This window comes from Brevibacillus sp. NRS-1366 (assembly GCF_050467985.1).
Map to the genome: position 1 here is coordinate 692,059 of NZ_JBITPN010000022.1, position 57,671 is coordinate 749,729.

The following is a 57,671-nucleotide window of genomic DNA, read 5'->3' on the forward strand; positions in this document are numbered from 1 at the left end:
CCATGATCATCTTTGATAACGTCACGGTGCATTGTGATGTTTTGTAATTGGCGCAGCCATAAAAGTCTCCCTTGTCTACCAAGTCTCCTTTACACGACCGGCAGATGGCCACTTTGGACCCAAGGGTAAACCTGGAGGCTGACTTGGACACAGGCATCGAACTGACATCGTAGCCCTCCAGCTTCCATTCTTTGGACTGTTCCACCGCATCCTCTACAATTTTGTGGGACAGCTTCCTCACCTGATCCATAAAAGCCTGTGCAGATGCCTCACCTTGCCCGATCTGTCCCAAGCGTTGCTCCCACCGGGCAGTCATCTCAGGTGACGCAAGGATTTTGTCGCCGATCACATCAATCAACAAGCTGCCTTTTTGTGTTGCGAATACTTGGTTTTTGCGTACTTCAATATATTTGCGATCTTTTAACATCGTAATGATGCCTGCCCGTGTTGCTTCTGTCCCGAGTCCTTCTGTCTTCATTAAGACCTTTTCCAGCTCTTGATTATCCAGATGCTTACCTGCTGTCTTCATCAATGTAATCAGTTGGCCTTCCGTATAACGCTTGGGTGGCTGTGTCTTGCTTTCTTTGGACTCCACCTTGCGCACTTTTCCTGTTTCGCCTTTTGCGAGCGGTGGCAGGATGGATTCCTTGTCATCCTTTTCCTCATCAAATAATATCGCACGCCAGCCGGCACGAATCTGCACTTTTCCTTTGCTGAGAAAGGCGGCTCTTTCATCGACCAAGGTAGTTACGGTCGTATAGTCAAACAACGCACTTTCACAGTGCGCAGCGATCAGCCTGCGGGCAACCAGATCGTAAATTTTGCGCTCTTCGTCACTTAGCTTCGCAACAGTTGGCACCTGTTCCGTAGGGATAATCGCATAGTGATCCGTTACCTTTTTCTGGTTGACATACCGTCTGTCCTGCGCAATCGAAGCCTTGGGCGTGGGAAAAAACGACTGGTACTCTGCCTGCTTGGAGAGTTTGGACAATATGTCGGGAAACGTCTTGGCTTCTTCGGCTGTGACAAAGGATGAATCGGAGCGGGGATAAGAAAGAATCCCTTTTACATACAGCTTTTGTGCGATTTCCAATGTCTTCTGGGGTGAGTATTTGAACATTTTGTTCGCCGTCGCCTGCAGGGAAGAAAGATTGAATAAGTAGGGCGGCAAAAACTCCTTCCGCTCCGTCTCTACCTCATGGATTTGTGCGGGCTTGTCCCGACAGAAAGCAGCGATTCTCGAGGCGAGGTCAGGATCATTCAGGCGGGATTCACCATCTTTGTGCCATACCCCCTCGTATCGTTTTTTGTCCATTTCAAAAGTAGCCTTCACTTCCCAGAATGGCTCCGGCTTAAAGGCTGCGATCTCCTTTTCACGCTTGACCACGAGTGCGAGTGTAGGCGTCTGTACCCGTCCTGCCGAGAAGACATCGCTGATTCCTTTTTGCTTGAGCAAGATGGTATATACACGTGAAGCGTTCATCCCGACGAGCCAGTCAGCGCAGGATCGGCTGTATGCCTCTTCGTACAGATTACGCGTCTGGGTCTCATCCAAAAGAGATTCAAATCCCGAAGTGACAGCGCGCTCCGTCAGTGAAGAAATCCACAGCCTCTTCATTGGCTTTTTCACACCACACATCTCAACAATGGTACGAACGATGAGCTCGCCTTCACGCCCCGCATCGCCGGCATGAATAATGCCCTTCACTTCACTGCGCCGAAGAAGCTGCTTGATGATGGCAAACTGCTTTGCTTTGGACTTCATCACCTGATGGCGAAAGGAGTCCGGGATGAGCGGGAGCGATGGCAGCGACCATTTCTTCCATGCAGGATTATATGCCTCTGGAGGAACCAGCTCACAAACATGGCCCACCGCCCACGTAAAAAAAGCGCCTTTGGGAAAAATCCGATTCGGATGCACTTCCACATATCCTTGTTGTTTTCTATGAGCAAACGGACTGGCTAACTTCATCGCCTGATCCGGTTTTTCTGCGATTACGACTTTCATACCTGCTCTACTCCCTATCTGCTGCCTGAATTGCCAGGGACGATTTACATGAAACACTCGTTCCCTTCTCTATTTTACTACATAGGGAGTATAAAGAAGAGGGAATCATTTCCTAAAAAGCTCGTGTACCAAAAATTTTTCCCCGCGCCACCACTGCCAGCTCCATTTTCTCGACGGTTTTGCAGTATGTTTCGCCCATCTCGACCGAAGCATCCGGCATCTTAGCATAGGTAAGCTGACCCAAGACGTCCTCCTGACCCCGATACCAATCTTCGGCAGATGGCCGTTCATGTATAACTGGCTTCCACGCATATGTAAGCGTGGGGGAGTACAGACGATTCGCTCCCTGCTTGATCTGGCAGTTCACTACTTTTTTCTGATAAGGCTTGCCAGGGACGGATTCGTTTACATCATGGAACAAATGCGGCCAAAAGTCTTTTCTCGATCCTGTATGGACTTGCCGCTTCGTCCATGCCAGTACGCCATCGAAATATGCCGATGTGCCGAACAATAGTGCGTACAAGCTTTTGCCCAACGCGATACGTTCGGGCAGGGAGGCAAAATGCGAGACGATTTGTCCGATTACCTGTATGGGACTTGTTCTCCTATCGCGGATTTCTTGCCCAAAGCTGCCATCCCTGCTCTCTTCCTCATACGGAAAAAGGATTTGATTAAGCTGCATCAGCTCTTGGAGAGTAAAAGGCAACGTCCGCACCACTGTATTCTGATACCCTGGATCTCGCATGACCTGCGCTTCCAAATAATTTTGCTCGTTAATGATCAAGCCGATCGCAAGCAGCTCCCGGTCACCCGTTTTCCAAAAATGGTTCCAGACCCCTTGCATAAATGCGGATACTTGAAGATGAGGAAGTAGATGAAAAAGGTTGGTCTGTCGCTTTACGCTTTCCTCATACAGTAATAATTGAGGGTAGACATCATGAAAGATAAGCCAATTCCCCCGCTCCAAAAACGAGAAGTAGTCAGTCTGTTCCTTGGCAGAAAGTAATCGCGGCAAAAGTTCGCCACGCAAGTCCGTCATATTCCACCCTGCATTTCTTGAAACCAGATGAGCCAGCAGTGCCCAATGGATTTCGGAACGCCTAAGGTAATAATCCAAATAGGCGCGTGTTCTGTCTACATTGTCACCATTTCGTTCTCGTGTCTGCTGCCTGATTTTTTCCACAGCAGCCTGTTCATGTGGGAGCAATGGGGTAGTTACCTTCTTTAATTCTTTTTGCAGAGGCAGGAGAGGTCGAAAATCATGCCATGGCCATTTCACATCCGCCCCTCCTCTCTTTGCGTCCTGTATGATTTCGGAGGTGAATGAAATGCACGATGTACAGCCAGCAATCCGAAGTATCCAGTCTTTTTTGCTGGACAGACAAACAGCGGATGGTTCCTGGCGCTTTTGTCTGGAAAGCTCTCCGATGACAGATTCTCACATGATCATCCTATTGCGTACACTTGGGATTGATGATGAGGATTTGATCGAAAAGCTCACGGGACACATCGCATCGAAGCAGCAAGACAACGGCGCCTGGAAGCTATATCCGGATGAAAAACAAGGCCATTTATCCACAACGATTGACTGCTACTATGCTCTTTTGTTTTCTGGACGTTTTACAAAAAATGACCCAAAAATGACCCTCGCTCGCTCGTTTATCCGCGAAAACGGTGGGCTCACAAAAGCCAATATGCTGACCAAGCTAACAACAGCTTTGACGGGCCAATATCAATGGCCTGCCCATTTTATCGTTCCGGTAGAACTGACGCTGCTGCACCCGAGCTTCCCGCTCAGCTTTTATGATTTCGTCGGATATGCCCGCGTCCACCTCGCCCCCATCATGATTTGCGCCGATCGCAAATATGTAACAAAGCTCCCTTACACACCTGACTTGTCCGATCTGTATACGGTGACTCCGATTGCGCCAGGCGTCTATCCTCACCTCATGCTCGAAGACTTTGCCAGAGAGGGGCAAAGCTTTCTCTCCTCTATCCACGATTATGTTCAAAAGCTTCCTTTTCTGCCTGGGCAACTGCACGAGCTGGCTCTTCGTAGACTTGAGCAATATATCCTTGCGCGGATTGAACCGGACGGAACGCTGTACAATTACTCGACTTCCACGTACTTCATGATTTTTGCACTCCTTGCCCGCGGCTACCCCCCTACCGATCCAATCATTCTAAAGGCCGTTCAGGGGCTAAAAGCCTCCGTCTGTCAAACAGATGCAGGAGTCCACTTGCAGCTTGCTACGTCGGCCGTCTGGGATACGGCTTTACTGTCTTACACATTGCAGCGAAGTGGACTCTCGTCTGTTCATCCGGCGATTCAAAAAGCAAATCGCTACCTGCGCTCCAAGCAACAAACAACATACGGCGACTGGAAAATTCGCAACCCAGGTGCGAGTCCTGGTGGTTGGGGGTTCTCTGATTACAATACGATGAACCCAGACATCGACGATACGACTGCTGCCTTGCGTGCCCTTCATTCTTATTCTCAACGGGATGGATCTACGCAAGCAGCCTGGAAGCGTGGTTTGGACTGGGTATTATCCATGCAAAATGACGATGGCGGTTGGCCTGCCTTTGAGAAAAATACGGATTCGCCATTGATTCGCAGGTTGCCAATCGAAGGTGCCGATACAGTGAGTACAGATCCTTCTTCTGCTGATTTGACTGGCAGGACACTGGAATTTCTTGGATCGTACGCTAGCCTGAAGCTATCAGATCCTCGTGTGGATAAAGCGGTTCGCTGGCTCCTCGCCCATCAAGAGGCTGACGGGTCCTGGTACGGAAGATGGGGCATTTCTTTTATCTACGGCACGTGGGCTGCGATAACCGGAATGAGGGCTGTCGGAGTCTCGGCGGATCACCCTGCTATCCAAAAGGCTGCTCAATGGTTGATCAAACAGCAAAATGCCGATGGGGGCTGGGGGGAGTCTTGTCAGAGCGACGAAAAGAAAAAATACGTCCCGCTCGGTGCGAGTACCCCCTCGCAGACGGCCTGGGCAGTCGATACCCTAATCGCTGTATTCCCTGAACCGCCGTCATCTCTTACACACGGCATCCTCTTTTTAACCCGTAATCTTGGCAGGCAGGATTGGACCAGTACCTATCCAACCGGGGGAGGACGACCCGGCGGAACGTATTTTGCTTACCATAGTTATCAGTGGATTTGGCCGCTTCTCGCCCTGAGCCAGTACAGGCAAAAATTTAGCGGTACCTGACCTATTCCAGTACGGATGCACACGCATCTTTCGTGATCGGCTTGATCGGCACCTCTTTGCTAATAATCAGCGAATCCCTTGGTGTATCAAATACAGCCGTACAGGAGATTACGTCTGCATCTCCGATTAAAACAAGCGACGACTTTTGCACTCCATCAATCTCCATTTCTTCTATCGCTATTTTTTTGTTGTTGACCTTCATTTTCAGTGGCATCTTTTCATGCTCCTTCTTGTTTCCAAGTCATCACCTCTTTGTGACGCTACTGCATGTTATGCCCAGCGGTGGGAAACCGTCTCAAAAACAGGTATGAACACCCACTGGCCAATCACATAGAATACAAAAAGGATTCCTCAAAAGGATGTGGGAAGATGCCAGCCATTGTCGGAGTCATTAATGTGAATAGCATTAGTGGTGTCTTCAACGTCGGGGATGTCCGCAAAATCGCACCTGTCAGCTACACCAAAACCTTCGCGGGCGGAGGATCTTTTAATTCAGGAACCAATCTGTCCTTCAAGATTCCGAAAAGTGTCGTTTATGTGAATGAGGCGCGTGGCGAAAATTGGCCCGTATTTGTGGAGGAAATGAAGGAATCCACGACCAAGGGACGGGATTGTACATGAATTTTTTTGTTCATCAAAATATTGTCATTCACAATCTGAAAATTGATGGCATTTCCAATTCGTCCGTTTGTCAAATTGGAAGTGCGGGTATCATTAAACCTTTGGCTCAGCTTTACAACACCGGTGGCTTTACAGGGCCAGCGCCAGCAGCGGGACCACAGCCCGAAAGAGTGTCTGAAGAATTCGTTCCGCTTGTTCCATTGGTAGAACCTTCGCGCTAGTAGCGCTGGATCAGCTTTAATCCATATGCTTTATGCTTGATGAAGAGAAGGATGATCGTCATGTACATGAGTCCGGAGATGATGCAGTATTTTCAGCAGTTACATGACTATATGCATGTACAAAACAAAAAAATAGAGTCAATGAAGCAAATGATCGAGCAATTGCAACAGGACGTCAATGAACTAAAGGAAAAACAAGTTCCGTCCGTGATTAAAAATGAATATAAGTTCGATCTTTTGAAGGTCGAGAGATTGGAAGGCACGCTAAACATCGGTCTAAATCCCAAGGGCTCTGATTCATCCATTGGCGATTTTGCCATTAACCAACAGATGGATGTGCCAGCAGATCCCAAGAGGACATCTCCCGCCTTTGAGCGTGTCCAAAAAGAAATCAATGATTATTTGGATCGTGATGCGTACGGGGTGCTTGAACGCATTGAAGAAGAGTGTGGATACCCGCTCGACGATGCTTATCGCGGATTCATTATGGATGATATCAAGAGACAGATCGATCAGCGCATTCGCCATTACCTGGGCCAAATGGACACTACCGGGTGGGAGCCGGAGCAGATTGACGCTTGGGAACAAAAAACCGTCCAAAAAGTGAAACGAGATATTGAAAAGACATGCGAAACCTTTCTTAAAAATTTGCCGCGCGAGAGGGGCGATTCCTGACATGATTTATCACGTTACGAACGGTGACATTTGCGTTGGAAACCTCAAGCTCCAAGAAATAGTGACCGGAAGCTCCTTGTTTATTGGGGACACCCAAACCGTTACCCTCATGTCTATCTTTGAGACTCCGCCTGAAACCTTGATTGTCGGTGTCACCACTCCACGCAGAAGGTAACTTTGTGCGATAAAGGAGCTAGAAATAGCATATGCCGGAGCGAACAAGCCATGTACATTCCTTAACCAATATTTCCATAGATACTTCATCTGTTTTGCAAATCGGGGATTCCAAAGAAGTGACTACGCTTGCCAACGTACTTGCTGTTCAACGCGAAACCGCAATTTTTTATGAAAATGAATTTCTTTTCAGGGATAATCTGCTCTTTTGCGAGCCGATTCCACTTCCAGTTCTATCCGAGTCAATCGATATGTACACCTTTCACGAAATCCCTGCTATTCGTGTGAATAAGGTGACGGTTGACTTCGCTGCCGCCTCAGCTGTTATCCATGTTGGCTCGAGTCAGTCTATCTCTTTGGAGTCTCGAATAAAAAATATCCGCCATCTTCTAAAAAACGAGCCGTAAAGGGCATAGTGGAGGGAGGAGAGATGGTTTGCCTTCAGTTATTGGAGCCGTCAATATCAACAGCAACTCGGGTACGGTAAATTTTGGCGACACGCTGAACATTTCTCCGAAAAGCGCGACCAAGACTTTTTCCGGCTCGGGTGGCGGAAATACAGGTAACCTCGTAAACACGATCAATGGCATCAGTTCTACGAATACGCTTGATCCAAGTGTGGTCGACCAGCCATTGGTTGGTAATGTGTAAGGCTAAAGTGTTAATGAATTTTCATTAGCACTCTTTTTGTCAGGAATGGGACAAGGTATGATCAGAAACGCTGGAAAAGAAAAAGAGAAGGCTTTATGACCCTCTCTACAAATTTGCTTTAAAAGTTGTTTTTCTTTCCCTAGCAGAATGATCTCTGGCTAGAAATAATTCCAGCAATCCATCCTGATACTTCGCTTTCATTCCTGTTGAGCTGACTGGCGCCGGTAGCTCGATCTCCCGATAAAAAGGCCCATAATAGCGCTCCATTTGGATACGTGAGGACTGATAATCATGTTCTTTGATCTCTCCCTTTAACTCCAACAGACGCTGATCGGTCAGCGTGACTTCCAGACTGTCACGGGCAAAGCCCGGGAGCTCACAGCATACAATGACGAGCTGATCCGTTTGGAAGATATCGATTGCGGGAAAAGTTTCCCCATCGTTTATCCGTACGATGGGAAATGGCCTTTCCTTTCCTTTTTCAGCTGTTCTTCCCTTTTCTTTTTCCTTCCCTTTGTTCTTTGACTTCTTAACGGCTGGAACAATCTTATTCGATTGCGCTTGCGGATTTTGGATCGAATGGTTGTTAAGGCTGACTAAATTCTCCCAAAAACTGGTGTCCAGGATCTGATTCATCTGGCTTAACGCTTTCCACGGATGTTCCTGGTCCATGCTCAATCTGGATAAGCTTTCAGATGCTTTTTGCAATTGTTTCATTGTTTCCTGCAAATTTTTCAAGAATAACGCCTCCCCTCCTTCAAACAGGTAAGGAAAACCAGTACACTCGTACCTCAAATCCAGTATATGTACGTTTGCCTGGGTGAGTGTTATTCTCTATTCGCCATTTTGCGCATTGTCAGTGTACTCTGTCACTGGTGCTGGCGGGTCAAGAATATCAGGGGGCGGCATGTCACTCGGAGGTGGCTGTTCTACCTGATCGCCGGTTCCCTCGGCAGAAGATGGCTGCGTCGACGGCTTCGGTGATGGCTTCTGGGTAGTCGGCTTTTCACTCTTGGGCTGATCCTTTACAGAAGTGGCAGGCTTGGACTGTACCCCTGGTTTCGGGTTAGACTTCATTTCAACCTTGGCTACTTCAGCCACGGCAGCATTACTCAGTTGTGCAGTCTCAAGCGTGGATTCACCCATTTCTGTTCGCAGAGCGGTACGAACAGTCTGCATGTTTTCCAATGGCCAAAGTGAATACGGTGAGCTCCAAACTGCCCCGTTGTCCAAAGAAATCATATTTTCCGAGCTGAGCTTACCGAAATCGAGCGCCAATCCTTTGATCTGATCTTTGGAAAGATTTGTTTTTATGTGCTTGCCTACTGTATCCATGACGGCTGTCAAGCTTGCGATCCCTTCCATGGAGACAACCTTGTCTGCAACTGCACGGATTACCTGCTGCTGCCGACGATTTCGGTCAAAGTCACTGGAATTGTAGGCATCTCCACGCTTGTCCAAGCGATGGCGGACAAACCCTAGCGCCTGTTCACCATTGAGTACCTGTGTTCCTTTTTTCAGATTGCGATAAACCCCTTCTTTGGGAAGCTCATAGACGAGATCGCGATCCACGTCTACCTTGACGCCCCCCAGCTTGTCGATCACAGCGGTAAAGCCCTCAAAATCAAGCTGGACATAATGACCGACGGACACACCCAGCATATGCTCCAGTGTTTTCTTCAGCAAGGTCATTCCATTTTCCGTGACCGTTTCTCCCTTACTTTCCGCTGTCTTCTTTATATTTTCTCCCAGTGCAAACACTTCGTTGATTTTGTGATAGCCCTGGTGACCCGGAATCTGGACACGAGTATCGCGAGGCAATGAAACCATCGTGAGTTTTTGCGTGACTGGATTTGCGACTGCTACGACGAGCACATCTGTATTCAGCATGCCGATATTTTTACGGGTATCCACGCCAACTATTACGAAGGATAGAGATTTTTTCTCTTCATATGGCTGTTCTACAATCGGCTGATCAGGAAGCTTGTACGGATCATCCGTTACGGCTTCAAGCGTTTTGTTCATTTCACTGAGCACATAGCCCACTCCAATCGCCAGCAAACAGAGCATCAGACAACTCGCCAAAAGCAAATACAATCCTTTGCCCCGCTGTCCGCGATTTTTCTTCTTACGCGTTGATTTTACAGGAACGGGGAGTTTCTCTTTCTTGGAGGGCACGTCTTTGGATCACTCCTCTTCTGATCACGAGTTTTTTCTATTTTTCCGGAAAAACTTTTGTCCTATTTTACCACATTCTGGCGATTAATTGTAGAATCATGACGATGAGCCCTCTAGGTTCTTGCACTCCAGATACGAAACAGGTAGTCTAACCTTATCTAAAAAACCGTGTAGACGAAGGAGAGCAGGTCATGTACGCTTTTTCCGATGACTTTGGCTTGCCTGTGACGCTGACTTTTGACCCGCAGGTATATAGACAGCACGAGGCACGCCACGTCCTTATCTTTGCCTTTTGGCAAGGCAAACTGCTGTTTACCCGCCACCGTACACGAGGCATCGAGCTACCTGGGGGAAAAGTAGAGCCAGGTGAAAGCAGTTTGGCTGCTGCCATTCGTGAAACCTATGAAGAAACGGGTGCCATTTTGGAAGGAATAGAACGAATTGGGCAATATACGATTAATGGAGAAATGAGAAAAGATATTTATGTAGGAAGAGTCTTGCAATGTAGCATGGAACCATCCGGCTCTGATGTCTTGGAATCCATCCTTTTTGATGAGATCCCTATGAAAGTAAAAGGCAACCCGCTTTTTAGCCGCTTGCTCTACGACGATATCTATCCACTGACACTCGCGCAAGCCATGCGCCATCCTTATGCTACCAGCTAAGCCTCGATTTTTAATAACAGACAGTCCTACCTCCTTTTTAACGAGACGCGTTTTAACCAAGGGGGCAGGATGCTTGTTCTTATTTTTCTTTTTCCTTTTTACCAGAAAGTACCCGCTTCACTAGTTCATTGGGATCAAACCCGAATTTCTGAACAGCATGCTCTCTTTGCTTTGTTTCCATTGTCTCTGGTTCTATCCCGAGCACCTCTGAAACATGACGCCAGGCCTCAGTCTCTTTATCTTTTTGAGTTTGTTCTCCATTTCCCTGCGACTGCACATCGGCTTGCTTTGGCTTTAAGAAAAAGATCGCGATGACCCCAAATACAAGCGACAAGCCGGCAATCGCGCTAAACATGACGGTACGGGAAATACCGAGCAGCCAAGTAAAAACAGGCGGACCGACAGCCACTCCAATAAAACGGACACCGCTATAGAGTGAGGTAATCATTCCCCGCTCTGACTTTTGTACAGCCCCCACAATCATGCTGTTCAAGCAGGGCAAAATGAGTCCTGTTCCCAGGCTGCCAATCACGAGAATACCAATGAGCGCATAGGCTCCTTTTACAAAGCTGGCAAGGATGTACGATGCCGCGAGCATGAACATGCCTACGATGACAAATAATCGCATCAAGCCCAGCTTCTTTTTGATGACGAGCCCGGTTACATAAGCTGCAATGCTCATCACCAGCAAAGGCACAGCCAAAATTCCGCCTTTCAACACGCCATCAATCTTGTACTTTTCTTCCAGTAAATCAGACAGGTAGAATAACACGCCAAATAAGGTAAACAGGCAGATACTCCCGATAAAAAACGCAGGTACCAGCCATTTTCCATGCTGCTTGAATACTCCTCCGATCGAATGCATGTACTGCCCCAGCGGCAGTGGCTGTCTCTCTTGTTTCTTTTCCTTCGTCATAAACAGGAAAAGGATCAATATGACCCCACAAATAATCGGAAACGCCAGGAAGACCATATACCATGAAATCAGAGCAAGTAAAGAACCGAAAATTGGACTCAACACTTTTCCCAGCCCGTTGGATGTCTCCATAAGCCCCAAAGCTCTACTCTCTGATGCCCCGTTGAACAGATCTCCAACTAAAGCCATCGCAATGGGTGCAGTACCTGCCGCCCCGATTCCTTGTAATACCCGACCGCCCATAATCATCATATACGGCTTGTCTATCCACAATGCGCTAAGCCCTGCCATCAATCCTCCCACCCCGTACAAAGCGAGTGCGATGATAATCACGATTTTTCTACCGAAGCGATCCGACAAATACCCAGCAAGTGGTATCACAATCCCGGCTGCGATTGAAAAAGCTGTGATCAACAGGCTTGTTTGCAACGATGTGAGATGCAGCTTCGTTTTCATTGTAGGCAAGACGGGAATCAGCATAGAGTTACCCAGAACCATGACCAGTGGGATGCCCGTTAGTCCAATCAGGTTTTTCGCATTTTGTGCCATACGAAACTCCTCGTCTTACGCATAGGCGCTGCCATCCCAGCGCATCGCGTTGATAATTTCCCAATTCGGCTCGACGCCAATCCCAATTCCATCCGGCAGCTTTACTTTGCCATTGGAAAGATGGACAGGAAACAAGTACGTAAAAGGGTTTTCCATCACATCCCACTCAACAGGCTCAATCGGCTCTGCATCCATCTTTGTCCACGCCAAAAGGCAAGATTGTGCAAACATCGTATAGAGCCTGGCTAAACCTCCGTCAAACGAGTGGGGAGAGACTCGGAACCCAAATTGACGTGCGATTTGAAGATGCGTTCGAAAATCTTCGATGCCTTCCGTATGCAATAAATCCGGTTGAGCGATATCAATAGCTCCCTGCTTATACAGGGGCAAAAACTGTGCACAGCGGACCAAGTTCTCTCCTCCAGCCAGCGGAATGGAGAGGGCTGCACGCAATTTGACGTATTCCTCTGTCCGCTCCATTGGCATTGGCTCCTCTAACCACATCCAGTTGGCATATCTGGAAAAGAGACAATTCCATTTCGCAGCTGAAGCCAGATCATAGCTTTGATTAGCATCTACTGCTACCTGTATTTCTTCTGGCAAGGTTTTCATCAGCGCTTCTATATGCTTTTGATCATCGCGTATCGCTTTTCCGCCGATTTTTACTTTGACCTTGGTAAATCCAGACTCTACCTGCTTTGTTACATTCATGATAGATTGTTGCATCCAGTCTTCACGTTCTGTGTAGGACTGAAAGGATGCATAAACAGGAATAGCGGGGTGAATCATCCCACCCCATAATTGACAAACCGACATCCCTGCTGCTTTAGCGACGATTTCTGTCAGTGCCATACTGATCCCTGCCGCTGAACGTTGATGCCACTTGCTGATTACATCGACAAGCGCTACCCTATTGGTTGCTAGCTTACCCAGAAGAAAAGGGATAATGCGCTCCCGAAAGCCTTTGTCCAAAGTGGGAAGCCAATCAATTACTTCGCCCCAGCCTTCTATTCCCGACCGGGTAATGATTCGAATGAGATACGAAGTCCGGTATCGCTTGTAGCCATTGGCATCTCCATACGCCTCGGGCAAACGATAAAGCAGCGGATACGTTTCGATGCGTTCGATTTGCATGTCAGGTCAAGATCCCCCCGTCACAACAAATCATTGCGCCCTTCGCGTTCGGCACGTTCTTCCTCATACTCGTCGTAGTCAAGGTAATTCCCTTTCCCCTCTCCTTTGCGCATGTACTCTTCATACGTGCCACTTCGCATGAAATGAACGCTGTCTGGTCCATGATAACCTTCGATTCCCGTATAGCCGATTTCTTCTACTGCTTCTACAAAGCCATCTGGCTCATCACTTTCGATATACATTTCCTTATAATCCGTCTTGTCATTGTCCACGAATGAAAACGGTGTACTGGAAGTCCCCCACGCCTCGACAATCTGCCAAGCGTCTTCCCCGTCAAAGCCATTTTGTCCCTCTTTTTCATCCAGAGAGGTTCGTCCAAAAGGAGGCTGCATAAACTCCTCCTCGATCGGACGTGACTCGTTGATCGACGGAGCTGGTGCGTGCTCCTTGCACGTCTGGGCCTGTGGCAAAGCTTCGAGCCTCTCTTCTGAGATTGCTTCGCCACAAACGCTGCAGATTCCGTAGGTCCCTTCATCCATCCGTGTCAGGGCTTGATCAATTTCCTTCAGGGTCTCTCGGTCCAGACTGTCCAGAGCCAAGTCCTTTTCCCGTTCAAACATCTCACTGCCAATGTCTGCGGGATGATTATCGTACATGGAAAACTCCTGCAAGGAAGTTGTCATCGGCTCTCTCATGCCATAATGGTCCTGAACGCGATCTTCGAGTTCTTTCTTTTGTTCAAGCAGCTTTTCCTTGAAGCTAGCCAGCTTATTTTGGTCCAAGTCGGCCACCACCTTCGTTTGGTTTCCTCAACAGGTAGTATGTCTACAGAGCCATGTAAATAACCCACGAAAAGCCCGGCCCTAGGATGGTGCTCCACGTAAAAGAAAAAACCTGCCATCCGTAAAGGAATAGCAGGTTTTTCCATTCAGCAATGTGCACGCATTTACTCTGTTACATGTGCGTAGTGTTCTTCTACGATGTCGGCACAACGTCCGCAAATGGAAGGATGAGCCTCGCTTGCGCCTACATCCAGTTTTACCACACGGCAACGTTCGCATTTCACACCATCTGCCGCAGAAACGACTACCGCAATCCCTTCCAGCTGCGTAGCTTCTGCGGACGCCCCTACACCGTGCGCGTGCAGATCCACATGAGCCACGATGAACAAATCAGCCAAATCATCCATAGAAGCGAGTGTTTTGGCTACTTCCTCTGTCTGTGGATAAAGTGCCAGCTTGGCGTCTACGGAATTACCGAACACTTTGTTGCGGCGTGCTTCTTCCATCGCCTTGAGTACTTCATCACGTACCTCGAGGAAAGCGTCCCATTTCTTCTCATCATCTGCGGAGAAGTCCAGGTGCTGCTCGTTTGCTTCTGGCATATCCGTCAGTTGTACGCTTTTCTCTGTTACACCTGGAACGAAAGCCCACACTTCATCAGCAGTATGCGGCAAAAGTGGTGCTACCAGCTTCACCAGGCCGAGCAGGCAATCATACATAACCGTTTGCGCTGCGCGGCGTTTGAGGCTATCTGGTGCTTCCACATACAGACGGTCTTTACAAATATCGAGATAGAAAGCAGAGAGATCGATGACGCAGAAATTGCGAACGGAGTGGAATACCGTATGGAACTGGTATTCATCGTACGCTTTTCGTACACGGCTTACCATTTTTGCTGCTTTCGCCAGTACATAGCGATCCAGCTCGCCCAACTGCTCATAAGCTACACGATCCTTTGCAGGGTCGAAACCATCGAGATTACCAAGCAAGAAACGGAACGTATTGCGGATTTTACGATATACTTCCGCGATCTGGCTCAAGATTGCATCGGAAATGCGTTGATCTGCCTGATAGTCAACAGAAGCTACCCACAGACGCAAAATGTCTGCACCCATGCTATTGATGACTTGTTGCGGAACAATCGTATTCCCTAGCGATTTGGACATTTTGCGTCCTTCGCCATCGAGAGTGAAGCCGTGGCTCAACACCCCTTTATAAGGCGCTGTCCCATAAACCGCAACACTAGTCGACAAGGAGGAGTTGAACCATCCACGATATTGGTCAGAGCCTTCGAGGTACAAATCAGCAGGCCAGCTCAGTCCGCGCTCTCTCAGTACAGCCTGGTGGCTAGAGCCAGAGTCGAACCAAACGTCCATAATATCGGTTTCTTTACGGAAATCCTTGCAATCGCATTTGGTGCAGGAAAGTCCTTCTGGCACCAATTCGTTTGCTTCGCGCGCGAACCAGACGGACGAGCCTTCTTTGCGGAACAGGTTGGAAATATGGTTGATCGTCGTGTCATTGATGATTGGTTCATTACATGCTTTGCAATAGAAGATCGGGATCGGAACACCCCAGACGCGCTGACGGGAAATGCACCAGTCACCGCGGTCAGCAATCATGTTAGCCAGACGAGTTTCGCCCCAATGCGGGATCCATTTTACATTTTTGATTGCTTCCAGCATTTGTTCGCGGAAACCGTCGATGGATGCAAACCACTGCTCTGTCGCACGGTAAATCACTGGTTTTTTGGTACGCCAGTCATGCGGATAGGAGTGCGTAAAGAAGCTGAGCTTCAGCAGCGCTCCGTTTTCTTTCAGCTTTTCCGTAATAACCTTGTTCGCATCTTCGTAGAAAAGACCTTCAAAGCCAGGAGCTTCACCCGTCATTTTGCCTTCGTGATCGACTGGGCAAAGCACTCCCAAGTCGTATTTTTGACCGACGTTAAAGTCGTCTTCCCCGTGCCCTGGCGCTGTATGAACGCAGCCAGTACCTGCATCGAGCGTGACGTGCTCGCCCAGGATGAGCAGGGATGTGCGGTCATAGAACGGATGCTGGGTAAGCACGCCTTCCAGTTCCTGACCTTTAATGGAAGACAGAACTTCCACATTCCCCCAGCCGATTTCCTTGCTGGCAGCTTCGAGAAGGCCGCTCGCGACGAGGAATTTGCGGCCGTCTGCTTTCACGACACTATACTCCAGCTCTGGGTGCAGCGAAATCGCCAAGTTAGCTGGCAGCGTCCATGGAGTAGTCGTCCAAATCACGACACCGGTTTCTGTATCCAGCTTGCCTTTTCCGTCTACCACCTGGAAGCTGACATAAATAGAAGGCGAGCGCTTGTCTTTATATTCGATTTCGGCATCAGCCAATGCCGTTTCAGAAGACGGAGACCAGTATACACAGCGCAGCCCTTTGTAAATGTAGCCTTTTTTCGCCATCTCACCAAAAACTTGAATCTGATTGGCTTCGTACTCAGGCAAAAGTGTTACGTATGGGTTTTCCCAATCGCCGCGAATACCCAATCGTTTGAATTGATCCCGCTGCTTGTCGATATAGGACCACGCATACTCTTCACAGCGCTTGCGGAAATCGTTGACTTCAATGCTACGACGGTCCAAGCCTTGTGCATTGACGATAGCTTGCTCGATTGGGAGTCCGTGTGTGTCCCAGCCTGGAATGTATGGTGCGGTGAAGCCTGCCATTGACTTATAGCGTACGATGAAGTCTTTGAGGATTTTGTTCAAGGCATGGCCGATATGAATATCTCCATTCGCATAAGGAGGGCCATCATGCAAAATAAAAGACGGGCGTCCAGCTGTACGCTCTTGTACTTGTTGATAAATGTCCATTTCTTCCCACGCTGTCTGCATTTGCGGCTCGCGATTTGGCAAATTGCCGCGCATTGGGAAATCGGTTTTTGGTAGTGATAAGGTTTTGCTGTAATCCATGGCCTGATTTCACTCCTAAAAAATAGTAAAAGCCTTCACTCATCCCTAAAAAAGGGACGAGAGAAAGCTCCCGTGGTACCACCCTGATTGAGCGAAGATCGTTGACTAAAAAAGCCAATGAAAAATCCGCTCCACTTGTCTCATTCATAACGGGAATGACGCGCTCACTTACTCCCCTGTTTTCATCTTGGAAAAGACTACATGAGGGTTTCGGGTATTGAACTCCCGGGTGATTTTCAGCGAATGCTACTGATCGGGTTTTCACCTGTTCCCGACTCTCTTTGACAGTGCCGTCTCGCGTACTCTTCCCGTTCATCGTCTATTGAAGCAACTGATTGTGTATGTGATTCAGCAGCTTCATATGGATTATTGTGATCGAAAAAGTTTGTCTTTCATTATAGTACCATCATCAACCGAACGTCAACGATTTATTCAACCGCTACCGCCGAATCTGCCTGCTCGATATCATCCCAGGCACCATTTTCGAGCATTTCCAGTTGGGCTTCAAGCAATGTCCGGAAACGCATGCGATAAACGGATGCCCGCTTTTTCAATTCCTCGATTTCGATCGCGATTTTACGAGATTTCGCAAGCGCTTCGTTGACGATTCGATCAGCATTTTTCTCTGCCTCTTTTAAAATCAATTGAGCTTCCTTGCGCGCATTGGATTTTACATCCTCTGCTGTTTCTTGGGCAACGAGAATCGATTTGCTCAAATTCTCTTCCAGGCTCTTATAATAATCGACGCGTTCATTCAAAATAGCGACGCGCTCTTCCGTTTCTTTTTTTTCTTTAATCAGGAGCTCAAAGTCCTTAATCACCTGATCGAGAAATTCATTCACTTCGTCGATATTATACCCGCGAAAGCCTGTGCTGAATTCTTTATTATGTATATCCAATGGCGTTAATGGCACATGAACCCCCCACTTTTCCCGATAATTCGTTCCCTATGTTTTCGACAGGAATTGCTTTGTTTCCTGCCCAATTTTACAAATTTTTGCGTTCTCTTTCATCTTATGTAACTAGTCCTACAATCATGCGCAGTCTGCCGCTTCGCGTGGGACCTGAGACCTCGAGCAGCTTGAAGCGTCCAAAGCCAGCCATCGACACCATGTCTCCCATGCGCAATTGGTGTGAGGGATCTTCTACAGCCTTCCAGTTGACTTTCACCTTGCCTGCCCGGATCGGAACCAACGCTTTCGCCCGAGAAAGGTTATGCACCTCTCCCAAGATGGCGTCGATACGTGGGGACGGCACTGTAATCGTCTTTTCGACATAACGTGCTGCGGGAGGCTTGAAATCTTCCCACTGTACCCGCTTGATTTGCACGGATGTTCGATGTATTTGCGTTACTTGCGTACAGACGAAATCAGCTATTTCCTCACCTACAATGACAAAACAGCCGTCTGCATCCGTTATCATATCGCCAAATTTTTCTCTTTTCATGCCAACACCGAGGATTGCTCCCATCACATCCCGGTGTTCCAGTGAATGAAACCGCTGATCCGCCCTGATTGCGAGTAGAGCAATTCGATAATCGTCTGTTTCTGGGCTGAGATAGTCCGGGTGCAGAATCACTCGTGTGCGCTCTGCTCCTTCGTACCCCCCACTACTCGATACAGTCACATCCTGTACCTGGGAAGCCAGGCTTTGGAAGATCATCAACTGCCTCGGGTCCACAAAATCAGTTAGGCGCATGGCCTGCTTACGCTCTACTAGCGTCAGCATTTCCAGCGCCCGTTCTACAAAAGGACGTTCTTCTTTTGCAAAATGATCAAATACACTCATATGTTCACTCGCCTATGATAGTTTCAGCAGAATGGTAAACAATCCTTCATATGCAAAACGCAGGGCAATCAAAGCTACAATGGGAGAAATGTCGATAAAGCCCAAAGTAGGAATGAACCGACGGAAAGGAGCCAAATACGGCTCTACCAGTCGTTCCAATAGCTGCCCGATGCCTGTACTCCGCATTTGAGGAACCCAAGACATCAGTATGTACGCAATAATCATGAATTGATAAACGGTAAAAGCAAAATTAAGAACTGTTAACAAGTAACCCATTGGCTCACCCTTTTTTTCGTCGTTGAATCGCTATTCTTCCAGTACGCTGGAGATCGTTCCTTGAATGTCCACATGGTCAGGCGTGCAGACAAAAATCGTATCCCCCACTTTCTGGATGTCGCCGTTCAGTGCATAAACCGTTCCGCTCAAAAAATCGATAATTCGTTTCGCTTGGTCCTTTTCAACCCGATGCAGATTGACTACAACCGGTCTGCGATGACGAAGATTGTCGGCGATATCCTGTGCATCACTGTAGTGACGGGGTTCACAGAGGATCAACCGAATCCCCTCCTTCTCCCGTGCTTGGAACGGTACCACATTATTAGCCCGGCTAGCAGGCTGCCGCTTGTGGGAGGAATCTGCTTCTTCGTGCTCCTCTTGTACCGTTTCCTCGATATACTCTTCGTTGTCCAGACCTAAAAACCCCATCAGCTTGTTCATTACACCCATCTTTATTCCCCCTCTCTGGCATGCTGTCTTTTGTGGTTCGTTTCTTATTCCGATTTGACCAAAACAGATCCCAGTCGGATATATGTAGCTCCCTCTTCAATTGCTACCTCAAAATCACTGGACATGCCCATGGATAACTCCTCAACATGTGCATGTGGGAACGCCCACTCATTGATGCGCTCTTTCCATTCATAAAGACCACGGAACACCGGGCGTGCTTCTTCCTGATTTTCGACAACAGGCGCCATCGTCATTAATCCGACGACCTTTATATGTTTCATATTACTGGTTTCGCGCAAAAAAGCCAATACATCATTGGGACTAAGCCCAAATTTTGTCTCTTCTCCGGAGATGTTCACCTGCAGGAAGCAGTTTACCACCAGACCAAGTGCTTCGCCCCGTTTATTCAGCTCCTGTGCGAGGGAAACGCGATCCAGAGAGTGTATATACGGAAAACGTCCTACAATCTCTTTTGCTTTATTGGTTTGCAAATGACCAATGAAATGCCACGTGCCCCTGTCTCCGTACAGCTCGTGCTTGGGGAGGGCGTCTTGAACACGATTTTCCCCGATGTGTTCCACTCCCACTTCTAGCAAATCCCCAATTGCCTCGGCGTCGACGTACTTGGTGACAGCAATAATTTTGACGTCCTCGCGCTTGCGGTTGGCCCGGTCGCAGGCCGCCTGAATTCTTTTTTCAATTGCTTGCAGCCTCTCTTTTATTGCTTCTTGCTCATTCGTCATGATGCACTTCCCTCTCCCTTCTGATTCTGGTCCTTCCAGCCAAGATACGATACCATTCGTCCAGTAGTTCCTGCAATTGGCGCTTCCTTTCGATGCGAAAAAAACATGTCTGTACGGCAGCTTGTACACCACTCCGTAGACGAGATATTCTCCATAGCAATATCTAATTCCAGTAGTATGGCTGTATTCAAACGACGTAAATCAAGCATGTATCGACCGTTCTGAGGCGGTGTGACGGCGCTCTCCCAGTCTCTTACACACGTTCGTACCTGCGACATGATCCGTTCATCGACCTCATAGCAGCATCCGCCAATGGAAGGTCCGATTGCAACTAGCAAATCCTGCGGCTTAGTCTGATGCTGAAGCTGCAGCGACTTCACCATTTCCTCGGCAATTCTGTGCACTGTTCCCTTCCAGCCGGCATGTGCCAAACCAATCGCTCCCGATACCGGGTCAAGAAAAAACAACGGAACACAGTCTGCATAAAAAGACGTTAAGAGGACCCCTTTTTGCTCAGTAAACAATCCATCCGCAGCTGAAATGACGTCATTCAAGCTTTCTCTCCCTGCACCTGCAGCCACTACCTGGCATACCTGATTGCCATGCACCTGTTCCGCACACGTCCATGAAGCAAAAGGCATTTCTACCTGCTTTGCTAATTTTTTTCGGTTGGCAACTACATGCTGTGCTTCATCCCCAACATGCAGTCCCATATTAAAAGACCCGTACGGTTGTTCACTTTCCCCTCCCGTGCGCATCGTAAACCCGGCCACCAATCCTGGAAAGCGGCTTTCCCACTCCAGTAAACGTAAGAATGGCTTCTCCTCTACCATAACAAACGGTTCTCTCATGTTGTCACCTTCCTCATATGGCTTATCATACCATAGCCGCAAAGATTAGAGAAACTTGGGCTTCGCCAAATCCAACTGCGCAAGCCAGCGTTTCTCGTAAAGCGAAAAAAAGGCGTTTATCCGCCTTTCTTTCCTTACTCCCTGTATTCATCTCCACCAGAGGTTCTCGCTTCGACCTTCAACGCCTCTTCCATTCTTACCAGCACCACGTCTTTCCCGATTTTGACGATGTTGCGCCATGGAATTACGTAGTCGTTCCCGGAAGAAAAGAACCCGAGAAATTTCCCTGGTCCCGGTATTACAATGGCCTCTACGCGTCCATGGCGCAGATCAATCTCCAGATCAGAAATTTGACCCAGCCGTTTCCCATCCAGGATGTTCACCACTTCTTTGGTCTGGAAGTCAGAGATTTTCACCATTCTCCCTCACCTACTTTTCTCCGTTACTTTCAGTATATGAGTCTGCTTGCGAATATGTCCGCTTTGGTAAGGGAAGAGCACAAAAAAACCCGGACGGTACTTAGCCGCCGGGTGCGCTTATGTAGTCCTTTGCTTACGATTGCACGTGTTTTTGCATGTGGGCAATGGCTGCCTTCTCCAAACGGGATACCTGGGCTTGAGAAATTCCGATTTCCTCTGCCACTTCCATTTGGGTTTTCCCCTCGTAAAAGCGCATCGACAAAATCATTTTTTCTCTGTCTCCGAGACGCTGCATCCCCTCACGCAAAGCAATTTCCTCAACCCAAGTCACGTCCTTGTTTTTTTCGTCGCTGATTTGGTCCATCACATAAATCGGATCCCCGCCATCCTGATAAATCGGTTCAAACAGGGATACCGGATCCTGGATCGCATCAAGCGCAAACACGACGTCTTCCTTGGCCACGTTCAATTCCTGGGAAATCTCTGTAATGGTGGGCTCCCTCGAATGCTTGTTGGTCAAGTTGTCACGTACCTGCAATGCTTTGTAGGCGATGTCTCGTAGGGATCTCGATACGCGAATCGGGTTGTTGTCCCGCAGATAACGTCGAATCTCTCCAATGATCATGGGAACCGCATACGTGGAGAACTTCACGTTTTGTCCGAGGTCAAAATTGTCGATCGCCTTCATCAATCCGATGCAGCCCACTTGGAACAAATCGTCTACAAACTCTCCGCGATTGTTGAAACGCTGGATTACGCTGAGCACCAGTCGCAAGTTGCCATTGACCAGCTTTTCGCGGGCTGGCAGTTCGCCGCTCTGCAATCGTTCGAACAAGTCCCGCATCTCTTTATTGGTCAGAACTGGAAGCTTGGAGGTGTCTACCCCGCATATCTCTACTTTATTTCGCGTCACGTCTTTCCCTCCTCGAAGCAAGAAAAAAGTCCCTAACCCGGTTGTCTTGAAAGGCCGCGTACTGACGCGTAGCCGACGAATAGTGGAACAGGACCACTATCTGTCACGGTTTAGGAACAGTATCTCCTCAGGCTGGGAAAATATGCGTTAGACCATCTTGTTGAATTCTTTTCGCAACCGTTTTATAATTCGCTTTTCCAAACGAGAAATATACGACTGAGAAATCCCCAATAAATCCGCCACATCTTTCTGTGTCTTCTCTTCTTCGCCCGCCAGTCCAAAGCGCAGCTCCATGATGATCCGCTCCCGATCTGACAGTTTATCCAATGCTTTTTTTAGCAGCTTGCGATCTACCTGATCTTCGATATTTTTATAAATCGTGTCATTTTCGGTGCCCAGCACATCAGAGAGAAGCAGCTCGTTTCCGTCCCAATCAATGTTGAGCGGCTCATCGAATGACACTTCAGAACGGATCTTGTTATTTCTGCGCAAATACATCAAAATTTCATTTTCAATACAGCGGGAAGCATACGTTGCCAGCTTGATGTTCTTATCAGGATCAAACGTATTGACGGCCTTGATCAAGCCGATCGTACCGATACTGACCAAATCCTCGATATTGATTCCTGTATTCTCAAATTTGCGGGCAATGTACACGACCAAGCGAAGATTGCGCTCAATCAGCATGCCGCGGACAGCAGGATCGCCCGATGGCAGCCGTCCCAGCAGCACTTCCTCTTCTTCCCTGGTCAGAGGTGGAGGCAATGCTTCACTCCCGCCAATGTAATAGACTTCTTCAGCGCGTGCACCAATCCATAGCAGGAAACGGTACCAGGTCAATTGGAGATGTAGGCGAAGTTTTACATACATGTTTAGCCCTCCTGTTTGAGAATAAAGGTAGGTTCTTGCGTTTCGGTTTCCATCATTGCTGGATGCACGATGGCCCGATACTTGCCGTCAGCCGAGAGCGGAATCGGATTTAATCCGATCAGCACCTTATCCGTTTCATAGCGAATACCATCCTGCATCACAAAAACATGATCCGGCTTGACTGCCAGTAAAAAATCCATGCCTCGTGAAACGCTCCGATACGGGATCAAACGCACACGAGACTGCCATTCCACTGGGAGCTCCTCCCAGGATCCGTCTAGCTTCTCCCACACTCCACCGTTTTCATCGGTTTGTCGGAGAAGCGACGGCGGAAGCAGATGCGATAACATGCTTGTTTCCATAATCATGACAGGAATACGCGTGATCGGTTCGTGCAGTTGATTGCCCGTATCTACGAGCCCGCGGCAAATGATCTTTTCCCCAGCCAAGGATACGACAACATCAACGAGAAATGTTTCTATTCTGCGCGGCTCCTGGATGGCACGATAGCTCTTTTTTCCGAGTACAAACACCACCGCAAAACCAATGACAAGAATTACGAACGTTGGTCTGAATCCGACTCCAAACCCATCGTTGTGAGTCACCACCAATCCATTGACGATTTCACTTCTCGTGGCCAAAAAATATTGGAGACCAAACACTCCTCCCCCAAAAACGAAGGCAACGAAGTAAAAGATGATCAAATTTTGGGTAAACGCGAGCAATCTCCTGTTTCCAAAAGCAATCCACAGCATGATGATGGAAAAAAGCAGTTTCACTGACCATTGATACATGGATGAAAACGCCGGAAAAAAGAAAAAGGCTAGATACGTGCACCCAAACAGAGACGCAAGCGTAATCCTCCACCATACCACGCGCTCTTTTCGAAAATAAGCCGTAAACCAGAGCAACAAGGTATCAATAGCCATATTCAGGAGTAGAATGATATCAAGGTACACGACCACTTTCCCTTCACCCCCGACCTTTTCCCAACCAGGCTTACCAGCATACATGGAGAATGGAAACAGGCGAGAAAACAACTCTTGGATTTGCCGGTACATGCATTTTTGTGGGCTGCTTCTATCAGTAAATGCAGTATATATCAATGTGTATGTAAAGTCTGTCAATTTTTGACGGTGTTTTTTTGGTTTTTTTGTAGAACGTTTTTTGTCATTATCCAAACAAAAAAGGCCTTGTCTCAAGAATGAGATCAAGGCCTTTACCTGTGAATTTTCAAGCTTTATTTTTTGTTGCGACGGCGATTGCGGAGGAACGCCGGAATATCCAAATTGTCCAGGTTGCTCATGGAAAAGAAGGACTTGTCATCCTCTTCTTCTTTTGGACGGCTGGTATTTGTATTCGAAATAGGTGTCGGACGATTACCGGAAGTGCTGATTGGTTGCTGCTGACGGCGAGGTGCCTCAGCGGTGCGTTGTGCCTGTTCAAAGCCGGTGGCAATAACAGTCACAATCAACTCGTTTTTCAGATCTTCGTTGATAATCGCACCAAAAATCATATTTACATCTGGGTCGGCGGCTGAAGAAACGATATCTGCTGCTTCGTTTACTTCATACAAGCTAAGGTTCGTGCCACCAGCGATATTCATCAGAACACCACGGGCACCATCAATCGAGTTTTCCAAAAGGGGACTGGAGATCGCTCGACGAGCTGCTTCTGCTGCACGATTTTCGCCACTACCGACACCGATTCCCATCAAAGCAGAACCGCGCTCAGTCATGATTGTTTTTACGTCAGCAAAGTCCAGGTTGATCAGACCTGGTACCGCAATCAAGTCAGAGATACCTTGCACACCTTGGCGCAAGATATTGTCCGCTTCACGGAATGCTTCCAGCATCGGTGTGTTTTTATCTACAATTTCCAACAAGCGATCATTCGGAATAACAATCAACGTATCTACTTTTTCTTTCAAGGCTGCAATTCCAACTTCACCGTGCTGAGAACGCTTGCGTCCCTCAAAAGAAAATGGGCGAGTAACTACCCCGACGGTAAGAGCGCCTAATTCTTTAGCGATCTCCGCAACAACGGGAGCTGCCCCTGTACCTGTACCACCGCCCATACCGGCAGTGACGAACACCATGTCTGCGCCACGCAGGGCGTTTTCAATCAGATCGCGGCTTTCTTCCGCGGCTTTTTTTCCGATTTCCGGATTGGCACCTGCTCCGAGACCTCGAGTCAGCTTTTCGCCGATCTGCAGCTTGATGTCTGCACTGGACAGTTGGAGAGCCTGGGCATCTGTGTTCAGGGTGATAAATTCTACCCCTTTCACGCCGCTTGCGATCATGCGGTTCACGGCGTTGCTTCCGCCTCCACCGCACCCAATTACTTTAATTCGTGCAAAGGATTCCAAATCCATATCAAATTCCAGCATATTGCTAGTCCTCCCCAATTCAACGTAAGAAAGCTCCGTGGTTACTAAAGCCCTAGACCCAAGCGTAGAAACATTCCGTTTGTTCACTCCACTTACATTGGGTAACGAAATATCTCCATTATCGCCAATTTGGTGTAACAGCGGTCAACAGTAAGAAAACTTCTCGTGATGCAAATTCATGGATGCGCTACCGTGTTTGAGCGGAAAATTGTCCTTGCTGCATCAGGAAACAAACACACGAAGTTACCTCTTGATACAGTTAAATGAACTCGCTAAACCAATTTTTCATTTTTTCCATCAAACCGCCACCTTCTTTTGGCTTTGACACGGTTTGCTTTTCGGTGCTCTTGATGCCCTTAGTGCCTTTGAATGAGGGGGTGACGCTTACGCTGCGGCGCTCCATCAACTGCAAGGCATATTGAATCAAACCTACCCCAGTGGTGTAGGCAGGATCTCGGACTCCGATATAATCGGGAATCGCGATGCGGACGGGAGCGTCCAATTCTTCCTTTGCCAATTCCAACATGCCCGGCATTGCTACTGTACCACCAGTGAGTACATAACCACCAGCGATTTCGTCGCGATAGCCCAATTTGTAGACAGCATGCTCTACTAGTTGGAATATTTCCGCAGCACGCGGCTCGATGATGCTGGCCAAATCCACTTGGGTGAACTGTTTTTCCACTTCACTACCAATACGGTTTACCTTGAATTTGACGTCTTCAGAAGCTTCGTCAATCAAAGCGCATCCGTTTTTCGTCTTAACTCGGTCTGCTACATCCGTGTGTGTGCGCAATCCCAGTGAAATATCGCTGGTAATGTGGTCGCCACCGATGCCGATCACGGTGGTTGCTGCCAATTTTCCCTGCTCGAATACACCGATCGTGGTAGAACCCGCACCGATGTCGACAAGAACGACACCCATATTTTTGTCATCTTTGGAAAGAGCGACAGTGCTAGCCGCAAGTGGTTGCAAGAAAATACCCGCTACTCGCAAATTGGTTCTTTGGGCACAGCGAACAATGTTATGTACAACCGTTTTCAAACCGGTCACGATGGTTCCTTCCATTTCCAGACGGACACCAATCATACCACGAGGGTCTTTAATACCACCTTGACCATCAACAATGTACTCCTTAGGTACGACCTCGATGATTTCCCGGTCCGGTGGAATGGCAACAACCTTTGCAGCCTGAATTACGCGCTGGATGTCTTCTTCTCGTATCTCACGGTCTTCGCTGGATACAGCGACAACCCCTTGTGTTTCAGTCAGCTCAATATGGTTTCCAGTAATCCCCACATACACTTCTTCGATCGAAACGTCAACCATGCGCTCAGCATGATCAACTGCTTCTCGGATGGCATGCACGGTTTGGTCGATGTCGACGATCACGCCCTTCTTGATTCCTTCTGAGTGTGACTGACCGACGCCGATGATGTTGATGGAACCGTTGGTGATTTCGCCGATCATGACGCGGACCTTGGATGTTCCAATGTCTAGGCTGACGATGAGTTCATTGCTTACCAAACCTGTGACACCTCCCCTGCTACGTCTTTTGTCTTGCTAAGATGAGAACACCTGCATAATTTATTCCACACGGGACTACCATTCCCTTTTTTTCATCATGAATTTTTGTAAAAAAATGACCATCTTCCCATTTCTTCGTTCTAATCCTGTTGATTAATCCAACGGGATAGAACAATTCTCCTAATCACAGCCAGATTGTTGAACAGCCGCACACCAAAAGCAACGATTGCTGCTAAATAGAGGTCGATTCCCAAAAATGCCCCGATAAAAGCAAGACCGGCTGCGAAGAGCGTGTTGAAAAAGAATCCGGACATGAAAATCCGAACATTAAAGGTGCGCTCAAGGAATGAACGAATCCCTCCAAAAATCGTATCAAGTCCAGCCAAGAGGGCAATGGACAGATAGCTGCTATATTCCTGGGGCACACGCCAATCCAGCAAAAAGCCGACAGCGAGACCGACAATCAGTCCGATAAGCGGGAGCCACATGGTTACGAATCTCCTTTTTCTTTCACAGGTTTCATAAATTGAATAAGACGTGTTTCATTATTGGCGGAAATCGTCAGCTTGTCCCGTTTTTCGGCCAGCACTTTTTTGTTCGCGAGCTGAAAGTTTTCCTCCACGCCTTCCAGCTTCAATGCTGACAACAGAACTTCAGGTTCCCCCAATGCTTTTATTTCATACGGAGGTTTGATCGTTCTGGTATCAATCTGAATCACGTCCCCTACGTTGCGAATAGCGGAAGTCGAAATTAAACGGTGACCGTTAATCGAAACGGCCTGGGCTCCGTTGGCAAACAATATATTGACCAGCCAACGCAAATCCTCATCATCAATCGTATAATCGCCTACTACTGGTACTGGCATGTGTTCGTCTAGAATGTGCTCATCAGGCAGGTGGGCATCGACAACTTCCAAAACGACGCCCTCACCCTCTACTCCAACCATTCCCGCCATCCGACGATTTCGCGCTAATTCCTCTTTCATAACCGAGATGCTTTCGTCTTCACTGAGAGAGGTTTCGTACTGGTAGTACAGTTGATTGTACTTCGAGATGTCCGCGAGCAGATTTTTGTGTTTTTCCAGTTCTTTTTGAAGTGTTGTCCGAAGCTCCGCGATGCTCCTGGACTCTTTGTGCACAGGATGTAAACTGCTTCGCAATTGAACAGTCAACATCACACCTATGATAGCACTAATAATGGCAAGAATAAATGTGATTTTACGGCTTTTTTGTAACATAGGTAAACGCATCCTTTGATTAGGAGTGTTTGGTTTTGGCGTCACCGACAAAAGCAGGTAATTGGACCCGGTCCTTTTTGGCTACATCGATATGCACAAAGTCCTGCAAAGAGTGCAGAACGCCGCCTGGAAGGTTCAATGCACTCTCCATTGTACCAGAGTCTCCGATGGCAGTGACGACAAATGGGGCGGCTGACTTGATGCCATTGACGATAATCGTAGGACCTACGCACCGGATGGACGAATTGCTGACCAGTCTCTGACCGTTAATGCTGATTGCTTCAGCTCCTGCTGCACGCAGCTCATTGACAACCAAGCGCACGTCCTGCTCATGAACAATGTAGTTCGCGATATCCGCACTGTTTGCGGCATTTTGACTATCCTGCATGGTGATGATGATCCCTGGCCCTTCTACAGCGACCACACCCGAAAGCATCCTGGCAGCCTCCAGTTGGCCGAGCGTATCGGCTGCCTCTGACTTGCGCTCGGCCATCGCTTCTTCCACCTTGCCAACTTGACGCTGCAAGTCAATCAGTTGATTTTCCAGATGTCTGTTCTGCTCTTTTTCAGATAGGATCCGGTCATTCAACTGCGTTTCCTGCTGAAACAACTGGTCGTTGATTCGCTCTTTGCGCGTTAACTTGGTGGTTTCGATCGAGGTGGCCACCAGAAAGCCGGTACAAAACGTCACAACGGTTAAATAGAAATGAAATTTGCGGCGACGACTCATTGTCTGCTTTCCCCTTTTTTACTGCGGTTTTTGCGTTTGTTCTCCTGCGTTTTTCAGCGGAATCTCACCGCCCGACATGCCGTATGGAACAAACCAAGGTTGCTCAAACAATGAGAGCACCCCTTTTGAATTGGCAGGCAGCTCCTTTACAATCGCCGGGTACCAGTTCAACATCTTGTCCAGCTTGTAGATAACACTGCGCACCTCGTTCCCATCTCGCATGTACAAGGTGACACGCTGCTTGTCGTACACGGTGGGAGTCAATGAAATATCCGAAATCTCGCCTAATACTGCTGGTGACAGCTTTGACAATGACTTGGCGAGATTAGGCAGAAGGTCGGGTGAGGGCCATGAGCTGATCAGAGGCCTGTCCACAACCCGATTAGCAAAATTCACTTCCTTTAGAACGAACCCTGTTTCCAGCAGAGGATAACGCGTACCATCCTGACCATTCCAGAATGCGACTCGCTTAATCTCTGTTACGTGAAGCATAATCACTCCCGGAAACGACCGGCTAATGGTTACCTCTTTGATCCCTGCCAATGGCTTGAGACTCCTCTGAACGCTACTTTCCCATACGTTGAGAAACTGCATGTCCTTGGTCAAGCCCGATTGCTTAATAATTTGTTCTGCCGTATAGATATCGTTTCCGAACACTTGAATTTCTCGTACTTTGCTATAAGGAGAACGAATAAAAACAATAATGAGAACGGTTAGAAAAAATAGTAGGAGCAAAAAGACCAGTTTGCGGTTTCCCCTTCTTCTGGGGCGTTGCTGTTTGACTTGCGGAATTCGTTCTTCCAATACCGCCATGGCCGTACCCTTCCTCGTTCATACTAGGCTTAGCGCCCGCAAAGTAATGAAAAAAAGACAAGATCCAAAAGTTAATAAATGGATTTGATTGGAATATATGTCATTATACAAAACAGGGAAAGCGGCATAGCAGTATGCCGCTCATCTACCCTCGGTTATATCGACATCCGTGAAATATCGGCCCCAAGTTGACTTAATTGCTGCTCCAACCGTTCATATCCGCGGTCGATATGGTGGATCTGATTCACCGTAGTAGTCCCTTCTGCAGCAAGCCCAGCAAGCACTAAAGCTGCTCCTGCTCGAAGATCCGTCGCTTCCACGTTCGTAGCCGTTAATTTGTTAACACCCCGAATAATAGCGGAGCCCAGATCAACGTATATGGAGGCGCCCATTCGCGCCAATTCATTCACATGTTTGAATCTTCCTTCAAAAATAGTTTCTTTAATGACGCTCGTTCCCCTCGCCTGTGACAAAAACACCATCAACTGCGCCTGTAAATCGGTGGGAAACCCTGGGAACGGCGAGGTGATGATACGTTCGTAGGCACGTGGACGTGAGGTGCATTTGACTTCCATTATATCATGGCGGGTCTTGATTTCAACACCGCAGCTACGGGCAACCTCAATCAATGCAGTGAGATGTTCCGGAAGAGTGTTCGTCAATTCAACATGACCTTGCGAAATACCTACTGCGAGCACATAGGTTCCTGTCACAATTCTGTCCGGAATGATTCGATAGCTGACAGATCGCAGACGCGGAACTCCACTGATTTCTATCGTATCGGTTCCCGCACCGCGGATTCTAGCACCCATTGCATTCAAGAAGTTCTGCAGATCAATGATTTCCGGCTCTCTCGCAGCATTGCATATGCGGGTCGTACCTTTTGCCAAAACAGCCGCCATCATAATGTTTTCTGTTGCTCCCACGCTGGGGAAGGAAAGAAAGATATTGGTCCCGCGCAATTGTTTAGCTCGAAACGTAATGTAGCCTTCCGATTCTTCAATCTTGGCTCCGAGCGCAGTTAAGCCTGATAAATGCAAGTCAATTCTGCGCTCTCCGATGTCACACCCACCTGGCCTGGAAATGGTCACCTCACCCAGTCGTGCCAAAAGAGGTCCCGCCAAAAAAATAGAAGATCGCATTTGGCTCATCAAGTCATCTGGTACCAGCGGGACGGAGATAGACGACGTATCTAGATCGACACAGCTGTCCACATGTTTCGTTTTCGCTCCCAGCGACGTGAGGATTTCCAGCATCACTTTTATATCTTTCAGATGGGGAACGTCATAGATATAGAATTGCCCTTCCGCTAGCACAGCGGCAGCAAGTATGGGAAGAGCAGCGTTCTTAGCTCCTTGGATCCGAAGCGAACCGGACAGAGGTCTTCCGCCTTCGATCGCAAAAGTCTCCAAACTTTCACCTCCGTGTTACCCCTCGCCCACCACCAGGACTTCCGGGTGCAGGTCAACCCCGTATTTTTCGAGGATCGTGCTCCGTACATGATTGATCAAGGTGAGGACGTCGGTAGCCGTGGCTCCCCCACAATTCACGATGAAGTTAGAATGTTTTTCCGAAACCTGAGCTCCTCCCATACGATATCCTTTCAGTCCTGCCGCCTCAATCAGGCGTCCAGCATGGTCCCCAGGCGGATTGCGAAACACGCTGCCGGCACAAGGCATTTGCAGTGGCTGCGTCTGGCGCCGTCGATCTTTATTCGCAGCGAGCGTCGCCGCAATCTCCTTGCGATCTCCTACTCGCAACTGGAACCTTGCCTCTACCACGATTCCTTTACGCTTTTGCAACAGGGACGTCCGATAACTGAAGCTCAGCTCTTCGTTAGTCAACACCTTACATTCGCCGTTTTCGAAGAGGATCTCGGCTTCAATAAGAATACGTGAAAGATCAGATCCGTGTGCCCCAGCGTTCATATAGACGGCTCCACCTACTGTACCAGGAATTCCTCCTGCAAACTCCATGCCTGTTAAACCCATCTTGCCTGTCTCCACCGCCAGGCGGATCATGGAATATCCGGCACCCACACACACCTCTTCGCCCTTGAACTCACAGTGGCCAAGTCCCTCTGCCACTTTGAGCACGGCACCTCGTATCCCTCCGTCCCTCACCAGAAGGTTGGAACCGCGCCCGATTACATTCCAAGGAATTTCATGACGATGGAGAATTTGCAAGGCTTTTTGCAAGGATGCTTTATCCTTGGGCTGGATTAACAGATCAGCAGGACCCCCGATTCGCCATGTCGTATGATTGGCGAGAGGCTCATCGGTCCACACTTTTTCGATTCCAGCTTCCTTCAACTCATCTGCGATCTGTTTCATCTGTGAACCTCCTGATACAATTGCTAGGTCGGACCTAGGTCTTCTCACGTGTTTGCTCTATACTATGCGTTCGCCCAGATAGCGTGACAATCGCCCATCCGATCATTTCTTTCGAGCAATCGCCGTCAATTGATTGACGATCTCAGTGGCCGCGTGAGGCATTCCTAGAGAAAGAGAGCTCTCTTTCATCTGTTCCCATCGTTTTGGCTCTGTAAGCAGCTCGGACAATGGTATAAGTAGGCTCTCGTTAGTCAGATCCCGCTCTACTATGACATACGCCGCACCTGCCTTTTCCAGGCCGCGGGCATTCTTTTCTTGATGGTTATTCGTTACGTACGGCGATGGAATCAGAATGGAAGGCACTCCAAGCGCTGTGATTTCAGCGAGTGTGGAAGCTCCTGCCCGTCCGACAAGAACGTGGGTAGCCGCTAAAACGTCCGGCATATTGTGGACGAATGGAAGCACCGTAATGTTCGTGGAAATCTCACCCATCTGCGCAAGCTCGGCAGAGATTTTCTCATAATGCACGTCCCCCGTTACATAGACAAAATGTGTATCGGTAAAATCACCTAATTGTTTAACGATGGAAAGCACCGATTCATTGATTGCCCGCGCACCTCGGCTGCCCCCAAATAGTAAGACAATTTTCTTGTCCGCTTCCACGCCCAAAAAGCTACGACCCGCTTCTGCATTCCCGTGCATGACCTCTGTCGCACGCGGATTTCCGGTCAGCACCGTTTTGGACGAGGGGAAAAAGGCAAGTGACTCGGAAAAGGAAACCGCTACCTTTGTAACCGACCGTGACAAAAATTTGTTTGTCAGGCCCGGAACTACGTTTTGCTCATGAATCATCGTCGGGATTCCTAATTTAGCTGCTGCATAGACAACAGGACCACATACGTAGCCGCCTGTTCCTATGACCACATCTGGCCGGAACTCACGCAGCATTTTTTTGGAATCGGCTACCGCTTTTAAAAACTTCCACAGCGTCTTCACATTATCCAGGGTGAGCTTTCGCTTCAGACCACTGATCTCTACCGATTGAAACGGAATCTCGGTTCGCGGAACCAACTGTGCCTCTAAACCGTGTTTACTCCCAATATACAAAAAGGCAGCCTGCGGATGTTGGCGAGAAACTTCCCTCGCCACCGCAAGCGCCGGATAAATATGTCCACCTGTGCCACCGCCAGTAAGGACGACACGCATACAATCACACCTTCCATGAAGTAGAGGTATAGCTTTCTTATCTAGAAAAGCGGGAAATGTTCAATAGGACTCCGACGCCTGTGAGCATAAGCGTCAAAGATGAACCCCCGTAACTCAAAAATGGCAACGTAATCCCTGTGACAGGGAACATACCGGTCACCACCCCGATATTGATCACGACCTGAATCGCAATCATCCCGATAATTCCTAGCGCAAGCAAGCTGCCAAATAAATCCGGCGCCGTTATCGCAGTCCGCATCCCCCGCCAAAGCAGCAGTAGGAAGAGGAGCAAAATCAGCGTTCCACCGATAAAACCTAATTCCTCAGCCACGATGGAAAATATAAAATCATTATACGGCTCGGGAAGATACAGATGCTTTTGCCTGCTCTGGCCAAGCCCTAGCCCTAAGAGACCACCAGGTCCAATCGCATACAGGGATTGAATGATTTGATACCCTGTATTAAGCGGGTCTGACCACGGGTCGATGAAGGAGGTAATCCTTTTAATCCGGTAGGGCGCCGATAAAATCAATCCGATAAAACCAGCCACGCCTACCATTCCAAGACCAACGAAATGGCTCACCCTTGCACCCGAGGCAAAAATCATAATGATCGCCGTGCCCATCAATACGGTTCCCGTGCCTAAGTCTGGCTGCAGCATGATCAAGCCAAAGCAAACAGTAGGAATAGCCAAAGCAGGAACGAGGCCTTTTCGAAACAAGACCACCTGCTTTTGGTTGTCAGATAGCCAACGAGCTAAAAAGGCAACGACACCCAGCTTCGCAAATTCTCCCGGTTGAATCCCGAATGCGCCAAAGCCAAGCCAGCTTTTCGAACCGTTCACTTCAATCCCGATAATCAATACTAAAACCAACAGACCTAGACTCGCAATAAATCCTGGCTTTGCCCACTGTTTCCACACCCAATAGTCAATATTCATCGTGATGTACATAGATGTGATTCCGAGCAGGGCAAAGATTAATTGTCGTTTTGCAAAAAAATACGGGTCCAAAAAGGGTGGCTTTTGCGCGACAATCGCACTGGCGCTATACACCATCACAATGCCAATTCCCAATAAAAAAAGTGTTGCAAAAATAATTACGAAGTCGGGGGCAGAGCGTACCTTGCTCATTATGCTCGGTCATCCTTTCTCATGCCGTCCCGATCTGCTGTTTATTCATGAGGGCTGTGGGACGTTATGCTAGGCTTGTTTTAAGTCTATGCACGCCGTCCTTAAACATGCTCCCCCTAACCTCAAACGAAGGAAACATGTCCCAGCTCGCACACGCAGGGCTCAGCAGCACAACATCCCCCGCTTGTGCAATTTGCGAAGCGTAAAGAACGGCTTTGTCCACAGTATCGACATGGATTCGCTCATTAATCCCTGCTTCCTGTGCCCGTTCGAGCAAAATAGGTGCTGTCTGACCGATCGCGATTACGGCTTTGACTCTGCCCGCAATGATAGGCAGCAGCTCGCGAAAATCAACGCCCCGATCAAGACCGCCACAAATCCAGATGACTGGCTCTGTACACGCTTGTAGAGCTCGAGAAGCCGCTTCCGGATTCGTTGCCTTTGAATCATTGAAATAGTTGACCCCCTGAATCGTCGCCACAAACTCCATCCTGTGCTCTACTCCCGTGAAGGAAGTAAGAACCGTCGCAATGGATTGCTTGTCCGCACCTGCTAGCAAGGCTACGAGAATGGCTGCCAAAGCGTTGTCCAGATGCGGAACAGCAATATTCCTGACCGCTACGATTTCTTCCGTGTTTCCCTGTCCATCTGCAAACCAAATCACGCCATCTTTCACATATGCTCCCTGGGGGACTGGCTGAGTCTTGCTGAAGAAATACTTTCGTGCTGTCATTTCCTCGGAGTGCGCCATAATCTCAGCCTGATCGTAAGGCAGAATCGCTACGTCGTCCTGCGTTTGGTTTTCAAACATTTTCAGCTTGGCACTCAAATATTCTTCCATGCTGTGGTGATAGTCCAGATGGGCCGGGTACAGATTCAAAAGGACGCCGATATGCGGTCGAAACTCCTTTGTTCCCATCAATTGAAAACTGCTAAGCTCTGCTACCAGCCATTCATCAGCCTGCGTTGTCTCTGCTAATCCACACAACACTGTACCAATATTTCCTCCGACATGAGAGCTGATGTTGGCTTGTTTCAAAATAAGGCCGACCAGCGTTGTCGTAGTTGTCTTCCCATTGGAGCCCGTAATCCCAATAATCGGCGCCTTGGCTATCTGATAGGCAAGCTCCACTTCGGTAACCACGGGAATCCCAAGCTCAAGGGCACGAGCTACTGGTGGCGCTTCGTATGGAATTCCCGGATTTTTGACAACAAGCGACACCCCAGCATGAATGAGATCGTCCGGGTGCTGTCCACAGATCACGGTTATGCCTAGCTCTTCCAGCTCTTCTGCTCCAGACGCTTCTTCCCGTGGTTTTTTATCATTGACAACGACATGCGCGCCAAAGCGGTGTAACAGTTTTGCCACTGCTACACCGCTTTTCGCCATTCCTAACACGACAACTTGTTTATCTTGATAGCGAATCATTTGATTGTCACCACCTCGAGGTATACACCCAATCCAGCGAAAAACATCCCTACCAGCCAGAACGTCACAACTACTCGCCACTCGGACCAGCCTGTCAATTCAAAGTGGTGATGAAGAGGACTCATCCGAAAAATACGTTTTCCTCTTGTTTTAAACGATACGACTTGCATGATAACAGAAAGCGTCTCAACGACAAACACACCACCGATGATTGCTAACAGAAGTTCTGTTTTCGTCATGATCGCAATTCCTGCCAAAGCCCCTCCCAGCCCCAAAGAGCCTGTATCCCCCATAAACACACGTGCCGGGTGGGCATTGAAAACGAGAAATCCGAGTACAGCACCTACAACGGCTGCGCTGAAAATAGCGGTATCATAATCCTGTCCAAACCAGGCGATGATGGCGTATGCCCCAAAGGCAATCGCCCCTGTACCTGCCAACAGTCCATCCAATCCGTCTGTGATGTTGACCGCATTGGTTGTACCTACCAAAAGGAACAAGAGGAACGGGAAGTAGAAGTAGCCGAGCTCCAGCTTCCATGGCGTACCAGGCAAATGCAGGGATGTATCATGCCCCATCATCAGCAAGAGAATATAGGCGCCAATTGCCAAGACAATCTGACCGGCAAACTTTTGTTTGGCCGTTAACCCCAGATTGCGTTTTTTTCTGATTTTGATAAAGTCATCCAAAAATCCAATCAATCCGTATCCAAGCGTCACCAGTAACAGGAAGTAAATTTCCATTTTTGCATTGGCAAACTTTAATACGGTAAAAATGAGTGCCAAAAGAATGATTGTCCCCCCCATTGTAGGGGTACCTGCCTTCTTATAATGGGACTCGGGCCCTTCTTCCCGGATTGCCTGCCCAAATTTCAAGCGGCGAAGGAACGGGATAAATAGTGGACCGATGAGTACGGCGATGAGAAACGCGGCGACGATCGTGACGATGAGTACGTTGTCAGCGAACATGCCCGAACCTCCTTTCATTCGATGCTATTTTGTCGCATCTGTCTTTATTCTTGGTTGTACCGGGCGATCGCTTCCCGTGCTACCTCGCGATCGTCGAAGGGTAATACCTCTGATTTAATGATTTGATAGGTTTCGTGACCTTTTCCTGCAATCAGGATGACATCCTCTGCTTTCGCGAGCGATACAGCGTGATCAATTGCATCGCGCCTATCAACAACAGCTGTGTAGCGCTCTTGTGGCACATCGTCCAGTCCAGCAAGCATATCGTCGATGATTGCCTGAGGCTGCTCAGAGCGAGGATTATCAGATGTTAAGACGGTCAGATCTGCATACTTTGTTCCAATCTGCGCCATAATTGGGCGCTTCGTCCGGTCACGATCTCCTCCGCAGCCCACTACGCAGAAAATTCGTCCCTTGGCAAATTCCTTTACGGTCATCAAGGCGTTTTCCAGGCTGTCGGGGGTATGTGAATAGTCGACTAAGACCGCGAAAGGCTGGCCCGCTTCTACGGCTTCAAATCGTCCGTTCACTCCAGCAACTGCTTCGAGACTCGCTTTAATCTCTTCTAGCTTGACTCCCTCTGCCAGTGTAACCGCCATCGCTGCCAATGCGTTATACACATTGAACTTACCCATCAATCTAAGGTTCAAGCGAATGCTCCCTGCAAAGGTCTCGGCCGTAAAGGAAGTCCCTCTGCTGGTGATTTCGATGTTTGTGGCGTGCACGTCTGCCGGATGGTCAATTCCATAGGTGATGACCCGGGCAGGTGTGACAGTCGCATACAGCTTCGAGGCTTCATCATCTGCATTCAACACAGCCGTCTTCAGCCGGTCTGGATCGTAGCTATTGCCCAGCTGCGAAAAGAGCAGTGATTTTGCGTAGCGGTAGTTTTCCATCGTTTTGTGATAATCCAGGTGGTCCTGAGTCAAGTTGGTGAATACTGCCGTATGTATATCGCAGCCCCGTACTCGTCCCAGCTCCAGTGCGTGAGAAGACACCTCAATGATTGCGTAGTCTGTGTTTACATCGCACATGCGACGAAAGCTTTTCTGCAGATCTACAGCGTCCGGGGTCGTATTTTTGACTTCTTCTGTGACATCACCAATCCGCATATGAATCGTTCCGATCAATCCCGTCTGTTTGCGCTGGTCACGCAAAATCTTGTCGATCAGATGTGTGGTGGTCGTCTTTCCATTGGTTCCAGTTACACCAATCACTTTTAATTCACGCGTGGGAGATCCGAAAATACGATCAGCCAGCATGGCCATTGCCCGCCGGGTATCCGGTACTCTGACAATAGTCGCTGGCACGTCCAGATCTTTTTCGGATAGAACTGCAACGGCCCCGTTGTTAACCGCTTGGGCCGCAAACGAATGTCCATCCACGGTGTAGCCAGTCAGACAAACAAACAAGAAGCCGGGTTTAACCTGGCGCGAGTCTGCTGTCAAACCAGTAATCTCCATGCTGTCATCCCCCGTAACCGAAACAGGCAACAGAGGCATGAGCAGATCCCGTAGAAACATGAAACAGGCACCCCATTCTCCAACTAGTATAGACAAAAATTTGCCGATTTGTACAAGCACAAAGGCAGAGCGTCCGTAGACAAGCCTACTTCCCTCCGCCTTCGAAATCTCATTTTATAGCTAATTGTTCAATTTGTCACCAAGGAAGATGCGAATTTTTCCACCCTCTGCGATTTTTACCCCGGGTGCAGGCGATTGGGTAATGACGTATTTGCCTTTGCCAGAAACAACTAAGGGCAGCGTCTCGTAGGTGGTTACCACATCTTGCATCGTTTGACCTACCATGTTTGGCACCTCAATGGGGCTCTTTTCACCCAGAGCCTTGTTAAGCTCCTTGGAAATGCCGTCCTTGCGCTTAGGGACGTCCATATGCTGCAGAGAAGACTCCATAATACTTTTCACACTCGGTGCAGCGATCAATCCCCCAAAAGCCAAGGCTTTCGGATTGTCCACAGCGAAATAGACCAGGATTTGCGGATCGTCCGCCGGGGCAAAACCAATGAACGATACAATATATTCACCATCCATGTACCGTCCATTTTTTACTTTTTGTGCGGTACCTGTTTTGCCTCCTACCCGATACCCCTCGATATAGGCCTTATTTCCTGTGCCTCTGGCCACTACACTTTCCAATGCATACCGTACTTTTGCAGACGTCTCTTCAGTAATCACTTGACGGACTTCCGTTGGAACCGTCATGCCAACAACGTCGTGGGTGATGCTGTCCCGCCACTCCTTTGCCACATATGGCTTCATCAGCTTACCACCATTGATTACTGCAGCGACCGCTGCCATCTGCTGGATTGGAGTGACCGAGACACCTTGACCAAATGAGGTCGTTCCCAATTCTACCGGGCCCACACGTTTGAGATTAAACAACAAGCCATTCTCTTCACCGATCAAATCGATGCCTGTCTTTTGTCCAAAACCAAATTTCTTGATGTATTCAAACAAACGCTCTTTCTGAAGACGCTGTCCCATGGTCACAAACCCCGGGTTGCACGAGTTCTCTACTACTTCCAGCATGGTTTCCTGACCGTGCCCCTGCCGTTTCCAGCAGCGGAGCCTCTTGCCTGCTACATTAATAAACCCGGGATCGTAAAAGCCTTCATTCAACGTGATCACGCTCTCGTTGAGTGCAGCAGCCAGTGTCACAATCTTGAACGTAGAACCAGGCTCATACGTTTTCCAGATCGGCAAATTGCGGTTGTACACCTCTACCGGATAGTTCCTGTATTGATCCGGTTGAAACGTAGGACGACTCCCCATCCCTAAAATCTCACCTGTCTTCGGATTCATGGCGATAGCAAGTACATCGTCAGGTTGATAGGCAACGACTGCTTGATCCAGTTCTCTTTCAATGAACGACTGGATCGTAGAATCGAGAGTCAGATACATGTCCATACCATTAATGGGTGCTACATAATCTTCAGAGCCCCCTGGCATGACCCGGCCTTTTGCATCTGAGGGAAAGGAGATGTGTCCTTCTGTCCCTTTTAAGAATGGATCATAGATCTTCTCCAATCCAGTCAGCCCCTGATTATCAATTCCTGTGAAGCCGAGAATGTGCGCAGCCATGGTCCCTTTCGGGTAAAACCTTTGTGTATCCCCAGCTAGGTAGATTCCTGGCATATTCAGCTCTTGTATCTTTCTGGCCTTTTCTACAGAAATTTTTCTTCCACCAGGAATTTTATCAAAGCTCATTGCTTTTTTAGTGATCGCTTTGTATACGTCCTCTTCTTTTTGCTCCAGGATCACGGATAGTTGTTTGGCTGTTTCCTTTGGATCTTTGATTTGTGCGGGTACGGCCACAATTGTTGGAACGCTCTTATTGGAGACGAGTTCATTGCCATTTCGATCGAGAATGCGGCCCCGATTCGGCATAAAATCAATTTCACGGTTCAACAGGTCGTCGGCCATTTGAGATAATTCTGGCCCCTCTACTAATTGCACATACCCAAGGCGGGTAATAAGCGCTGAATACAGGACAATACCAATGATCAGAACCACGAAAATACGACGGCGTACAGTTGCATTGGATACCCGCAAAGCGAGTCCCCCCTCGAATAGGTTGTCTCTTTCTACCTTATTCGTCGGGGGGACGTGTTAGAACTATGGGCTTGGGCTTGTTTGGCTTGTTTGACCTGTTTGGTTGCTGCTTACGGGAGGAGGCGTACTTTGTTGTACTGCCTGTCCTCCTTCTGTGCCTTGTGCTGGGGGATTGGCAGGAGGGATAGTACCTCCTGTGCCTGCCGGAGGTGGGGTTTTGTTTCCTGGTGGCGTAGTGCCCGGTGGTACAGCCCCTTCCTGTGCCCCTGTCTGATTCGGCGCTACTGGTACTGGCGGCTCTGACTCAGACTGCAAGGTCACCTGCAGCTTCTCCGTACCCTGGAGAACCGTTCCTGGCGGGATGCTTTGCTGGGTGACAAACCCGGTTCCCGTCGCCTGCACTATCAGGTCTAACAGGGAACTGAATTCCATCACATCACGCAGCGATTTACCCTTGAAGTCAGGCATTTTCGCGCCTTTGATCCGGTCCGTTACCAAGATAATTTGTTTTCCTTGGACTACTTTCTCATAGGCTGCTGGATACTGCTCGACAATTTTGGTACCTGTGCCCATCACTGTGACGGTCAGCTTGTCCTGTTTGGCACGCAGCGTAGCAGCGGTCGTGGACATGCCTTCAAATTTGGGCAGCGTCAGCTCTGTCAGCGGCTGTGCAGCCAGAACGGCTTGTTCTTTTTTGCCGGTTTTTTTGGTAGCTTCCTTTGACGCTTTAACTGCCTCCAGATCAGGCTGTTGCTGCAAGTATTTCAGGCTTCTTTCCATAATTGTCTGGAATGTCGGAGCGATCGCCGCTCGCCCCCATATGCCGTAATATTCGTTGGTATCCGGGTCGTCAATCACAACATAGACCAAAAGCCGCGGATTGTCCTTTGGCGCAAAGCCGATGAAAGATCCGATGTAATGTCCATCCATAATTTTCCCAGTATTTGGGTCGTACTTTTGTGCTGTACCCGTTTTCCCCGCAACGTGATAACCTTCGATGTAATAACTTTGACCCGTTCCATGTGGGGCCGTAACGACTGTTTCCAAAATGTCCCGTGTCTGTTTAGCGGTCGCTTCGCTTACTACACGTCTGACCACTTCGCGGCCGCTTCGCTTTACGACAGCACCGGTGTGCGGATCTCGCAATTCCTTAACAATATGCGGCTTCAACAATTCTCCGCCGTTCGCGATCGCTCCTACAGCTGCGATCTGCTGAATAGCGGTTACCGTTACCCCTTGTCCGAATGTAGTTGCCGCCCAGTCCCGCGGAGACTGCGGCTTTTCCAGGTTAATCAAATTCCCCTTTTTTTCATAAGGCAATTCAATTCCGGTAAGCGAGCCCATACCGAACTTTTTAAAGTAATCTCTGAGCTTTTCGAGCTTCAAACGTTCATAACCCAATTTGACAAACATAACGTTACTGGAGCGTTGTACCCCTTCTAAAAAGCTGATTCGTCCCCAACCATTCCCATTGTTGTGGTCGCGGATTGGAATTTGCCCTTTGATTGTGTATTTACCTGAATCATAGGTTTCTTGCGGATTAAACAAACCTTCTTCGATCGAGGCTGCCAACGTAATGATTTTGAACGTAGAGCCTGGCTCGAACATGGTTGTTACTGCATGATTCGTATAATTCGTGATCCCTTGGTAGTACGTATTCGGATTAAATTGGGATCTGTTTCCCATTGCCAGGATCTCGCCTGTTTGCGGATCTGATACCACCACGGTCATCCCTTTTGGATTGTACTGCTGTACCACCTTGTCCATAGCCTGTTCCACATAATCCTGTATTTGACGGTCGATAGTAAGGTAGACATCGTAGCCATCTTTGGCGGGTACGTATTGCCCTTCTCCGTCTGGCAGTTGATAGCCGGCGCCGTCCTTTTGAAACTGCATTTGCCCCTTTTCCCCGCTTAGCTCCTTGTTCAGTTGCAGCTCGATCCCCATCTTCGGCTCATCATATAGATCGAGATATCCGATTACGTGAGAAGCAAAGCTGTTATTGGGATAAAAGCGGCGTGAGGTTTCGTCCAAAAAGATCCCGGGTAGTTGATTCTTTTCAACTTTCTCGCCGCTTGGCAGCTTGGGATACTGAAGCGCTAAAATCCGTTCCTTCTGTTCTTCGGTAATTTTTTGTCCGTAGCGACCAAATTGCACCACTTTAGATTGTTTCGTTAAAATCTTGAGCAAATCCGGCACAGGAGCATTCAAAATTGGAGCAAGACTCGTTGCCGTGAAGTACGGATCGCGGACGACATCTGTATCCTTCTCATCTCGCGGCAAAAGCCTCGCATTTACGATATACCCTTTTCCCTCGTAAGCCAGATAATCACCGTTGCGATCCATGATCAACCCGCGCTTTGGTATCAGTGTTCGTTCGCGATCCCACTGCCCCTGCGCATGCTCCATGATCCTAGCGGCATCCACTGTCTGAATCCAATAAATTCGAAAGGTTAGACCGGTAAAGATCAAGATGGTACATAGGGCAACCATCAATATCCGTAAGTTGATGCGTCGTTTCGTTTCCATCAGTCATTCACTCCATAACCTCTATAATCGCCGCTTGATTCCGGCAATAACAGCCAAAGACCTGCACCGAAAGAAAACCACTATCGAAGCCTCTCCAAGAGGACGTAAGAAAAAATGTTACCGCACACTTCGGCAGTAACATTAAGGTTGTTTGGTTTGTGTTTGTTGTGTGGATGACGTCTTAGGGAGCGAACTTGCCTGTACTTTTCCCTGGTCAATCGTATGTACCACATTGGCATTATAAGTCATGCCTTGGCGCTCTGCTTCTTGGAGAATACGATTTCCGTTACTCAACTGTTCGATTTGAAGCTTCAATGTCGTATTTCTCTCTGTAACGATACGGTTCTCTTTTTTTGTACTCTGGATTTCATAGTTGTATTGTGAAATTTGCGAGTAGCGGACGCCCACCAACCCCAGCCCAATTACCGTCAGGGAAATAAACAAGAGATACAGCAGCTTTTCCCCTGTCGGAATGGTTGGCTTGATTCGGATCGTTCGCTTTGTTGTTTTCGTTACGGAGCGCGACTGTTGTTCTAACTCCACAGCCAGGTTTCCGCGGTAGTAGTAGCTCATCGCTTTTTCTCCTTTTCTGCGTTGCTCTTTTTGATCCTACAGCTTTTCCGCTACCCGAAGCTTAGCAGAACGCGCACGCGGGTTAGCTTCCAATTCTTCCTCAGAAGGCAGAATCGGCTTACGAGTAATTACTTTGACGGTTGCTTCGTTACCGCAAGTACAAATAGGAAAAGCAGGCGGGCATGTGCAGCCTTTTGACAACTCCTGATAGACCTGCTTGCAAATCCTGTCTTCTAATGAATGGAAAGTAATGACGCTCACTCTGCCTGCTGGATTCAGCACATCAATCGCATCGACAACCGCCTCTTTAAAAGCATCCAGCTCATCATTTACTGCAATGCGGATCGCCTGGAACGTGCGCTTCGCCGGATGAGGTCCAGTGCGACGAGCTGCAGCCGGAATCCCTTCCTTAATCAAATCCACGAGTTCACCAGTCGTTTGAATCGGTTGCTTTTTACGCTGCTGGACGATTTGCCGGGCAATTCGCCGGGAAAATTTCTCTTCGCCATATAACCAGATAATTTTCGCAATCTCTTCTTCGTCCCATTCGTTGATGATGTCATAGGCAGACAGCGGGGCCTGCTGGTCCATTCGCATGTCAAGCGGCGCGTCCGCATTATAGCTAAAGCCACGCTCCCCCTCGTCCAGTTGCGGCGAGGAGACACCCAAGTCAAACAGGATTCCGTCTACACCTGCAAGGCCCAAATCACGAATCACGTCCTTGAGATGACGAAAATTACTTTTTACCAGCGCCACTCTATCCATATAGGAAGACAATCTCTCACGGGCATTGTCCAGCGCCCAGTCATCCTGATCAATGGCAATCAAACGACCGCCTTCTGTCAGGTGCGAAGCGATCAAGCTGCTGTGTCCTGCACCACCCAACGTGCAATCTACATAGATGCCACCAGGGCGGATGTTTAGCCCAGCTACAGCTTCTTCCCGCAATACAGTTACATGATGAAACGACAAGATCGTCACTCCCGTTCTTCTTGCTGCTACAAATTAAAATCCACAAGTTTTTCTGCAATCTCCCCGAACGAGCCTTCGGATTGGGCGAAGTAATCTTCCCAACGTTCCTTGCTCCATACCTCTACTCGGTTCGATACGCCAATAATGACGCATTCCTTTTGCATGCCAGCGTGATCACGCAGATTAGGCGGTATATTTACCCTTCCCTGCTTGTCCCACTCACATTCGGTTGCACCGGAAAAGAAAAAGCGTGTAAAAGCACGTGCATCTGCTTTGGTAAAAGGAAGAGTCTTCAGTTTTTCCTCTAATTGTTTCCACTCTTCCATCGGATAAGCAAACAAGCATTGGTCCAGTCCGCGGGTAATGACAAAGGAAGCTCCCAAGCCTTCACGGAATTTGGCAGGGATGGTCAGGCGGCCTTTTTCGTCGATGCTATGCTGGAATTCCCCCATGAACACGCCCAGTTCCCCCACTTTCCTACCGCAGGGCTCCACTTTCCCCCACTTTTCCCCACTTGATTGCTTATAGCTATTATAAAAAAAAATCCTGCATTTGTAAGCAGGATTTTTTCGCATATTTTTTTGCCGGGAAAAGACGGGTTTCGCAGGCCTATTCGACCCAGCTATCCAAGTATGATTTTTGCTCGTCAGTCAATTTGTCGATTCCCATTTTCAGGGCTTCTAATTTGTATTGAGCAACCATAGCATCCAGCTCGTACGGAACGTTCAGGACGCTTTTTCCGATGTTTTTGTACTGCTCATTCACATAAGCCAAGGAAACTGCTTGCAGAGCAAACGTCATATCCATGATTTCTGCCGGATGACCGTCACCTGCTGCCAGGTTAACCAGACGGCCTTCTGCTAAGAGGTATACTTTTCGACCGTCAGCCATGACAAATTCTTCGATATCTTTACGCACAATCCGCGTAGAAGTCGACAATGCATTTAGTTCTACTTTGTTTACTTCGACATCAAAGTGACCAGCGTTGGACAAAATTGCGCCATCTTTCATCACTTCGAAGTGTTCTTTGCGAATCACGTCACGGTTACCTGTAACAGTAACGAAGTAATCTCCGTGCTTAGCTGCTTCAAGCATCGGCATTACTTCAAATCCATCCATGTACGCTTCTACCGCTTTGATTGCGTCGATTTCGGTTACGATGACTTTCGCACCGAGACCTTTAGCACGCATAGCCACTCCTTTACCGCACCAACCATAGCCAGCTACGACAACCGTTTTACCTGCAACAACGAGGTTGGTTGTACGGTTGATGCCATCCCAAACGGATTGACCTGTACCATAGCGGTTGTCAAACAAGTATTTGCAGAAGGCATCGTTTACTGCAACCATCGGGAATTCCAGCTTGCCTTCTTTTTCCAATGCTTTCAGACGCAGGATACCTGTCGTCGTTTCTTCTGCACCACCGCGTACTTGGGACAAGAGATCGCGGCGCTCGCTGTGCAGGATCGTTACCAAGTCTCCACCGTCATCAATGATCAGGTCAGGACGAGTTTCGAGTGTTTTAATCATATGCTCTTTGTATTCTGCTGGATCTGGATTGTATTTCGCAAATACGCGAATACCGTCTTCAACCAATGCAGCGCAAATATCATCTTGCGTCGAGAGAGGGTTGGAACCCGTAATGGTTACTTCAGCCCCGCCTGCTTGCACTACTTTTGCCAGATACGCAGTTTTTGCTTCCAAGTGCAAGGAGATCGCCACTTTCAAACCAGCAAAAGGCTGCTCTTTTTCAAAGCGCTCGCGAATGCGGTTGAGAACTGGCATGTGCTCTTTTACCCAGTCAATCTTCAGATGGCCGTTGTGTGCCAAGGACATGTCTTTTACAATGCTTTCGGAAATGGTGTTCATGTATGGATGGACCTCCTTCATCTCAAAAACAATCTAATCTATCATATCATACGCAAGTTGCGCCATCATCTGTTTTTCCTGTTACCGACATATTCTGCCCGTACAAAAAGTGTTTAGCCAAAAGCACGCTTTTCTTTCGAGCCGACCGGGGCCGGCACGACGTCCGTTGTCAATATTTCCAAAAAGCGCAGGAGTGCCTGGGGCATCCACTTCTTTTTATGGTATACCAATTGACGATACACCCGGACGTCAGGATGTGAAAAAGGCAGTATGGCTAGTGTGCCTTTTTTCGCTTCTTCCGCCACGGCAATATACGGAACAAGCGCAATCCCTAAATCATATGCAACACACTGCTTGATGGCTTCCAAACTGCCGAACTCAAAAGAGGAAACGATCGTCGCTCCCGCATCACGCAGCACTGCTTCCATGATCGAGCGATAGCTGCAGCCCGATTCTGTAAAAATCCAGTTTTCACCTGAAAAATCGTACGCCTCAATCTTGTCTTTTTTAGCAAGTGGATGTGTGGGAGCGCATATGACCACCAGCTTTTGCTCCCCTAAATTGATCGTGGTCAGCTCGGGATGATCCTGGAGCCAATCGAGAACAAAAGCAAAATCGTATCTCCCATCCTTTACCCCTTGTCTCAGATCATGACAAATACCCGGGTGCAGGGATATGCGCATACGCGGCTGTTCTTGGCGAAATTTTTGCAAATAAGGCGGGAGATAAAAGGCAGCAAGCGATTCGACTGTTCCGATGCTCAGTGTCCCAGCCAAATGAGCCTGCTCCGAAAGGTTTGCTTTGGTTTCTTCTAAAATCGCCAGGAGCTGTTCACTGTATGCCAAAAGCACCTCTCCGGCTTGAGTCAGCCTGATTTTTCTCCCCCATCGCTCGAATAGGGTCACACCAAATTCCGTCTCCAGATTTTGAATTTGCGTCGTTACACTAGATTGTGCATAGCCTAATATTTCAGCAGCGCGAGTAAAGCTGTGCCACTTGGCAACTTCCCGAAAGGTCTGTAAATAACGGGTATCCACGCTTCTTCCCTCCTTCCATCGAAAAAACCGATTTGATTTATCTAATATTATAGATATCTCCGATGATTAAGTCTATGCTACACTACCCCTACAAAGTCATTGAAAAGGATCATAAACGCTAAAAGAGAGGGATTATCGTGAGTAAATCTTCTGCACACACACCCGGTCTTGTCAAGACATTGGGATTGCCGCAAATCGTCGCGCTGTACATTGGAGCAGTTATTGGTTCAGGAGTATTGCTCATTCCAGGACTGGCTGCTGAAAAAGCAGGTCCTGCGTCCATTCTTGCCTGGCTAGTCATGTCCATACTCGTTCTGCCGATGGCGATTACAATGGGACTGCTTTCCGCTCGTTATCCAAGCTCTGGAGGGGTGTCCACGTTCGTCAGGATGGCCTACGGAGATCGGTTCGGAAATATCGTGGGCTGGTTTTTCCTCCTTTCTGTTCCCATCGGCGCTCCGATCCTCAGTGTTACTGGCGCTAATTATTTGGCCGTCCTGCTACACTGGGGAGATTTGCAGATTTATGCCGCCTCAGGTCTGATCCTTCTTGCCGTACTACTTATGAATGTTTTCGGCATGCATGTAGCTGCCCGGGTTCAGACGATTGTTGTTTCATTGATCATTTCCATCTTGATCTTAGCCGTCGTTGCTTCCTTGCCGCATGCTTCCCTCACCCATTTTACTCCGTTTGCTCCAAATGGATGGCTGAGTGTCGTTTCCGCGGCTGGTCTGCTTTTTTGGTGCTTCATTGGTTGGGAAGCGGTGACTCATTTGTCTGAGGAGTTCGTCGATCCGGGGAAAAACGCCGTTCGCGGTGTACTGTGGAGTGCTGGGATTGTCGCCCTGCTCTATCTTGCGGTCGCATTCATGACGGTTGCTACGCAGAGCTATGGCGAAGGAATTTCTGCTGCATCGCTGAGTATTATGGTCCAGCTCTCGCTAGGTCCTGCTGGCGGGTGGATCGTAGCAGTCACAGCCTTGTTTATCTGTATCGCCACTGCCAATGCGTATGTCGGTGCTGCTTCGCGGATTGCCTATTCGCTCGCAAAAGAGAGGATCGCCCCACGCTGGTTCGGAATCTTGCATGCGAAATACCGGACTCCCATCGGTGGACTGCTTTTTCTCTCCCTCACGTTTGTAGTCGTCCTGGGTGTATTATATTTCGGCATCATGGACCTCTCTAGGCTAATCGAGCTGCCCAATGCCACCTTCTTCGCTACTTACATCGGCGGCTGTCTGGCGGGTGTACGCCTATTGCATGATAACCGCTGGGGACAAATTGCTTCCTGGACCTCTCTCATCTTTACGGTAGGACTTTATCCCTTCCTAGGATGGTCTGCACTTTATCCGGTCGTAATTGCATTGATTTTACTTTTCTGGCAAAAGCGTAAAAAAAGGATCACCTCGTAAACGATTGTAAAAAGGGCAGGTTTGCTGGAATTTTTCTCAGCGGCCTGTCCTTTTTCCTGTTTCCCAAACACTTTCCTGGCTAATTAATATTGGCAACCAGTCATTCGTCTGCTAGAATGGACACATTCCCAATCATCGGATGTTTGGAGGTATACAGATGTCATTACAAAAAACAGTCCGTTCCTCCTTGGTCAAACAAGTAGTGGAACAGTTGGTTCAACGTATTGAAGCGCTCTCTTGGCCGGTAGGTGAGCGAATTCCACCGGAGCCTGAGCTGGCCGAACAGCTTGGAGTCAGCCGCAATACTCTTCGCGAAGCCGTGCAAGCCTTGATTCATACCGGCATGCTGGAAGCTCGCCAAGGAGACGGTACATATGTCCGTTCTTCCAGTGAATTTGGTGCAGCCATGCAGCGTCGGTTGCAGCGCTCCACTGTCTTGGAAATTTTGGAGGTACGGCATGGACTGGAACGCGAAATGGCCAGACTCGCCGCTTTGCGCAGGACAGACGAAGATCTTGAGGTCATTCGCCAAAAGCTGTCTCGGTCGCAAAGCTTGCGTCATGACGCTGAAGCTTATACGTTAGCTGATGTCGAGTTGCATATGGCGATAGCCGCCGCCACCTATAACGGTATGATGATTGATTTATACAAAAACATGACTGAATCTCTGCATCTCTCCATCAGCGACACCCAGGACCTCGGTGACATGATGATGGACACACAGTCCAAGCATCATACCAACTTAGTGGAAGCAATCTCTATGAAAGACCCAGAAGCCGCTGAAGAAGCAGCAAGCATCCTGATTCAGGCCAGCAAGACAGCTCTTCTGAAGCTGATCAAGGAAGGAAGTATCCATGTATGAGTAATCCAGCTTTGGCAGAAGCGAAACCAAAGGCCCAGCCAGCCATCCCTAACCCTATGCTGATCATTGCCGGGATCATCCTGATTACATTTACGATGCGCTCCCCTATTACATCCGTTGGACCTTTGGTCGGATCTATACGCACTGATCTCGGGCTGTCCAATGGAATGTCAGGGATGTTAACTACCGTACCTTTGCTGGCTTTTGCTTTACTTTCTCCCTTGGCACCTAGCATTGGGCATCGACTGGGTACAGAACGGACGTTACTTGCAGGACTTCTTACTGTACTGCTTGGAATCATCCTGCGTTCTTCTGGTTTCATTTTTACCCTATTCGTTGGAACTGCTTTTATTGGGGCAGGAATCGCGATTTGTAACGTGCTCCTCCCTGGACTCGTCAAGCAACGCTTTCCTCAAAAAGCGGGACTACTGACAAGTGTCTACACAACGACCATGTCCATGTGCGCCGCCATCGCCTCAGGGGTCAGTATCCCACTCGAAAAAGGCGCGAATCTCGGCTGGCAAGGTTCTCTCGCTTTTTGGGCAATTGTTGTCGTCATCGCCATTTCCGTCTGGCTCCCCCAGCTTCGGAGTACCGGCAAGTCTATAGCTTCGGCGACTCAAAAGAGCACTCCGAAAAAAGGACTGTGGCGTTCAGCACTTGCTTGGCAGGTCACTTTGTTCATGGGTCTGCAATCGTTCCTCTTTTACTGCACGATTGCCTGGTTGCCTGCCATTTTGCAGCAGCACGGAATTAGTCAGACAAACTCCGGCTGGCTGTTATCTCTTGTCCAGGCCATCAGCTTGCCAGCCAGCTTTCTCGCTCCTGTCCTTGCCTCTCGTTTTCGTGATCAGAGACTGATGACAGTGGTGATTGGCCTCTTTTCCCTGCTAGGCTGCGCCGGTTTACTGGTAGACGGCAACATGTTTCTCCTGATCATTTGCCTTGTTTTGCTCGGTTTAGCTCAAGGCGCGAGTATTAGCCTTGCCCTTACCTTCATCGTCATTCGGACTGAAAACGTGCGTGAAGCAGCTGAACTTTCCGGAATGTCTCAATCTGTCGGCTATTTGCTAGCGGCGTTTGGCCCCATTTTCATCGGCTTTGTGTTTGACTTGACACACTCCTGGTCTGTACCGCTCGTCTCATTAATCATCGTCAGTCTGTTGCTCATTTTTGCCGGGCTTGGCGCAGGGCGTAATCAGACTGTTTAATTTCATCTGTTTTCGATCGTAAAACAAAAAGGCGCGCTCATCGGCACGCCTTTTGTTTTTTGCGTTATTATTCATCTTTTCCAATCAATTGAAATGACTTTCCGTCAGTTGAGGAGAGGTAGAAGGTTTTGTCGACACTGCCCCCCAGCTCCCCTGCGTAATACTGAACGGTCATCCGATACTTGCTCGTACCGATTTTAGCGTAATAAATCAGCTCGTTAAAACGCGGGAATCGAACATAGTCGTATACTTCATACTGCATAAACGAAAAGTGCTCCCGCAAAAACGACTCCGTGACTGGCAATTTCTTTTTCTTCACATAAGAAAGCAGCTCATCGAGTCGGCGGATGCGTTCCTGGTCCATCACATCTTGTACAAACGTAGAAACTGCTTTCGTCATCCCTTGTTTCTCTTCTTCGGTGACGTTCCCCGGAAACAACTCATCTATTTTGTGGTCCAAGCGGGTTAATAGGACGACAGCCTGCGCTCTGGTGATCATCTCCTTCGGTCGAAATGTCCCATCCGGATATCCTGCCATGATCCCCATTTTGTAAGCAGGATAGACCGTCATTACTTCCCCTTCATTTTCTACTGAGAGATCGGAAAAAAAGTGTGCCTTGGTTCCGCGGTATTTTTCTCCTTCTGACTGATGACCCAAGGCTGCAAGCAATACACGGGTTGCTTCCAACCGATTCATTCCCTCTGTTGGTTTACCCGACGGCATGATTCCCGCTGCCATCAAATGCCGGTAGGTTTTCTCTGACCAGCGTCCTTTTGCAGCCGATAAATATGACTCTTGTATAAAAGCGTCTGGTTCATGTCCGCTAAATTTAGGGATAATTCGTTCTACTAAAGAAAGAAACTGCTCCTCAGTGATCGTCTGCTCCGGTCGAAACGTCCCGTCTGGGAAGCCTTGAATCATGCCACTTTTGGCAGCATTAGTGATTTCTTTAGCTGCCCAATGTCCTTTTGTGTCAGTAAAGGAAACAGCAGACGTAGCGACCCATTCTTCACGTGCCTCGGCCTTTTGAAAGCCACAAGTGGCAGCTCCTGTCATGAAAAACGACAGAGTTAGGGCCAAGACAGTCATTTTTTTTCCGATTTGTCGCAACTGTTTCTGCATCACGAGTACCACCTTTCACAACAGCAATTCAATTACTGTTAGGACGCAGATCTTGTCGTAAAAGTTTCAGCCTATTTTTGCTAAAATGGGTACCAAAAATAAACAACCAGCCTTCGTGTGGACTACTTTTCTTCTTCTTTCTTGTTCGTAAATTGTCTGGGCCTGATATCATCCCAATATCTATCAATTTTAAAAGTATCATGGTCTGGCAATATGGTTACTTGACCTGCTCCTTGTACGATCTCATTTTTCGATGAGTTTTTCAAGAAAACGGTGTAACTAATAAGAATCGATCCAGAAGCCTCATCTCTTTTGAAATCAGTAATTTCGACATCTTCTACAGTTAAGAAGATGTCATGATACGATAAATATGCAGCGGTGAAACCCATTCTGTTTTTGAGGAAATCTTCAGCCTCTTTCTTCGTTAAATAAGGTGTTGCTTTATTTTGTATCACTGAAATATAAGCCGTAAAATCATTGGGTGTTTTTATATAGTCCTCTTTTCTAACTTCGTAATTCATTTTACTGAATTCAATCAATAGTTTTTTAGCTTGCTCTTTCCGTTCTTCATCAGAAATGTCTGATGAGCATGCAGTAAGACTGAACAATAAAAAAAGGATCGTAAGTATGATCTGCAATTCAGCACCCCCAGAGGTAAACATTTACAAATTATATCAATTTAACCTAGAGATATAAATAGAGGATAATCATAAATTGATTTATCCCCGTAGGATCTCAGCAGCTGTTAGTGATCTGCCCGTGGTAAAAAAAGAAAAGAACCCCCTTGTAAATGGAGGTTCAGACAGCTTCCATCAGCTATGACGGGCTGAACTATTAAACGAAAAAGATTTGATGAGTTCCATCGTGCGCAAATGGCGCCTTAACTAACCGATCCACTAGCGACAAGCCATATTTGTTGGCGAAAGCGAAGAAAGATAGCTTACGCTCCTGCAAGCCGCCGTCCGGAAATAAGGACGCCTCGATTCGTTGAACACGCATATGTTCTACGTCATCTTGTTGCTGCAAGGAACGTATCAAGCGCTCTTCCAAAAAAGATACTTGCTCGAGCAGCAGGTTGGTATTCTTTTCAGCCAAGCCACGTAATCCCCCATCTAGCCGCACTACTTCTTCAACGAGTGGTCGATACATCGACAGCAGTTGTTCGCGTGTAGCGGAAAATTGTTTTTGCAATGGATGCGGCTCTTGCCCTGCCGCCCAGTCCCGCTTCCATTCTGCAAAGCCATTCAGTACATGCTCTAAGCGCAGATCGAGACTCTCAAGCAATCTTACCTGTGCGCCTTCGACCAGTGTTACAGACATACGCGGCAAAACGATCGGCATCTGCATCCCGAATAGCTCAAATACTTCCCGATAATACGCCCAATAAGCGATCTCACCAGGCCCCCCGATAAATGCAAGGGTAGGAAAAAGATGCTCCTGCATCAAGCCGCGAGTGACTACATTCGCACTGAAACGCTCAGGCTGATCAGCAGCCAGCCTCATCAAATCCTCACGCGAATAGGATGCACGTCTGTTTACAAAGCGGTCTGCGTGACGCTCGAGCAGCAATCGATCCTGCCCTTCGTAAAGAAACAAATTCGCCTGATGCTCTTCTACCTGAAGCTGCAATGGATACCCCGCCGTAGAAATGCGATCAGCCGCTTTTAGCAACAAATGGGCAACCTGCTCATTCTTTTCAATCACCTGTTCAAATACAGGCCGTTCCAATTCCCTAATAAACGGCAAGGAAGATTCCACGAGAATAAGGCCATGCTTGCCAAATAACGCTGCCATCAGCCGAGCAAACCATTCTGCCACATTGTCTGATGAAGAAGCCGTACTGGTTAACAGCTTTCGTATTTGTCCGGTCTCTGCAGTCTCGGTCTGGGCGTGGAAAAAGCTTTCCAAAAACTGCGTACAAGCTTCCTCATTAAGGGGAAGGCCACTGGCAGAAACGCGCCCTTTTTTGTTCAGGTTCATGCGTTCCTTGTGCAGCCGTGTCTCTTTGTCTGTCAGCCAGTACACATGATCAATTTCATCAATATCATGGTCTTCTCCGGCAATCCAGAAAACCGGGACAACCTCTGCTTGCAGCTCCTCGGACAGCCGCTTTGCAGTCTGTATCAGATGGACGGCTTTGTGGATGGTATACAGTGGGCCTGTCATTACGCCTGCTTGCTGTCCACCAATGACTACATACGTATCCGGATTTTTCAGGGCTTGGATCCGCCGTAGCGCCTCCTGGTGATTCCCGATTTTTTTATTAAACGTATATAAGCCCTCCGCCAGCTGTTCCCGGTGGGAGTACGTCTGTCCCCGAAGCCACTCCAACCGTTCCTGGTACGACTGTATATGGTATGGATTATGGGTAAAAAACTGTAGCGCAGAGGCATCCTGCTGCTGGTATTCCTGTGCCAGCCGATTTGCGATCGGAAGCGCGAGACATTCAACGTTCATGCTAGCTCACCTTTCTTGACATGTAGGAAAGTTTAACTACCCCACCGTGCGAAAGCATCCATGCTTAAACTTTTCCGGAGGGTATAACAAGGTGCCTCAGCGTCTGCTTCCGGCATAACTTCGGTAAGGTGCCTCAGCGTCTGCTTCCGGCATAACTTCGGTAAAAGCTTCCGCGCTAAAACGCGGTCGCTGCTCGGCGAACAGGCCTCAATTAGATTTGTAAGGGCCATGGTCTCTGCAAATTATACCATGCTCCAAAGCTACAAAAAACAAGACAACCCGCATTTATGGGTTGTCAAAGTGTAGGACATGCTTTTTTAGAACTGTGGTGGTGTTACAGACCAGATCAAAACCGCTTCTTCTTCACCTGAATTTTCAATCGAGTGACTTTTGCTGCTGTCAAACGATATGCTGTCCCCTGTTTCCAGAATATGCTCCTCATCGTTAAAACGGGCAGTTACGGACCCCTGGATGACGGTAAAGCACTCTTCGCCATCTGACTGGACAAACTTGTCTACCACCATTTCTCCTGGGGAAAGTCGTACTTCAAGCATTCCCAGCTTGGCACTGCCTCCCATCGAGAGCAACGAATACGTACCTGTCGATTCAGGAAAAACCAGTTGTCTGCGTTTTTGGAAACGAGTCACATGCACTTGTTTTTGATCAATATCTTCAAAAAAATGAATGATGGGTGACTCGAGAGCCTTGGTGATTTTCCACAAGGAATCCAGAGAAGGCTGTGAAATTCCTCGCTCCACTTGGCTAAGCAAACCTTTACTGAGCCCAGTCTTGCCAGCCATAATCTCCAGGGTAAAGCCACGCTCTTTCCGAATCATACGAATCTTGTGTCCGATGGTCTCGATGGGAAGTCGCATAAGTTCCAACCTTCTTTCTTATCGGAATAAATACGCTATGTATTACCAGTGCTTTACACGACACCCATCGTCTTGATTATTCCGGTCGTAAACAGCACTATATAGACAATTCCAAACCAGAGAAACGACAATCGCCATGCGGAAAATCCAACCTTTCGCAGGGAGAGCTTCCCTTTCCACTTCACTTGAATCCACGCCAATAAAGCGATCGAAACAAGGAAAAAACACATTACCCACCACCAGGCGGACAAAGCCTCTGGCCAGATGAGTCCATAAGCGGAAACGGCTGAACGAATCACCAAAAAATTCGTGATATTTATCGCCCAACGGCCTGCCAAGCGCTTGTCCCTCTTCCATCCGTATAAAATTAGATAAACGAGTGGGAAGCCAAGAAATGGCACAACCGTCAACGTACCCCATAAATAGGCCCAGATATTTGCCAACATGGTCATTTACTGTCGCCTCCCTCCTTCCACATTCCCATGCTTGACTTGAGGGTGATCACTCGAAGCAACGTTTCGTGCAGGGGAGTGGGAATCCCGGCAACATGTCCTTGTTTCACGATGTAGCCGTTGATTGAGTCCACTTCCGTTTGCCTGTGTCGCTTGACATCCTGCAGCATGGAGGAAAGATTTCGGGAAGTATTTCGGCATATGGTGACAATTTCCTGCCAGTCCGCTTCCCCTAATTTTTGTCCAGCATACTCAGCTACAGCAGAAGCTTCCAAAAAGAGCTCTCGCATCAGCTTTTCTGTATGTGGATTTTCGAGGAGAGCGCCATTTGGAACTTCAAAAAGCGCTGTTAACGGATTGATCAGTGCATTGGCCATGAGCTTGCGCCATGCATATGGCTTGATTGACTTTTCGAGTATAGTATGGATACCTGCGGAGGTCGCCCAATTCACAAAGTAAAGAATGACTGGATCAGAGTCACTTCCATTCTCCCACGCCCCGACGCGTAAAGTACCGCTCCCTGTATGCACCACTTCCGTTCCTGACAAGCGTCTTGCCCCTTCTGTATTGATGGCAAAGAAGCAATGCTGCTCGGACAGAACGCCATTTAAAAGCTCCTGGTGGCCCATACCATTTTGCAGCGCAATAACGCGTGCCGAGCTGTTTACTTTACGAAACGCTGGCAACAAACCAGATAAATCGGTCTGCTTGACGGTCAACAAATACAAATTCCCTTCAGGCAACCCTCGCTCGATGGGAGAAGCTGAGACAGGGACCACACGCGTATTGCCATCCAGCCCTGTGTAGGTAATCCCTTTTTGCGTGAGCTGATTTGCCTGGAGTGAACTGCGAGTAACCACTGTAACGGCCTCGCCAGCGAGAGCCAACCTTGCCGCATACAGCAATCCAACTGAGCCACCGCCAACTACAACCGTTTGAAGGATGTTTGTTTGTGACCGCATTTGTTCACCTACATTAATCAATACTTATTTTTAAGAATAACAGAGTTTAGGAGATTGTTCAATTGATTGGAACAAAAAAGATCAAAATTATCGAAAAATTTCTGGATTCCAGTTTTTATGAAAGAAAAAAAGAGACTGTCACCTAAAAGCGACAGTCTGAGCTGGAATCTATACCGGATAAACGGGGTGTTTTCGATCCGAAAAGACTTGCTTTTTCCCCTTGTACACTTCGTATCGGCTAATCAGCTCTTGGCGCAGATTACTCGGCGGCACAATCCCATCTACGATCAAATTGGATGCGAGCAAGTACAGATCAATATCTTCCTGGTACTCTTTGCGCTTCTCTGCAATGAATGCTTGACGTTCCTGCGGGTCCTCAATCGCCTGAATTTTGTTGCTGTAGACGGCATTGACCGCTGCTTCTGGTCCCATAACAGCAATCTGCGCATTCGGCAGAGCCAGGCATGCATCTGGTTCAAATGCGGAGCTTGCCATGGCGTACAGACCTGCTCCATACGCTTTGCGAACGATGACCGAGATTTTGGGCACCGTCGCTTCCGCCATAGCGGAAATCATCTTGGCTCCGTGACGGATAATTCCTGCGCGTTCTACCGCTGTCCCGATCATGAAGCCAGGTACGTCAGCGAGGAACAACAACGGAATTTGAAAAGCATCACATAATGTAATAAATCTGGCAGCCTTGTCTGCTGAATCGACAAACAGCACTCCACCCTTTACTCGTGGCTGGTTTGCAATAATTCCAACCGGCTTCCCGTCGAGTCTAGCCAAACCGGTAACCAGTTCCTGGGCAAACAGCTTTTTGATCTCGAAAAAGGAGTCGGCATCCACCAGAGCGGTAATCAGATCGTGCATATTAAAGGCAGCATTCTGATTTTCCGGCACGATACTTGTGATTTCCTTGGCCGTTTCGCTGGGAGCTT

Annotated in this window: 57 protein-coding genes and 1 other annotated feature (2 of these 58 only partly in view); of the genes, 11 read left to right on the plus strand and 46 right to left on the minus strand. The window is 48.3% G+C overall.

Going from position 1 to position 57,671, the window contains the following annotated elements; all coding sequences use genetic code 11:
- Nucleotides 1-2,008, minus strand: partial view of a DNA topoisomerase III gene (locus tag ACIFQN_RS20110; RefSeq protein ID WP_429834790.1) — the 5' portion only. It extends 149 nt beyond the left edge of the window; the window shows 2,008 of its 2,157 coding nt (coding positions 1-2,008); the start codon lies at nt 2,006-2,008; its stop codon lies off the left edge, out of view.
- Nucleotides 2,009-2,120: 112 nt separating this feature from the next.
- Nucleotides 2,121-3,287: a DUF2515 domain-containing protein gene (locus tag ACIFQN_RS20115; protein WP_429834791.1), complete on the minus strand. Its 1,167-nt coding sequence runs from the start codon at nt 3,285-3,287 to the stop codon at nt 2,121-2,123.
- Between the two features lie 28 nt (nt 3,288-3,315).
- On the opposite strand from ACIFQN_RS20115, the gene shc reads away from it, so the two are divergent.
- Nucleotides 3,316-5,235, plus strand: a complete 1,920-nt coding sequence (shc, locus tag ACIFQN_RS20120) for a squalene--hopene cyclase (protein ID WP_429834792.1) — start codon at nt 3,316-3,318, stop codon at nt 5,233-5,235.
- Between the two features lies 1 nt (nt 5,236).
- Here shc and ACIFQN_RS20125 read toward each other — a convergent pair whose 3' ends face one another.
- Nucleotides 5,237-5,449, minus strand: coding sequence for a hypothetical protein (locus ACIFQN_RS20125; protein ID WP_429834793.1), 213 nt, complete (start codon nt 5,447-5,449; stop codon nt 5,237-5,239).
- Between the two features lie 155 nt (nt 5,450-5,604).
- Here ACIFQN_RS20125 and ACIFQN_RS20130 point away from each other — a divergent pair, with 155 nt between their 5' ends.
- The 6 genes from ACIFQN_RS20130 to ACIFQN_RS20155 are packed head-to-tail and all read left to right on the plus strand — an operon-like array spanning nt 5,605 to nt 7,577.
- Nucleotides 5,605-5,856 (plus strand): spore germination protein, encoded by a 252-nt coding sequence (locus tag ACIFQN_RS20130; protein ID WP_429834794.1) that lies wholly within the window; start codon nt 5,605-5,607, stop codon nt 5,854-5,856.
- Nucleotides 5,853-6,077 carry a spore germination protein GerPB gene (locus ACIFQN_RS20135; protein WP_429834795.1) on the plus strand — a complete coding sequence of 75 codons (225 nt, stop codon included), beginning with the start codon at nt 5,853-5,855 and terminating at the stop codon, nt 6,075-6,077. Before ACIFQN_RS20130 ends, ACIFQN_RS20135 begins: the two co-directional genes overlap by 4 nt.
- 60 nt (nt 6,078-6,137) lie before the next feature.
- Nucleotides 6,138-6,752: a spore germination protein GerPC gene (locus ACIFQN_RS20140; RefSeq protein WP_429834796.1), complete on the plus strand. Its 615-nt coding sequence runs from the start codon at nt 6,138-6,140 to the stop codon at nt 6,750-6,752.
- 1 nt (nt 6,753) lies between these two features.
- A complete protein-coding gene (locus tag ACIFQN_RS20145) occupies nt 6,754-6,927 on the plus strand; it encodes a spore gernimation protein (RefSeq protein ID WP_429834797.1) in 174 nt (57 codons plus the stop codon).
- Between the two features lie 31 nt (nt 6,928-6,958).
- Entirely contained in the window at nt 6,959-7,333 is a 375-nt protein-coding gene (locus tag ACIFQN_RS20150; protein ID WP_429834798.1) for a spore germination protein GerPE, read from the plus strand.
- Between the two features lie 28 nt (nt 7,334-7,361).
- On the plus strand, nt 7,362-7,577 hold the full coding sequence (locus ACIFQN_RS20155) for a spore germination protein (protein WP_429834799.1): 216 nt from the start codon (nt 7,362-7,364) through the stop codon (nt 7,575-7,577).
- Nucleotides 7,578-7,682: 105 nt separating this feature from the next.
- Here ACIFQN_RS20155 and ACIFQN_RS20160 read toward each other — a convergent pair whose 3' ends face one another.
- Together ACIFQN_RS20160 and ACIFQN_RS20165 are read right to left on the minus strand one after the other, a co-directional pair.
- Nucleotides 7,683-8,315, minus strand: a complete 633-nt coding sequence (locus tag ACIFQN_RS20160) for an Hsp20/alpha crystallin family protein (protein ID WP_429834800.1) — start codon at nt 8,313-8,315, stop codon at nt 7,683-7,685.
- Nucleotides 8,316-8,411: 96 nt separating this feature from the next.
- Complete coding sequence (locus ACIFQN_RS20165) at nt 8,412-9,755, minus strand: LCP family protein (RefSeq protein WP_429834801.1); 1,344 nt, start codon at nt 9,753-9,755, stop codon at nt 8,412-8,414.
- A gap of 191 nt (nt 9,756-9,946) precedes the next feature.
- Here ACIFQN_RS20165 and ACIFQN_RS20170 point away from each other — a divergent pair, with 191 nt between their 5' ends.
- Entirely contained in the window at nt 9,947-10,420 is a 474-nt protein-coding gene (locus ACIFQN_RS20170) for an NUDIX domain-containing protein (RefSeq protein WP_429834802.1), read from the plus strand.
- 79 nt (nt 10,421-10,499) lie between these two features.
- Here the strand turns inward: ACIFQN_RS20170 and ACIFQN_RS20175 are convergent, their stop codons facing one another.
- The 34 genes from ACIFQN_RS20175 to ACIFQN_RS20340 form a co-directional block, all read right to left on the minus strand.
- Nucleotides 10,500-11,885 carry an MFS transporter gene (locus ACIFQN_RS20175; protein WP_429834803.1) on the minus strand — a complete coding sequence of 462 codons (1,386 nt, stop codon included), beginning with the start codon at nt 11,883-11,885 and terminating at the stop codon, nt 10,500-10,502.
- 15 nt (nt 11,886-11,900) lie between these two features.
- The gene (locus ACIFQN_RS20180; RefSeq protein WP_429834804.1) at nt 11,901-13,019 is read right to left on the minus strand and encodes a mandelate racemase/muconate lactonizing enzyme family protein; all 1,119 of its coding nucleotides are present in this window, start codon (nt 13,017-13,019) and stop codon (nt 11,901-11,903) included.
- Between the two features lie 20 nt (nt 13,020-13,039).
- Nucleotides 13,040-13,801: a TraR/DksA C4-type zinc finger protein gene (locus ACIFQN_RS20185; RefSeq protein ID WP_429834805.1), complete on the minus strand. Its 762-nt coding sequence runs from the start codon at nt 13,799-13,801 to the stop codon at nt 13,040-13,042.
- Nucleotides 13,802-13,965: 164 nt separating this feature from the next.
- On the minus strand, nt 13,966-16,749 hold the full coding sequence (gene ileS / locus ACIFQN_RS20190; RefSeq protein WP_429834806.1) for an isoleucine--tRNA ligase: 2,784 nt from the start codon (nt 16,747-16,749) through the stop codon (nt 13,966-13,968).
- 49 nt (nt 16,750-16,798) lie between these two features.
- Nucleotides 16,799-17,074, minus strand: a binding site (T-box leader).
- A gap of 103 nt (nt 17,075-17,177) precedes the next feature.
- The gene (locus ACIFQN_RS20195; protein WP_429834807.1) at nt 17,178-17,663 is read right to left on the minus strand and encodes a DivIVA domain-containing protein; all 486 of its coding nucleotides are present in this window, start codon (nt 17,661-17,663) and stop codon (nt 17,178-17,180) included.
- A 100-nt stretch (nt 17,664-17,763) separates the two neighbouring features.
- A complete protein-coding gene (locus ACIFQN_RS20200) occupies nt 17,764-18,537 on the minus strand; it encodes an RNA-binding protein (RefSeq protein WP_429834808.1) in 774 nt (257 codons plus the stop codon).
- Between the two features lie 12 nt (nt 18,538-18,549).
- Nucleotides 18,550-18,813 (minus strand): YggT family protein, encoded by a 264-nt coding sequence (locus ACIFQN_RS20205; protein ID WP_429834809.1) that lies wholly within the window; start codon nt 18,811-18,813, stop codon nt 18,550-18,552.
- A gap of 30 nt (nt 18,814-18,843) precedes the next feature.
- Nucleotides 18,844-19,263, minus strand: coding sequence for a cell division protein SepF (locus ACIFQN_RS20210; protein WP_429834810.1), 420 nt, complete (start codon nt 19,261-19,263; stop codon nt 18,844-18,846).
- 44 nt (nt 19,264-19,307) lie between these two features.
- Nucleotides 19,308-20,006, minus strand: coding sequence for a YggS family pyridoxal phosphate-dependent enzyme (locus ACIFQN_RS20215; protein WP_429834811.1), 699 nt, complete (start codon nt 20,004-20,006; stop codon nt 19,308-19,310).
- Nucleotides 20,003-20,857: a peptidoglycan editing factor PgeF gene (gene pgeF / locus ACIFQN_RS20220; RefSeq protein WP_429834812.1), complete on the minus strand. Its 855-nt coding sequence runs from the start codon at nt 20,855-20,857 to the stop codon at nt 20,003-20,005. Before pgeF ends, ACIFQN_RS20215 begins: the two co-directional genes overlap by 4 nt.
- 134 nt (nt 20,858-20,991) lie before the next feature.
- Nucleotides 20,992-21,276: a YlmC/YmxH family sporulation protein gene (locus tag ACIFQN_RS20225; protein ID WP_429834813.1), complete on the minus strand. Its 285-nt coding sequence runs from the start codon at nt 21,274-21,276 to the stop codon at nt 20,992-20,994.
- Nucleotides 21,277-21,409: 133 nt separating this feature from the next.
- Nucleotides 21,410-22,189 (minus strand): RNA polymerase sporulation sigma factor SigG, encoded by a 780-nt coding sequence (gene sigG / locus ACIFQN_RS20230; RefSeq protein WP_049738529.1) that lies wholly within the window; start codon nt 22,187-22,189, stop codon nt 21,410-21,412.
- Between the two features lie 147 nt (nt 22,190-22,336).
- Nucleotides 22,337-23,059 carry an RNA polymerase sporulation sigma factor SigE gene (sigE, locus tag ACIFQN_RS20235; protein ID WP_049738528.1) on the minus strand — a complete coding sequence of 241 codons (723 nt, stop codon included), beginning with the start codon at nt 23,057-23,059 and terminating at the stop codon, nt 22,337-22,339.
- A gap of 2 nt (nt 23,060-23,061) precedes the next feature.
- A complete protein-coding gene (gene spoIIGA, locus ACIFQN_RS20240; RefSeq protein WP_429834927.1) occupies nt 23,062-24,024 on the minus strand; it encodes a sigma-E processing peptidase SpoIIGA in 963 nt (320 codons plus the stop codon).
- 275 nt (nt 24,025-24,299) lie between these two features.
- A complete protein-coding gene (ftsZ, locus tag ACIFQN_RS20245) occupies nt 24,300-25,448 on the minus strand; it encodes a cell division protein FtsZ (protein WP_429834814.1) in 1,149 nt (382 codons plus the stop codon).
- 259 nt (nt 25,449-25,707) lie between these two features.
- Nucleotides 25,708-26,976 (minus strand): cell division protein FtsA, encoded by a 1,269-nt coding sequence (ftsA, locus tag ACIFQN_RS20250; RefSeq protein ID WP_429834815.1) that lies wholly within the window; start codon nt 26,974-26,976, stop codon nt 25,708-25,710.
- Nucleotides 26,977-27,116: 140 nt separating this feature from the next.
- On the minus strand, nt 27,117-27,464 hold the full coding sequence (locus ACIFQN_RS20255) for a small basic family protein (protein ID WP_429834816.1): 348 nt from the start codon (nt 27,462-27,464) through the stop codon (nt 27,117-27,119).
- 2 nt (nt 27,465-27,466) lie between these two features.
- Entirely contained in the window at nt 27,467-28,213 is a 747-nt protein-coding gene (locus ACIFQN_RS20260) for a DUF881 domain-containing protein (RefSeq protein ID WP_429834817.1), read from the minus strand.
- A 19-nt stretch (nt 28,214-28,232) separates the two neighbouring features.
- Nucleotides 28,233-28,943, minus strand: a complete 711-nt coding sequence (locus tag ACIFQN_RS20265; protein WP_429834818.1) for a DUF881 domain-containing protein — start codon at nt 28,941-28,943, stop codon at nt 28,233-28,235.
- 18 nt (nt 28,944-28,961) lie between these two features.
- Nucleotides 28,962-29,756, minus strand: coding sequence for a cell division protein FtsQ/DivIB (locus ACIFQN_RS20270; RefSeq protein ID WP_429834819.1), 795 nt, complete (start codon nt 29,754-29,756; stop codon nt 28,962-28,964).
- A gap of 155 nt (nt 29,757-29,911) precedes the next feature.
- Nucleotides 29,912-31,168 (minus strand): UDP-N-acetylglucosamine 1-carboxyvinyltransferase, encoded by a 1,257-nt coding sequence (gene murA, locus ACIFQN_RS20275; protein WP_429834820.1) that lies wholly within the window; start codon nt 31,166-31,168, stop codon nt 29,912-29,914.
- Nucleotides 31,169-31,183: 15 nt separating this feature from the next.
- Nucleotides 31,184-32,089, minus strand: coding sequence for a UDP-N-acetylmuramate dehydrogenase (gene murB, locus ACIFQN_RS20280; RefSeq protein ID WP_429834821.1), 906 nt, complete (start codon nt 32,087-32,089; stop codon nt 31,184-31,186).
- A gap of 102 nt (nt 32,090-32,191) precedes the next feature.
- The gene (gene murG / locus ACIFQN_RS20285; protein WP_429834822.1) at nt 32,192-33,295 is read right to left on the minus strand and encodes an undecaprenyldiphospho-muramoylpentapeptide beta-N-acetylglucosaminyltransferase; all 1,104 of its coding nucleotides are present in this window, start codon (nt 33,293-33,295) and stop codon (nt 32,192-32,194) included.
- A gap of 37 nt (nt 33,296-33,332) precedes the next feature.
- Entirely contained in the window at nt 33,333-34,427 is a 1,095-nt protein-coding gene (gene spoVE, locus ACIFQN_RS20290; RefSeq protein WP_429834823.1) for a stage V sporulation protein E, read from the minus strand.
- Nucleotides 34,428-34,491: 64 nt separating this feature from the next.
- Nucleotides 34,492-35,856, minus strand: coding sequence for a UDP-N-acetylmuramoyl-L-alanine--D-glutamate ligase (gene murD, locus ACIFQN_RS20295; protein ID WP_429834824.1), 1,365 nt, complete (start codon nt 35,854-35,856; stop codon nt 34,492-34,494).
- A complete protein-coding gene (gene mraY / locus ACIFQN_RS20300; RefSeq protein WP_429834825.1) occupies nt 35,853-36,824 on the minus strand; it encodes a phospho-N-acetylmuramoyl-pentapeptide-transferase in 972 nt (323 codons plus the stop codon). Before mraY ends, murD begins: the two co-directional genes overlap by 4 nt.
- A 44-nt stretch (nt 36,825-36,868) precedes the next feature.
- Nucleotides 36,869-38,347 carry a UDP-N-acetylmuramoyl-L-alanyl-D-glutamate--2,6-diaminopimelate ligase gene (locus tag ACIFQN_RS20305; protein ID WP_429834826.1) on the minus strand — a complete coding sequence of 493 codons (1,479 nt, stop codon included), beginning with the start codon at nt 38,345-38,347 and terminating at the stop codon, nt 36,869-36,871.
- 120 nt (nt 38,348-38,467) lie between these two features.
- Complete coding sequence (locus tag ACIFQN_RS20310; protein ID WP_429834827.1) at nt 38,468-40,396, minus strand: stage V sporulation protein D; 1,929 nt, start codon at nt 40,394-40,396, stop codon at nt 38,468-38,470.
- A 63-nt stretch (nt 40,397-40,459) separates the two neighbouring features.
- The gene (locus ACIFQN_RS20315; protein WP_429834828.1) at nt 40,460-42,925 is read right to left on the minus strand and encodes a penicillin-binding transpeptidase domain-containing protein; all 2,466 of its coding nucleotides are present in this window, start codon (nt 42,923-42,925) and stop codon (nt 40,460-40,462) included.
- 141 nt (nt 42,926-43,066) lie between these two features.
- Nucleotides 43,067-43,498, minus strand: coding sequence for a cell division protein FtsL (gene ftsL2, locus ACIFQN_RS20320; RefSeq protein ID WP_429834829.1), 432 nt, complete (start codon nt 43,496-43,498; stop codon nt 43,067-43,069).
- A gap of 36 nt (nt 43,499-43,534) precedes the next feature.
- A complete protein-coding gene (rsmH, locus tag ACIFQN_RS20325; protein WP_429834830.1) occupies nt 43,535-44,479 on the minus strand; it encodes a 16S rRNA (cytosine(1402)-N(4))-methyltransferase RsmH in 945 nt (314 codons plus the stop codon).
- 17 nt (nt 44,480-44,496) lie between these two features.
- On the minus strand, nt 44,497-44,928 hold the full coding sequence (mraZ, locus tag ACIFQN_RS20330; protein WP_049739062.1) for a division/cell wall cluster transcriptional repressor MraZ: 432 nt from the start codon (nt 44,926-44,928) through the stop codon (nt 44,497-44,499).
- Nucleotides 44,929-45,079: 151 nt separating this feature from the next.
- Nucleotides 45,080-46,339, minus strand: a complete 1,260-nt coding sequence (locus ACIFQN_RS20335) for an adenosylhomocysteinase (protein WP_429834831.1) — start codon at nt 46,337-46,339, stop codon at nt 45,080-45,082.
- A gap of 113 nt (nt 46,340-46,452) precedes the next feature.
- Nucleotides 46,453-47,376: a LysR family transcriptional regulator gene (locus ACIFQN_RS20340; protein WP_429834832.1), complete on the minus strand. Its 924-nt coding sequence runs from the start codon at nt 47,374-47,376 to the stop codon at nt 46,453-46,455.
- Nucleotides 47,377-47,510: 134 nt separating this feature from the next.
- Between ACIFQN_RS20340 and ACIFQN_RS20345 the strand changes: the two genes are divergently transcribed.
- From ACIFQN_RS20345 to ACIFQN_RS20355, 3 genes are all read left to right on the plus strand, one after another.
- Entirely contained in the window at nt 47,511-48,788 is a 1,278-nt protein-coding gene (locus ACIFQN_RS20345) for an APC family permease (RefSeq protein WP_429834928.1), read from the plus strand.
- A 157-nt stretch (nt 48,789-48,945) separates the two neighbouring features.
- The gene (locus ACIFQN_RS20350; protein ID WP_429834833.1) at nt 48,946-49,650 is read left to right on the plus strand and encodes a FadR/GntR family transcriptional regulator; all 705 of its coding nucleotides are present in this window, start codon (nt 48,946-48,948) and stop codon (nt 49,648-49,650) included.
- Nucleotides 49,647-50,861 carry a CynX/NimT family MFS transporter gene (locus tag ACIFQN_RS20355; RefSeq protein ID WP_429834834.1) on the plus strand — a complete coding sequence of 405 codons (1,215 nt, stop codon included), beginning with the start codon at nt 49,647-49,649 and terminating at the stop codon, nt 50,859-50,861. Before ACIFQN_RS20350 ends, ACIFQN_RS20355 begins: the two co-directional genes overlap by 4 nt.
- Nucleotides 50,862-50,928: 67 nt before the next feature.
- Here ACIFQN_RS20355 and ACIFQN_RS20360 read toward each other — a convergent pair whose 3' ends face one another.
- From ACIFQN_RS20360 to ACIFQN_RS20390, 7 genes are all read right to left on the minus strand, one after another.
- Nucleotides 50,929-51,984 carry an S-layer homology domain-containing protein gene (locus ACIFQN_RS20360; protein WP_429834835.1) on the minus strand — a complete coding sequence of 352 codons (1,056 nt, stop codon included), beginning with the start codon at nt 51,982-51,984 and terminating at the stop codon, nt 50,929-50,931.
- 122 nt (nt 51,985-52,106) lie between these two features.
- Nucleotides 52,107-52,622: a hypothetical protein gene (locus ACIFQN_RS20365; RefSeq protein WP_429834836.1), complete on the minus strand. Its 516-nt coding sequence runs from the start codon at nt 52,620-52,622 to the stop codon at nt 52,107-52,109.
- 196 nt (nt 52,623-52,818) lie between these two features.
- Nucleotides 52,819-54,441, minus strand: coding sequence for a bacillithiol biosynthesis cysteine-adding enzyme BshC (bshC, locus tag ACIFQN_RS20370; RefSeq protein ID WP_429834837.1), 1,623 nt, complete (start codon nt 54,439-54,441; stop codon nt 52,819-52,821).
- A 317-nt stretch (nt 54,442-54,758) separates the two neighbouring features.
- Entirely contained in the window at nt 54,759-55,316 is a 558-nt protein-coding gene (locus ACIFQN_RS20375; protein WP_429834838.1) for a helix-turn-helix domain-containing protein, read from the minus strand.
- A gap of 53 nt (nt 55,317-55,369) precedes the next feature.
- Entirely contained in the window at nt 55,370-55,768 is a 399-nt protein-coding gene (locus ACIFQN_RS20380) for a DUF3397 domain-containing protein (protein WP_429834839.1), read from the minus strand.
- The gene (locus ACIFQN_RS20385) at nt 55,765-56,730 is read right to left on the minus strand and encodes a ketopantoate reductase family protein (protein ID WP_429834840.1); all 966 of its coding nucleotides are present in this window, start codon (nt 56,728-56,730) and stop codon (nt 55,765-55,767) included. The genes ACIFQN_RS20380 and ACIFQN_RS20385 overlap by 4 nt, the downstream gene beginning before the upstream one ends.
- Before the next feature lie 168 nt (nt 56,731-56,898).
- Nucleotides 56,899-57,671, minus strand: partial view of an acyl-CoA carboxylase subunit beta gene (locus ACIFQN_RS20390; RefSeq protein WP_429834841.1) — the 3' portion only. The gene runs 766 nt beyond the window's last position; 773 of the gene's 1,539 nt are visible here — the last part of the coding sequence; the start codon falls outside the window, past its right edge; its stop codon occupies nt 56,899-56,901.

Excerpts from the sequence above, each read along its gene's own strand:
- bshC (WP_429834837.1), bottom strand. The coding sequence starts at position 54,441 with ATGAACGTTGAATGTCTCGCGCTTCCGATCGCAAATCGGCTGGCACAG.
- ACIFQN_RS20150 (WP_429834798.1), top strand. The coding sequence starts at position 6,959 with ATGCCGGAGCGAACAAGCCATGTACATTCCTTAACCAATATTTCCATA.
- mraY (WP_429834825.1), bottom strand. The coding sequence starts at position 36,824 with ATGTTCGCTGACAACGTACTCATCGTCACGATCGTCGCCGCGTTTCTC.
- ileS (WP_429834806.1), bottom strand. The coding sequence starts at position 16,749 with ATGGATTACAGCAAAACCTTATCACTACCAAAAACCGATTTCCCAATG.
- ACIFQN_RS20335 (WP_429834831.1), bottom strand. The coding sequence starts at position 46,339 with ATGAACACCATTTCCGAAAGCATTGTAAAAGACATGTCCTTGGCACAC.
- ACIFQN_RS20175 (WP_429834803.1), bottom strand. The coding sequence starts at position 11,885 with ATGGCACAAAATGCGAAAAACCTGATTGGACTAACGGGCATCCCACTG.
- murG (WP_429834822.1), bottom strand. The coding sequence starts at position 33,295 with ATGCGTGTCGTCCTTACTGGCGGTGGCACAGGTGGACATATTTATCCG.
- murD (WP_429834824.1), bottom strand. The coding sequence starts at position 35,856 with ATGATTCGCTATCAAGATAAACAAGTTGTCGTGTTAGGAATGGCGAAA.
- ACIFQN_RS20315 (WP_429834828.1), bottom strand. The coding sequence starts at position 42,925 with ATGGAAACGAAACGACGCATCAACTTACGGATATTGATGGTTGCCCTA.
- ACIFQN_RS20355 (WP_429834834.1), top strand. The coding sequence starts at position 49,647 with ATGAGTAATCCAGCTTTGGCAGAAGCGAAACCAAAGGCCCAGCCAGCC.
- ACIFQN_RS20135 (WP_429834795.1), top strand. The coding sequence starts at position 5,853 with ATGAATTTTTTTGTTCATCAAAATATTGTCATTCACAATCTGAAAATT.
- ACIFQN_RS20225 (WP_429834813.1), bottom strand. The coding sequence starts at position 21,276 with ATGGTGAAAATCTCTGACTTCCAGACCAAAGAAGTGGTGAACATCCTG.
- ACIFQN_RS20205 (WP_429834809.1), bottom strand. The coding sequence starts at position 18,813 with ATGGGTTACTTGTTAACAGTTCTTAATTTTGCTTTTACCGTTTATCAA.
- ACIFQN_RS20380 (WP_429834839.1), bottom strand. The coding sequence starts at position 55,768 with ATGACCATGTTGGCAAATATCTGGGCCTATTTATGGGGTACGTTGACG.
- ACIFQN_RS20350 (WP_429834833.1), top strand. The coding sequence starts at position 48,946 with ATGTCATTACAAAAAACAGTCCGTTCCTCCTTGGTCAAACAAGTAGTG.
- ACIFQN_RS20305 (WP_429834826.1), bottom strand. The coding sequence starts at position 38,347 with ATGTTTCTACGGGATCTGCTCATGCCTCTGTTGCCTGTTTCGGTTACG.
- ACIFQN_RS20200 (WP_429834808.1), bottom strand. The coding sequence starts at position 18,537 with ATGAGTGTATTTGATCATTTTGCAAAAGAAGAACGTCCTTTTGTAGAA.
- ACIFQN_RS20265 (WP_429834818.1), bottom strand. The coding sequence starts at position 28,943 with ATGAGTCGTCGCCGCAAATTTCATTTCTATTTAACCGTTGTGACGTTT.
- ACIFQN_RS20125 (WP_429834793.1), bottom strand. The coding sequence starts at position 5,449 with ATGCCACTGAAAATGAAGGTCAACAACAAAAAAATAGCGATAGAAGAA.
- ACIFQN_RS20260 (WP_429834817.1), bottom strand. The coding sequence starts at position 28,213 with ATGTTACAAAAAAGCCGTAAAATCACATTTATTCTTGCCATTATTAGT.
- ACIFQN_RS20255 (WP_429834816.1), bottom strand. The coding sequence starts at position 27,464 with ATGTGGCTCCCGCTTATCGGACTGATTGTCGGTCTCGCTGTCGGCTTT.
- ACIFQN_RS20210 (WP_429834810.1), bottom strand. The coding sequence starts at position 19,263 with ATGGGTGTAATGAACAAGCTGATGGGGTTTTTAGGTCTGGACAACGAA.
- pgeF (WP_429834812.1), bottom strand. The coding sequence starts at position 20,857 with ATGAGAGAACCGTTTGTTATGGTAGAGGAGAAGCCATTCTTACGTTTA.
- ACIFQN_RS20170 (WP_429834802.1), top strand. The coding sequence starts at position 9,947 with ATGTACGCTTTTTCCGATGACTTTGGCTTGCCTGTGACGCTGACTTTT.
- ACIFQN_RS20130 (WP_429834794.1), top strand. The coding sequence starts at position 5,605 with ATGCCAGCCATTGTCGGAGTCATTAATGTGAATAGCATTAGTGGTGTC.
- shc (WP_429834792.1), top strand. The coding sequence starts at position 3,316 with ATGATTTCGGAGGTGAATGAAATGCACGATGTACAGCCAGCAATCCGA.
- ftsL2 (WP_429834829.1), bottom strand. The coding sequence starts at position 43,498 with ATGAGCTACTACTACCGCGGAAACCTGGCTGTGGAGTTAGAACAACAG.
- ACIFQN_RS20145 (WP_429834797.1), top strand. The coding sequence starts at position 6,754 with ATGATTTATCACGTTACGAACGGTGACATTTGCGTTGGAAACCTCAAG.
- spoVE (WP_429834823.1), bottom strand. The coding sequence starts at position 34,427 with ATGAGCAAGGTACGCTCTGCCCCCGACTTCGTAATTATTTTTGCAACA.
- ACIFQN_RS20270 (WP_429834819.1), bottom strand. The coding sequence starts at position 29,756 with ATGGCGGTATTGGAAGAACGAATTCCGCAAGTCAAACAGCAACGCCCC.
- ACIFQN_RS20360 (WP_429834835.1), bottom strand. The coding sequence starts at position 51,984 with ATGCAGAAACAGTTGCGACAAATCGGAAAAAAAATGACTGTCTTGGCC.
- ACIFQN_RS20180 (WP_429834804.1), bottom strand. The coding sequence starts at position 13,019 with ATGCAAATCGAACGCATCGAAACGTATCCGCTGCTTTATCGTTTGCCC.
- sigE (WP_049738528.1), bottom strand. The coding sequence starts at position 23,059 with ATGTATGTAAAACTTCGCCTACATCTCCAATTGACCTGGTACCGTTTC.
- murB (WP_429834821.1), bottom strand. The coding sequence starts at position 32,089 with ATGAAACAGATCGCAGATGAGTTGAAGGAAGCTGGAATCGAAAAAGTG.
- ACIFQN_RS20140 (WP_429834796.1), top strand. The coding sequence starts at position 6,138 with ATGTACATGAGTCCGGAGATGATGCAGTATTTTCAGCAGTTACATGAC.
- ACIFQN_RS20215 (WP_429834811.1), bottom strand. The coding sequence starts at position 20,006 with ATGACGAATGAGCAAGAAGCAATAAAAGAGAGGCTGCAAGCAATTGAA.
- ACIFQN_RS20375 (WP_429834838.1), bottom strand. The coding sequence starts at position 55,316 with ATGCGACTTCCCATCGAGACCATCGGACACAAGATTCGTATGATTCGG.
- ACIFQN_RS20385 (WP_429834840.1), bottom strand. The coding sequence starts at position 56,730 with ATGCGGTCACAAACAAACATCCTTCAAACGGTTGTAGTTGGCGGTGGC.
- ftsZ (WP_429834814.1), bottom strand. The coding sequence starts at position 25,448 with ATGCTGGAATTTGATATGGATTTGGAATCCTTTGCACGAATTAAAGTA.